Source organism: Mogibacterium sp. CM50 (assembly GCF_000293155.1).
Classification (GTDB): domain Bacteria; phylum Bacillota; class Clostridia; order Peptostreptococcales; family Anaerovoracaceae; genus Mogibacterium; species Mogibacterium timidum.
The window spans coordinates 1-46,036 of sequence record NZ_ALNL01000041.1 but is presented as its reverse complement, the minus strand read 5'-3'; the positions used below and the strand labels follow the sequence as shown (position 1 = coordinate 46,036).

General features: G+C 42.4%; 64 protein-coding genes and 1 pseudogene. 17 read left to right on the top strand and 48 right to left on the bottom strand.

Going from position 1 to position 46,036, the window contains the following annotated elements:
• On the bottom strand, nt 1-176 hold a 176-nt coding region (locus HMPREF1152_RS06765; protein ID WP_009644397.1), incomplete at its 3' end, for a plasmid mobilization protein.
• 438 nt (nt 177-614) lie between these two features.
• Between HMPREF1152_RS06765 and HMPREF1152_RS06760 the strand changes: the two genes are divergently transcribed.
• The 11 genes from HMPREF1152_RS06760 (at nt 615) to HMPREF1152_RS06715 (ending at nt 9,390) form a co-directional block, all read left to right on the top strand.
• On the top strand, nt 615-1,220 hold the full coding sequence (locus HMPREF1152_RS06760; RefSeq protein WP_009644426.1) for a TetR/AcrR family transcriptional regulator: 606 nt from the start codon (nt 615-617) through the stop codon (nt 1,218-1,220).
• A gap of 52 nt (nt 1,221-1,272) precedes the next feature.
• Complete coding sequence (locus HMPREF1152_RS06755; RefSeq protein WP_009644439.1) at nt 1,273-1,869, top strand: MptD family putative ECF transporter S component; 597 nt, start codon at nt 1,273-1,275, stop codon at nt 1,867-1,869.
• Nucleotides 1,869-2,582: an energy-coupling factor transporter transmembrane component T gene (locus tag HMPREF1152_RS06750; protein ID WP_009644398.1), complete on the top strand. Its 714-nt coding sequence runs from the start codon at nt 1,869-1,871 to the stop codon at nt 2,580-2,582. The genes HMPREF1152_RS06755 and HMPREF1152_RS06750 overlap by 1 nt, the downstream gene beginning before the upstream one ends.
• Entirely contained in the window at nt 2,575-3,957 is a 1,383-nt protein-coding gene (locus HMPREF1152_RS06745) for an ABC transporter ATP-binding protein (protein ID WP_009644402.1), read from the top strand. Before HMPREF1152_RS06750 ends, HMPREF1152_RS06745 begins: the two co-directional genes overlap by 8 nt.
• 80 nt (nt 3,958-4,037) lie before the next feature.
• A complete protein-coding gene (locus tag HMPREF1152_RS09760; protein WP_039883775.1) occupies nt 4,038-4,268 on the top strand; it encodes a hypothetical protein in 231 nt (76 codons plus the stop codon).
• Between the two features lie 34 nt (nt 4,269-4,302).
• The gene (locus HMPREF1152_RS06735) at nt 4,303-5,664 is read left to right on the top strand and encodes an MATE family efflux transporter (RefSeq protein WP_009644429.1); all 1,362 of its coding nucleotides are present in this window, start codon (nt 4,303-4,305) and stop codon (nt 5,662-5,664) included.
• A gap of 9 nt (nt 5,665-5,673) precedes the next feature.
• Nucleotides 5,674-5,874, top strand: a complete 201-nt coding sequence (locus HMPREF1152_RS09375) for a cysteine-rich KTR domain-containing protein (protein ID WP_083844349.1) — start codon at nt 5,674-5,676, stop codon at nt 5,872-5,874.
• 456 nt (nt 5,875-6,330) lie between these two features.
• A complete protein-coding gene (locus tag HMPREF1152_RS06730; protein WP_009644432.1) occupies nt 6,331-6,774 on the top strand; it encodes an RNA polymerase sigma factor in 444 nt (147 codons plus the stop codon).
• Nucleotides 6,755-7,006 (top strand): helix-turn-helix domain-containing protein, encoded by a 252-nt coding sequence (locus tag HMPREF1152_RS06725; protein WP_009644408.1) that lies wholly within the window; start codon nt 6,755-6,757, stop codon nt 7,004-7,006. Before HMPREF1152_RS06730 ends, HMPREF1152_RS06725 begins: the two co-directional genes overlap by 20 nt.
• Before the next feature lie 449 nt (nt 7,007-7,455).
• The gene (locus HMPREF1152_RS06720) at nt 7,456-7,626 is read left to right on the top strand and encodes a transposon-encoded TnpW family protein (protein ID WP_009530384.1); all 171 of its coding nucleotides are present in this window, start codon (nt 7,456-7,458) and stop codon (nt 7,624-7,626) included.
• A 90-nt stretch (nt 7,627-7,716) separates the two neighbouring features.
• A complete protein-coding gene (locus tag HMPREF1152_RS06715) occupies nt 7,717-9,390 on the top strand; it encodes a recombinase family protein (RefSeq protein ID WP_009644420.1) in 1,674 nt (557 codons plus the stop codon).
• Here the strand turns inward: HMPREF1152_RS06715 and HMPREF1152_RS10080 are convergent.
• The 36 genes from HMPREF1152_RS10080 to rpsJ form a co-directional block, all read right to left on the bottom strand.
• Nucleotides 9,371-9,592, bottom strand: a complete 222-nt coding sequence (locus HMPREF1152_RS10080) for a pentapeptide repeat-containing protein (protein ID WP_442852108.1) — start codon at nt 9,590-9,592, stop codon at nt 9,371-9,373. The two genes, HMPREF1152_RS06715 and HMPREF1152_RS10080, sit on opposite strands and share 20 nt — an antisense overlap.
• Nucleotides 9,593-9,755: 163 nt before the next feature.
• A complete protein-coding gene (locus HMPREF1152_RS06710; protein WP_009644416.1) occupies nt 9,756-10,232 on the bottom strand; it encodes a pyridoxamine 5'-phosphate oxidase family protein in 477 nt (158 codons plus the stop codon).
• Between the two features lie 447 nt (nt 10,233-10,679).
• Nucleotides 10,680-10,925 (bottom strand): CPBP family glutamic-type intramembrane protease, encoded by a 246-nt coding sequence (locus HMPREF1152_RS10075; protein ID WP_178978042.1) that lies wholly within the window; start codon nt 10,923-10,925, stop codon nt 10,680-10,682.
• A gap of 21 nt (nt 10,926-10,946) precedes the next feature.
• A complete protein-coding gene (locus HMPREF1152_RS06705) occupies nt 10,947-11,255 on the bottom strand; it encodes a hypothetical protein (protein ID WP_009644442.1) in 309 nt (102 codons plus the stop codon).
• On the bottom strand, nt 11,239-11,913 hold the full coding sequence (locus HMPREF1152_RS06700) for a hypothetical protein (protein WP_156791979.1): 675 nt from the start codon (nt 11,911-11,913) through the stop codon (nt 11,239-11,241). Before HMPREF1152_RS06700 ends, HMPREF1152_RS06705 begins: the two co-directional genes overlap by 17 nt.
• 265 nt (nt 11,914-12,178) lie before the next feature.
• Complete coding sequence (gene rplQ, locus HMPREF1152_RS06695) at nt 12,179-12,520, bottom strand: 50S ribosomal protein L17 (protein WP_009644403.1); 342 nt, start codon at nt 12,518-12,520, stop codon at nt 12,179-12,181.
• 21 nt (nt 12,521-12,541) lie between these two features.
• The gene (locus HMPREF1152_RS06690; protein WP_009644400.1) at nt 12,542-13,489 is read right to left on the bottom strand and encodes a DNA-directed RNA polymerase subunit alpha; all 948 of its coding nucleotides are present in this window, start codon (nt 13,487-13,489) and stop codon (nt 12,542-12,544) included.
• Between the two features lie 77 nt (nt 13,490-13,566).
• Complete coding sequence (gene rpsD, locus HMPREF1152_RS06685; protein ID WP_009644406.1) at nt 13,567-14,154, bottom strand: 30S ribosomal protein S4; 588 nt, start codon at nt 14,152-14,154, stop codon at nt 13,567-13,569.
• A gap of 22 nt (nt 14,155-14,176) precedes the next feature.
• Nucleotides 14,177-14,572: a 30S ribosomal protein S11 gene (gene rpsK, locus HMPREF1152_RS06680; protein ID WP_009644391.1), complete on the bottom strand. Its 396-nt coding sequence runs from the start codon at nt 14,570-14,572 to the stop codon at nt 14,177-14,179.
• A 20-nt stretch (nt 14,573-14,592) separates the two neighbouring features.
• Nucleotides 14,593-14,958, bottom strand: coding sequence for a 30S ribosomal protein S13 (gene rpsM, locus HMPREF1152_RS06675; protein ID WP_009644385.1), 366 nt, complete (start codon nt 14,956-14,958; stop codon nt 14,593-14,595).
• A 121-nt stretch (nt 14,959-15,079) separates the two neighbouring features.
• The gene (rpmJ, locus tag HMPREF1152_RS06670; protein WP_009644389.1) at nt 15,080-15,193 is read right to left on the bottom strand and encodes a 50S ribosomal protein L36; all 114 of its coding nucleotides are present in this window, start codon (nt 15,191-15,193) and stop codon (nt 15,080-15,082) included.
• Nucleotides 15,194-15,210: 17 nt separating this feature from the next.
• Nucleotides 15,211-15,432 (bottom strand): translation initiation factor IF-1, encoded by a 222-nt coding sequence (infA, locus tag HMPREF1152_RS06665; protein ID WP_009644424.1) that lies wholly within the window; start codon nt 15,430-15,432, stop codon nt 15,211-15,213.
• Nucleotides 15,433-15,445: 13 nt separating this feature from the next.
• On the bottom strand, nt 15,446-16,195 hold the full coding sequence (gene map, locus HMPREF1152_RS06660) for a type I methionyl aminopeptidase (RefSeq protein WP_009644417.1): 750 nt from the start codon (nt 16,193-16,195) through the stop codon (nt 15,446-15,448).
• Between the two features lie 2 nt (nt 16,196-16,197).
• Nucleotides 16,198-16,860, bottom strand: coding sequence for an adenylate kinase (locus HMPREF1152_RS06655; RefSeq protein WP_009644405.1), 663 nt, complete (start codon nt 16,858-16,860; stop codon nt 16,198-16,200).
• 14 nt (nt 16,861-16,874) lie between these two features.
• Nucleotides 16,875-18,155: a preprotein translocase subunit SecY gene (gene secY / locus HMPREF1152_RS06650; RefSeq protein ID WP_009644399.1), complete on the bottom strand. Its 1,281-nt coding sequence runs from the start codon at nt 18,153-18,155 to the stop codon at nt 16,875-16,877.
• A 2-nt stretch (nt 18,156-18,157) separates the two neighbouring features.
• Nucleotides 18,158-18,598, bottom strand: a complete 441-nt coding sequence (rplO, locus tag HMPREF1152_RS06645; protein ID WP_009644390.1) for a 50S ribosomal protein L15 — start codon at nt 18,596-18,598, stop codon at nt 18,158-18,160.
• Nucleotides 18,599-18,611: 13 nt separating this feature from the next.
• On the bottom strand, nt 18,612-18,794 hold the full coding sequence (gene rpmD / locus HMPREF1152_RS06640; protein WP_009644444.1) for a 50S ribosomal protein L30: 183 nt from the start codon (nt 18,792-18,794) through the stop codon (nt 18,612-18,614).
• A 13-nt stretch (nt 18,795-18,807) separates the two neighbouring features.
• Nucleotides 18,808-19,311 carry a 30S ribosomal protein S5 gene (gene rpsE / locus HMPREF1152_RS06635; protein ID WP_009644448.1) on the bottom strand — a complete coding sequence of 168 codons (504 nt, stop codon included), beginning with the start codon at nt 19,309-19,311 and terminating at the stop codon, nt 18,808-18,810.
• Between the two features lie 13 nt (nt 19,312-19,324).
• A complete protein-coding gene (gene rplR / locus HMPREF1152_RS06630) occupies nt 19,325-19,690 on the bottom strand; it encodes a 50S ribosomal protein L18 (RefSeq protein WP_009644419.1) in 366 nt (121 codons plus the stop codon).
• Nucleotides 19,691-19,709: 19 nt separating this feature from the next.
• The gene (gene rplF, locus HMPREF1152_RS06625; protein ID WP_009644414.1) at nt 19,710-20,255 is read right to left on the bottom strand and encodes a 50S ribosomal protein L6; all 546 of its coding nucleotides are present in this window, start codon (nt 20,253-20,255) and stop codon (nt 19,710-19,712) included.
• A 12-nt stretch (nt 20,256-20,267) separates the two neighbouring features.
• A complete protein-coding gene (gene rpsH / locus HMPREF1152_RS06620) occupies nt 20,268-20,666 on the bottom strand; it encodes a 30S ribosomal protein S8 (RefSeq protein WP_009644433.1) in 399 nt (132 codons plus the stop codon).
• A 68-nt stretch (nt 20,667-20,734) separates the two neighbouring features.
• The gene (locus HMPREF1152_RS06615; RefSeq protein ID WP_009644441.1) at nt 20,735-20,920 is read right to left on the bottom strand and encodes a type Z 30S ribosomal protein S14; all 186 of its coding nucleotides are present in this window, start codon (nt 20,918-20,920) and stop codon (nt 20,735-20,737) included.
• Between the two features lie 14 nt (nt 20,921-20,934).
• On the bottom strand, nt 20,935-21,477 hold the full coding sequence (gene rplE, locus HMPREF1152_RS06610) for a 50S ribosomal protein L5 (protein WP_009644411.1): 543 nt from the start codon (nt 21,475-21,477) through the stop codon (nt 20,935-20,937).
• 16 nt (nt 21,478-21,493) lie between these two features.
• Nucleotides 21,494-21,799 carry a 50S ribosomal protein L24 gene (rplX, locus tag HMPREF1152_RS06605; protein WP_009644415.1) on the bottom strand — a complete coding sequence of 102 codons (306 nt, stop codon included), beginning with the start codon at nt 21,797-21,799 and terminating at the stop codon, nt 21,494-21,496.
• A gap of 11 nt (nt 21,800-21,810) precedes the next feature.
• Nucleotides 21,811-22,185, bottom strand: coding sequence for a 50S ribosomal protein L14 (gene rplN / locus HMPREF1152_RS06600; RefSeq protein ID WP_009644425.1), 375 nt, complete (start codon nt 22,183-22,185; stop codon nt 21,811-21,813).
• Between the two features lie 14 nt (nt 22,186-22,199).
• Complete coding sequence (rpsQ, locus tag HMPREF1152_RS06595; protein ID WP_009644423.1) at nt 22,200-22,454, bottom strand: 30S ribosomal protein S17; 255 nt, start codon at nt 22,452-22,454, stop codon at nt 22,200-22,202.
• Between the two features lie 17 nt (nt 22,455-22,471).
• Nucleotides 22,472-22,669 carry a 50S ribosomal protein L29 gene (gene rpmC, locus HMPREF1152_RS06590; protein ID WP_009644418.1) on the bottom strand — a complete coding sequence of 66 codons (198 nt, stop codon included), beginning with the start codon at nt 22,667-22,669 and terminating at the stop codon, nt 22,472-22,474.
• Nucleotides 22,669-23,100, bottom strand: coding sequence for a 50S ribosomal protein L16 (gene rplP, locus HMPREF1152_RS06585; protein ID WP_009644393.1), 432 nt, complete (start codon nt 23,098-23,100; stop codon nt 22,669-22,671). The genes rpmC and rplP overlap by 1 nt, the downstream gene beginning before the upstream one ends.
• Nucleotides 23,101-23,122: 22 nt before the next feature.
• The gene (rpsC, locus tag HMPREF1152_RS06580; RefSeq protein ID WP_009644410.1) at nt 23,123-23,986 is read right to left on the bottom strand and encodes a 30S ribosomal protein S3; all 864 of its coding nucleotides are present in this window, start codon (nt 23,984-23,986) and stop codon (nt 23,123-23,125) included.
• Nucleotides 23,970-24,356 (bottom strand): 50S ribosomal protein L22, encoded by a 387-nt coding sequence (gene rplV / locus HMPREF1152_RS06575; protein ID WP_009644447.1) that lies wholly within the window; start codon nt 24,354-24,356, stop codon nt 23,970-23,972. Before rplV ends, rpsC begins: the two co-directional genes overlap by 17 nt.
• A 17-nt stretch (nt 24,357-24,373) precedes the next feature.
• A complete protein-coding gene (gene rpsS / locus HMPREF1152_RS06570; protein WP_009644437.1) occupies nt 24,374-24,643 on the bottom strand; it encodes a 30S ribosomal protein S19 in 270 nt (89 codons plus the stop codon).
• Nucleotides 24,644-24,657: 14 nt separating this feature from the next.
• Nucleotides 24,658-25,491: a 50S ribosomal protein L2 gene (gene rplB, locus HMPREF1152_RS06565; RefSeq protein ID WP_009644440.1), complete on the bottom strand. Its 834-nt coding sequence runs from the start codon at nt 25,489-25,491 to the stop codon at nt 24,658-24,660.
• 17 nt (nt 25,492-25,508) lie between these two features.
• On the bottom strand, nt 25,509-25,799 hold the full coding sequence (gene rplW, locus HMPREF1152_RS06560) for a 50S ribosomal protein L23 (protein ID WP_009644401.1): 291 nt from the start codon (nt 25,797-25,799) through the stop codon (nt 25,509-25,511).
• Nucleotides 25,799-26,422: a 50S ribosomal protein L4 gene (gene rplD, locus HMPREF1152_RS06555; RefSeq protein WP_009644409.1), complete on the bottom strand. Its 624-nt coding sequence runs from the start codon at nt 26,420-26,422 to the stop codon at nt 25,799-25,801. The genes rplW and rplD overlap by 1 nt, the downstream gene beginning before the upstream one ends.
• 23 nt (nt 26,423-26,445) lie before the next feature.
• Nucleotides 26,446-27,081: a 50S ribosomal protein L3 gene (gene rplC, locus HMPREF1152_RS06550; protein ID WP_009644428.1), complete on the bottom strand. Its 636-nt coding sequence runs from the start codon at nt 27,079-27,081 to the stop codon at nt 26,446-26,448.
• An 80-nt stretch (nt 27,082-27,161) separates the two neighbouring features.
• Nucleotides 27,162-27,473 (bottom strand): 30S ribosomal protein S10, encoded by a 312-nt coding sequence (gene rpsJ, locus HMPREF1152_RS06545; protein ID WP_009644436.1) that lies wholly within the window; start codon nt 27,471-27,473, stop codon nt 27,162-27,164.
• Between the two features lie 793 nt (nt 27,474-28,266).
• Between rpsJ and HMPREF1152_RS06540 the strand changes: the two genes are divergently transcribed.
• Nucleotides 28,267-28,647, top strand: coding sequence for a desulfoferrodoxin family protein (locus HMPREF1152_RS06540; RefSeq protein ID WP_009644438.1), 381 nt, complete (start codon nt 28,267-28,269; stop codon nt 28,645-28,647).
• Between the two features lie 246 nt (nt 28,648-28,893).
• Here the strand turns inward: HMPREF1152_RS06540 and HMPREF1152_RS06535 are convergent, their stop codons facing one another.
• From HMPREF1152_RS06535 to HMPREF1152_RS09355, 7 genes and pseudogenes are all read right to left on the bottom strand, one after another.
• A complete protein-coding gene (locus HMPREF1152_RS06535; RefSeq protein ID WP_009644430.1) occupies nt 28,894-29,235 on the bottom strand; it encodes a histidine triad nucleotide-binding protein in 342 nt (113 codons plus the stop codon).
• A 14-nt stretch (nt 29,236-29,249) separates the two neighbouring features.
• Nucleotides 29,250-30,602 (bottom strand): tRNA (N(6)-L-threonylcarbamoyladenosine(37)-C(2))-methylthiotransferase MtaB, encoded by a 1,353-nt coding sequence (mtaB, locus tag HMPREF1152_RS06530; protein ID WP_009644407.1) that lies wholly within the window; start codon nt 30,600-30,602, stop codon nt 29,250-29,252.
• A gap of 30 nt (nt 30,603-30,632) precedes the next feature.
• A complete protein-coding gene (locus HMPREF1152_RS06525; RefSeq protein WP_009644421.1) occupies nt 30,633-33,731 on the bottom strand; it encodes a VaFE repeat-containing surface-anchored protein in 3,099 nt (1,032 codons plus the stop codon).
• Between the two features lie 22 nt (nt 33,732-33,753).
• A complete protein-coding gene (locus tag HMPREF1152_RS06520; protein WP_009644446.1) occupies nt 33,754-34,020 on the bottom strand; it encodes a YdbC family protein in 267 nt (88 codons plus the stop codon).
• Between the two features lie 695 nt (nt 34,021-34,715).
• Nucleotides 34,716-35,249, bottom strand: a complete 534-nt coding sequence (locus HMPREF1152_RS06515; RefSeq protein ID WP_009644435.1) for a gamma carbonic anhydrase family protein — start codon at nt 35,247-35,249, stop codon at nt 34,716-34,718.
• Between the two features lie 431 nt (nt 35,250-35,680).
• Complete coding sequence (locus HMPREF1152_RS06510; RefSeq protein WP_036381324.1) at nt 35,681-36,067, bottom strand: hypothetical protein; 387 nt, start codon at nt 36,065-36,067, stop codon at nt 35,681-35,683.
• A pseudogene (locus HMPREF1152_RS09355) lies at nt 36,045-36,744 on the bottom strand (DUF3114 domain-containing protein). Before HMPREF1152_RS09355 ends, HMPREF1152_RS06510 begins: the two are co-directional and overlap by 23 nt.
• Nucleotides 36,745-36,953: 209 nt before the next feature.
• On the opposite strand from HMPREF1152_RS09355, the gene HMPREF1152_RS06495 reads away from it, so the two are divergent.
• Nucleotides 36,954-37,595 carry a GntR family transcriptional regulator gene (locus HMPREF1152_RS06495; RefSeq protein WP_009644386.1) on the top strand — a complete coding sequence of 214 codons (642 nt, stop codon included), beginning with the start codon at nt 36,954-36,956 and terminating at the stop codon, nt 37,593-37,595.
• 64 nt (nt 37,596-37,659) lie between these two features.
• On the opposite strand, the gene HMPREF1152_RS06490 is transcribed toward HMPREF1152_RS06495, so the two are convergent.
• Genes HMPREF1152_RS06490 through HMPREF1152_RS06480 form a run of 3 tightly spaced genes read right to left on the bottom strand, consistent with a single transcriptional unit; the run spans nt 37,660 to nt 42,290 of the window.
• Nucleotides 37,660-38,931: an MFS transporter gene (locus HMPREF1152_RS06490; protein WP_009644431.1), complete on the bottom strand. Its 1,272-nt coding sequence runs from the start codon at nt 38,929-38,931 to the stop codon at nt 37,660-37,662.
• Between the two features lie 44 nt (nt 38,932-38,975).
• Nucleotides 38,976-41,099: an acetate--CoA ligase family protein gene (locus HMPREF1152_RS06485; RefSeq protein ID WP_009644445.1), complete on the bottom strand. Its 2,124-nt coding sequence runs from the start codon at nt 41,097-41,099 to the stop codon at nt 38,976-38,978.
• 39 nt (nt 41,100-41,138) lie between these two features.
• Nucleotides 41,139-42,290: a Glu/Leu/Phe/Val dehydrogenase dimerization domain-containing protein gene (locus HMPREF1152_RS06480; protein WP_009644392.1), complete on the bottom strand. Its 1,152-nt coding sequence runs from the start codon at nt 42,288-42,290 to the stop codon at nt 41,139-41,141.
• Nucleotides 42,291-42,521: 231 nt separating this feature from the next.
• Here HMPREF1152_RS06480 and HMPREF1152_RS10010 point away from each other — a divergent pair, with 231 nt between their 5' ends.
• From HMPREF1152_RS10010 to HMPREF1152_RS06465, 4 genes are read left to right on the top strand one after another with little or no spacing between them, the layout of a single operon-like run.
• A complete protein-coding gene (locus tag HMPREF1152_RS10010; RefSeq protein ID WP_083844344.1) occupies nt 42,522-42,737 on the top strand; it encodes a 4Fe-4S binding protein in 216 nt (71 codons plus the stop codon).
• Between the two features lie 48 nt (nt 42,738-42,785).
• Complete coding sequence (locus HMPREF1152_RS06475) at nt 42,786-43,859, top strand: 3-methyl-2-oxobutanoate dehydrogenase subunit beta (protein ID WP_156791980.1); 1,074 nt, start codon at nt 42,786-42,788, stop codon at nt 43,857-43,859.
• Nucleotides 43,849-44,586, top strand: coding sequence for a thiamine pyrophosphate-dependent enzyme (locus HMPREF1152_RS06470; protein WP_009644387.1), 738 nt, complete (start codon nt 43,849-43,851; stop codon nt 44,584-44,586). Before HMPREF1152_RS06475 ends, HMPREF1152_RS06470 begins: the two co-directional genes overlap by 11 nt.
• The gene (locus tag HMPREF1152_RS06465) at nt 44,583-45,122 is read left to right on the top strand and encodes a 2-oxoacid:acceptor oxidoreductase family protein (protein ID WP_009644396.1); all 540 of its coding nucleotides are present in this window, start codon (nt 44,583-44,585) and stop codon (nt 45,120-45,122) included. The genes HMPREF1152_RS06470 and HMPREF1152_RS06465 overlap by 4 nt, the downstream gene beginning before the upstream one ends.
• Nucleotides 45,123-45,283: 161 nt before the next feature.
• Here HMPREF1152_RS06465 and HMPREF1152_RS06460 read toward each other — a convergent pair.
• Nucleotides 45,284-46,036, bottom strand: a 753-nt coding sequence (locus HMPREF1152_RS06460; protein WP_039883761.1) for an EF-Tu/IF-2/RF-3 family GTPase, incomplete at its 5' end; no start/stop codon positions are given.

Below are 46,036 nucleotides of genomic sequence, written 5' to 3'. Positions count from 1 at the left end.
GTCATTTTCTTTATATCGCTGTGATCGACCTGAATGATATATCCGTCTATCGCCATTTTCCGAAGGTACGCTTCCATATTTCTTGTAGGCACCTGTTTCATTTTTTCTTCAATCAAGCTGCGTTCTTCTTCCGTAACACGAAATTTTATCTGCACATTTCTTTTTCTGTTATTCATAGGTGAATTTCCTTTCTGCTTTTATAGAGGGTTTGGGACACTTCCCAAGAGTCTACCCCAGCAGGCTTTAGTTTGCGAGGGTACAAGCAAAATCTCTATCGCCGGAACTGCGGAAAATAGAGATTTTTTACGGAAAGGGTACCCCTTTCCTATGCTTGCTATTCTTCTTATCCCTTAATCTCTATAACAACGGTAATTTGCCTTTTGCCAAAGCACAGAAAGAAAAAACGCTACAATTTTTTATAACTGCAACGTTTAGTTCATATAACCTTTTCAATTGGTTTTTGACACACTATGCGTTTGATTTTTCTGGTTTCTTTGCAATAAATAATATATATATTAGCAATAATATTTGTTAGTTGACTCTAACTGTACATGGTGTTATAATAAAAACCGACACGATGTCGGAATTGGTAGAAATGAAACGGGGTCTTTATTTTGAAAGAAGAGAAACAAAAAGTTGGACAAATCAGAAAGAAAGAAATTCGGGAAGTCGCAAAGAAAATTTTTTTAACGAAAGGCTTTCAAAGTACAACTATGGAAGATGTCATTACAGAGATAGGGATGAGTAGAGGAGGTGTATATTATCATTACAGAAGCAAGGTAGAGATATTACATGATTTAATGAGAGAAGGCATGGCTTATCGTATGGCTAAAATGAATAGTTTTATGGCAGATTATTCTAGTGAGCTTGGTAAAGAAGCTATCGCAGAAATGCTTGTCGACAGGATGCTTGATGAAAATGAGTTAATGAGTATATATGTAATGTATCTACAAGCTATAAAAGACAATGATGAATTAAAAGAATTGTATTCCATATTGAAAGAAGAAACACTCCATTCGGCTTATGGAGGAGATATAAATGGTGTAAAACTGGGTGATTTTAGATGGAATACTACAGATTTTATACTTTATTTTATGAATGCAATTATTTTAGGTTGCGAGATTCTTGAGGCAAGAAATAATTTCCGGAAAAATAGAGACTTTTTAATTAAAGTGATGATGCTTTATTTTGACTACTACGATGAAGGGAAAATAAAGTAAGAATCAGCACAGAGGCAATAATAAAGTAAAAGAATTAAATTAGGAGGGAAAAATGGATAAGAAAGAAAACAAATTACAGGTCAAGGATTTAATAATGATTGGTGTATTTTCTGCATTATATTTTGTGCTTAATATGGTTGGAGGAATGCCTTTTGCCATGAATCCTATATTAACATTCTATCAACCAATTGGAAGTGCATTTTTATCAGGAATTATATTTATGTTTTTAATTGCAAAGTCGCCTAAAAGAGGAACTATTACTATTTTGGCAGTTATCATGTGTATTTTAAGATTTGCTACTGGTATGCATTGGGCTATGGGAGTAGGAACTTTGATAGCCGGAATAATTGCTGAAATTATAGCAGGAAGCAAGAACTATAAAAACAAAACAATGAATATGCTATCTTTTGGAATATTTGCACTTGGTGACATTGGTACATTTTTAGTATACTTCATCAATCCAGAATCTTGGTCAAACGCAATGATTAAAAAAGGTACAGATATTTCATATATTGAATCCATGAATGCTGCAGCTGCTAATTGGATGATTTATGTAATCGTAATCGGGACTTTCTTGGTTGCTTTGCTTAGTGCTTGGATTGGCATGAAACTTTTGAAAAAGCAATTTGAGAAGGCCGGGATAGTGTAATGAAGAAAAAATCAAATTTACACTTTAACCCATGCACAAAAATAGTTTTACTATTTTTGTGCATAGTTATCTCTAGCCTATTGCCTTCGATAGAATATGAATTGATTTTTGTGTCTATAATTGCACTTTTTAGCGTTATTAACAAAAAAATCAAATTTGCTTGTGGAGGCATACTCATATATTTAGTAGTGTTTATTGTTAGCGTTTTAACTGTTAAGTATGGGAGTAACACTGTCAGGAGTTTGCTAATGCCATTTTTAGGTTTGGTTCACAAGGTTTATCCAGTGTGTATGCTTTCTACGCTTATACTAAGTACTACAAAAGTAGGAGAGTTTTTATCTGCCATGAGTTATGCGAGAATTTCTAAAAAAATAACTATCCCTCTGGCAGTAATGCTTCGATATATACCTACTGTACGAGAAGATTGGATGTATATAAAAGATTCAATGTGTTTAAGAGGTATTACACCATCTTTTTTTGGATTTATAAAAAATCCGGCTTTGACGATAGAATGTATTTATTCACCCATGATAATCATGGCTTCAAAGGCAGCGGATGAATTAACTATTGCATCTATAACAAGAGGGATAGAATCTCCTAAAAAGAGAACATCCATTATTGAAATTCGTTTTGATATTCAGGATGTTATTGCTTTAATAATCGGTGTTGTAATTACTACCTTTATAATTTATAGGAGTATTTTTTATGATTGAATTAACAGGAATTAGCTTTAACTATAAGAGTACCCCAAGCAACAGCTTGAGTAATATAGATTTAAAAATAAAAAAAGGAGAATTTATCCTCGTTTGTGGAGCTTCAGGTTCAGGGAAAACATCTATTACAAGAGTAATAAATAAGCTAATTCCAGACTATTATGAAGGGCAGATAGAAGGTAATGCAAAAATAAATAATGATTTATTATCGAACTATCAAATGTTTGAAATTTCAGAAATAGTTGGTAGTGTTTTTCAAAATCCAAGAACTCAGTTTTTTAATGTGGACACAAATAGCGAAATAGTGTTTGGTTTAGAAAATCAAGGTATAGAAAGAGATATTTTAGAAAAAAGATTAACTGAAACTTGCCAGACATTAGATATAAGAAAATTGCAGAATAGAAATATTTTTCATTTATCCGGAGGAGAAAAACAAAAAATTGCTTTTGCATCAGTTTATGCGATGAATCCGGACATTTATTTGTTGGATGAACCATCTTCCAATTTGGATATACCGACGATAGAGGTGTTAAAAAGGCACTTATCTGTTTTGAAAAATAGCGGTAAAACAGTTATTATTTCCGAACATCGAATTTACTATTTGATGGATTTGGTTGACAAAATCATATATATGGAAAATGGACAAATTCAAAAGAGTTATTCAAGAAAAGATTTTTTGAATTTACCCGAACAAGAAATTAAAGCGATGGGGTTAAGATCCAGAAGTGAAACAGGACTTGATATAAAAGAAGATATGAGTACTGCAGAACAAGCATATTTACAAGTTGAAAATCTTTCTATACATAGAAAAGATAAGTGTATTATAAGCAATCTTAACTTTTTTGCAAAAAAAGGAGATATTGTTGCGGTGTTAGGTTCTAATGGTATTGGCAAAACCACTTTTTTAAGAACTCTTTGTGGTTTGCATAACGATTACGAGGGAGACATTCTATTTGATTCTAAAAAGATAAATGTTAAAAAGAGAAAGCAAAAAACCTATATGGTTATGCAGGATGTGAATTATCAATTATTTGCTGAAAGTGTATTTTCTGAATGCAAATTAGGAATAAAAAATTCAAACGATGATCTTATTGATGAAATCCTAACTGATTTTGACTTATATAAATACAAAAGCAACCATCCGAATACCTTATCTGGAGGTCAAAAACAGAGATTGGCTATAGCTGTAGGGTTAATATGTAATAAAGAAATTTTAATTTTAGATGAACCGACAAGTGGACTTGATTATAGAAATATGCTTAAGACTGCAGAATTATTAAAGCGTTATTCCAAAGAAAAAGTTATTTTTATTGCTACGCATGATAATGAATTTGCTAATCTAATTTGCAATCGTGTATTGAATTTAGAGAAATAAATGGAGATGTATAAATTTGGGATATTTTAAGAAGGCTATATAAGTATGCACCTGAAAAAAGAGGGTATTCCTATGCTTCGATGATTTTATTGGCGATAACAACTATTCTTTCAGTGATTCCATATCTTTATTTATGGAAGTTTTTGAATGAGCTTTTAGTGGTTAAATCCATTGAAAATACAAATAAAATTGTGGTTGTTGAAAATGACAAAATAGAAAGTGCCGGAGAGTATAAGTATTTATTAAAAAATTCCACAAGATATAGAACTTTAGTACAGTATCCCCAATTAACAAGTGAGGATGAATACTAATGTGGTTCAAAAAACAAGATAAGGATAATAATTTATGGAACAGGATATAAAAACGCAATTACTAACAAAAAGACCAATAGATTTACTCTTTCAGTTATCTATTCCTGCGGTCATTGGAATGATAGTGATTGGTCTATATCCTTTAATGGATGGAATATTTGCAGGGAAAATTATAGGACAGACAGCAATGACTGCCTGTGGTGTTGCCATGACATTGACAATATTTAATAATGGTGTTGCTACTTTAGTAGGAATAGGATCGGCATCTGTTCTTTCTCGTGCTTTAGGGAAAGGCGATCTGAAAACCGTAGATAAAATCATGGGCAACCTGATATTTTGGGTGATCTTGTTTTCGGGAATAATAACGGTTGGAGGAATACTACTTGCACCGTATTTTTTAGATATGGTAGGTGCGACAGGCGAAATCAAAGCTTATGGCATCAGATACCTAAGAGTGATTTTTATCGGCTCTCTCTTTGTGAACTTTACACAGTCTGCAAACATGGTTATGCGTGGCGAAGGACTGATGAAAAAAGCCATGATGATTATGGGGCTTGGTGCATTACTCAATATTATTCTTGATCCTATTTTAATGATCGTTATGGGTGAATATGCTATTGAAGGGGCTGCACTTGCAACTATTACAGCGCAGTTTGTTCAAGCTGCTGTAACACTTAATTATTTCTTGAGAAAGAGCAAGGTTGTAAAAATTCATAAGATACAGTCTGATGCAGAAATTAAAAAGGAAATGTTCGGAATAGGTTCATCAGCTATGATGATGCAGCTTCTGTTTATGATTCAGCATACTATACTTTACAAAATGGCTTTCAAGTATGGTGGAGATCCGAACGGAATTTTAATGTCTGTTGCACTTCGTGTATATGCCTTTTCGTTCATTCCGCTTTGGGGAATGAGCCAAGGATTACAGCCTGTTGTAGGAACAAACTTCGGAGCAAGGCAATTTGACAGAGTAAGGCAAGCTATGAAAGTATTTTCTATCGGAGGAGTTTTGCTTGCAGCAATTTTTTGGATTCCATCATTGCTATTCTCAAGTCAGATACTTTCCCTGTTTGGCATAGAAGCAAATATTATTGTAAAAGGAGTTGGAAATTTCAGACTGTTCTATTCTGTATTTATTTTGTACGGAGTAATGGTCATGAGCATTACCTTTTTTCAATCTATCGGAAACGGGAAGAAAGCGGGAGTTATTGTTATGTTCAGGCAGCTATTCCTGTTTGCTCCTGCAATGATTTTATTACCAATGATATTTGGAATTAAAGCAGTTTGGTTTACGCAGCCCCTTGTAGATTTCATCATGATTGCAATAGGCGTTGTAATGACAATAACTGAACTAAAAAACATGGAAAAATCAGGTCCGACACAAAATAACAGGTAGTTTTATGAGATGAATTATATAAACAACGAACGACAATGGTTACTATGCCCCATTTGCAAAAACAAAACACGAGTGAAAATCAGAAAAGATACGGAGCTAAAGAACTTCCCACTGTTCTGTCCGAAATGTAAACAGGAAACTTTAATCAACGTCAAACAATTTAATGTATCAGTCATCAAAGAGCCAGATGCAAAGACACAGAGCCGGTGATTCACAGTTATAAAACTGTAATTACCAGCTCATTTTATTTTAAGGAGAAACCTACTTATGCAAAAGTCTCAATACACAAGTTATATATGACCGTCGTTTTTATCCTGCTTGAATAAAGAAGCGGAAGCTTAAAATCAATCATAGGTTATGAAACACGGCGGCACTAAAGGAGGTATCGCCGTGTTCATTTTTCATTATCTTAAAATCTTGTTAAAAGGGATATATTCTATTTCCGGGTTTCCGTGCTTTTACGGATGACCTGTTAAATCATATCCATAACCTTATCTTTTCATGTCCGATCCCGGCTGCCCTGCGCAGTCGGGATTTTTTGTGCCTGCAAAAATTTTTTTCAAAAAATATTCGCTTTTCTTTGGCAGTTTTTAGCTCTTCGTTGTTGAGGGTTTACGAAAGGGAAAATTCTACCCGCTTTCGCGGCTGCGAAAGGAGGTGAATACCATGAATGAACCTGAAAGAACCGAATGGCAGATACGCTGCGCATTTAACGGCTTCTGCAAGCGGACATTGAAGAACGAAAGTATCAATGCCCATAAGGAGATTAGGAAGCGGCAGGCACACGAAATTAACTTTTCCAACCTGACACCGAAAGAGGAGAACCAGCTTTATGCCTGTGAAGATTTCTTTGCAGAAGATAAAGAAGAACAAACCTTTTTCGCAGGTGGGAAAGAATGGGATGCAAAGATGATTGCCGATGCGATCCACAGCTTGCCGGAAGAAAAAAGAAGAGCTGTCCTACTCTACTACTTCTTTGATATGAGCGATGCGGAAATTGCAGCACTCTATCAGATTCCAAGAAGCACAGTGCAGTATCGGCGAACTAGCTCATTTGAGCTGTTAAAACGCTATTTGGAGGAACACGCTTATGACTACCCAGACTGGTAAAACAACCGATGATGAACGCGGCTTGTTGCCTTATCCGGTAATCATAGCCGCAACTAAAGGAGAGCCGCAGGCAATGAATATTGTCTGCCAGCATTACGCAGGCTATATCGCACACCTTTCTATGAGAAAGCTCCGTGATGAACGCGGAAACACCTATTACGGCATAGATGAGGATATACGAGATCGCCTTCGTTCAAAGCTCATGCAGGCTGTCCTGATTTTCAAGATTTAAGAATGTAACGATCTGCGTTTCCCTTTCCGCAGATAAGGCAGAAAGAAGCTGCCGCCTGTACTTTGACAAACATACCCGCAAGATAACGGCGGCGTATCATAGGGCAAACCGGACACTTTCCTTTTGTGCTTTAGCTGTGCGGAGAATACGCCATGACACTTCCCTACACGGAAGCCGAGCGAGAAATATTCTACCGCAAAGCAAGCGTAGCACCTTGCAAGCCATGACAGCACAAAATATATAATGATACTCCCTTACAGCCACAGTCCGAGCGTTAGAAACGTCGCAGGCAATGGGTAGGGCTGGATGAGAACCATGCAGGGGTGAAATTCCCGTGAGGCTAATGCTTATAGCCATCCGATTAAAGCCCATTTTATCAATTAACTCTGAATAATGGACAAACCATTATTCAGAGACTGATTTAACATCAGATGAAAGGGGTTGATCTTTTGAATGAAAAGAAACTTGCCGTCACAAAGACGGAGCATAAGATAGGCAAGACGACCTACATTATATGTTCGTCGTTCAGCGATAAAGCAACGGACAACCTTGATAAAAAAATTGAAAAGCTGATCCGAAAAGACATTGAAGAGAACGCCCGAAATCAGGGTGTTCTTTAATATTTAAGCCATGATATAAGCAGCGGTTTATGGTATAATATTATTAGTACACATACCATGCTTGTCTGCTGATAGAAAGGAGGCTACTTTATGATAGCAGACAAGATAACTGCCTTATATTGTCGATTAAGTCAAGAGGATGTACAAACCGGTGAGAGTGAATCCATACAAAATCAAAAATTGATTTTACAGAAGTATGCGGATGAACACCATTTTTTCAATACTCGATTTTTCATTGACGATGGTTTTTCCGGAGTGAGCTTTGAACGCAAGGGACTTCAAGCTATGTTACAAGAGGTAGAAGCCGGAAATGTGTCAACCGTCATCACCAAAGATCTTTCCCGTCTGGGGCGTAACTATTTGAAAACCGGCGAACTGATTGAGATTGTGTTCCCGGAATATGAAGTACGCTATATTGCCATAAATGATGGTGTGGATACTGCAAGAGAGGACAACGAGTTCACTCCTTTACGGAATTGGTTTAACGAATTTTATGCCCGCGATACCTCAAAGAAAATCCGTGCCGTGAAACAGGCAAAAGCTCAAAAGGGAGAGCGCGTCAACGGAGAAGTACCTTACGGATACGTTGCTGATCCAAATAACCGAAATCATCTCCTGCCCGATCCTGAAACGACACATGTAGTAAAACAAATTTTTGCTATGTATATAAGAGGCGACCGTATCTGCGAAATACAGAATTGGCTGAAAGAAAACAAAATTCTGACCGTCGCCGAACTACGCTATCGGCGTACAGGGAAATGCCGTCACCCGCGCCCGCATCCGACTTGCATCTATAACTGGCCGGATAAGACGCTGTATGATATTCTCTCCCGAAAGGAATATCTGGGACATACTATCACGGGAAAGAGCTATAAGGTGTCATACAAGTCAAAAAAGACAAAGAAAAACCCTGAAGAAAAGCAATATTTTTTCCCAAATACCCATGAAGCATTGATTGACGAAGAAACCTTCGATCTCGCACAAAAGCGGATTGCTACAAAACACCGACCAAACAAAATAAATGAGATTGATTTGTTTTCTGGGCTTCTCTTTTGCGGAGATTGTGGCTACAAGATGTATCTACAACAGGGAGCCGGAACGCCGGAGCGAAAACACGCCTACACCTGCGGTAAATACCGTAACCGTATCAGGACAGGCGAAATTTGCACCACCCACTATATTCGCAAGAGTGTCCTAAAAGAGCTTGTCCTTGCCGACCTGCAAAGGGTATTATCTTATGTCAAAACTCACGAAAAGGAATTTATCCGGCATGCCAATGAATATAACGCAAAGTCCATGCAAAAGGCATTGTCTCGGCAGAAAAAGGAGCTGGAAAAAGCAACCGTAAGAATGAACGAGTTGAACATCCTGTTCCGCAAGCTATATGAGGATAACGCTTTGGGGAAACTTTCGGACGAGCAGTTTGTGTTTCTGACTTCCGGTTATGATGAGGAAAAAGAAACATTAACCCGCCGGATTGCGGAGCTGTCACAGGAGATCGACAAGGTTACCGAGCGCAGCGTAGACGTAAGAAAATTTGTTGCCATTGTGCGCAAGTACACGGCAATTCAAGAACTGACTTACGAGAATGTCCATGAATTTATTGACCGCATCCTAATCCACGAGCTGGACAAGGAAACAAATACGCGGAAAATTGAAATCATGTATAGCTTTGTGGGTCGAGTAGAAACGGGCGATCAGCCCACGGAAAGCATCTCCTATTTCAGACAGATAGGAGCAAACGTCAAGAGCTATGCAATTTGATGCAAAAAAATAAGCGGGACAACGCACCCCTTGAAAAAGTTACGTTATCCCACTTCAACAAATCACTATCCTGCATGTCCAATTCTCGAAAAGAAGCATCTGATGCGTCAGCGTTTGTGAGTCTGACACCTCTCATACTGCACTCTACAAAAAAACATCTGCTTACATTACGATGATCCATGTTGGCATCCGTGAAATCCACTTTTCAAAACGAGTCAGGAAAAATCAATATTTGACAGATTCATGCCGCTGAGGTCGACGCTACATATTCGCTTGCGCGAAAGATCTAAAGTCTTCTCCGGTTGTCGTTCATTGAGAACGTCCGTGAGCCACTTTACGTCAACAATCACCGCCTTCCCCCGATTCTATTTCTCCTGCACCTGCTTGCCACTTATGTGCTCCACTAATATCTCGAACATCTGTACTGCTCTGCCGGCATGCCTTATTTCATCTACAACCATCTGCTCTGTCGGATAATACTTCATCGCAAAGTTCTTAAGTGCAGCCATCGCCACATCGTTATCCTTTATTGGACAGCATCTGCCGAATACTACTACGCTCTGAACGTAAGGCGCCCAGTCTTCATCCTTAATCATCTCGTCACCGTATACCGTAAAGCACACTTTATCGGACTTAATGAGCGACTCCACCTTGTAACCTGCACCGGCGCTATGAAAGAATATTTTCTGCTGCTCATCGTCATACAGATAATTGATTGGAATCGCGTATGGATATCCGTCATCGCCGTTAACCGCCAACATGCCTCTTCTGGAACTTGCCAATAGTTCCTTAGCTGCTTCCAAGCTTATTGCTTTTTTCTTTCTGCGTAACTCTCTGAACATCTTTACCTCCTGCATTTTCTCTTGAATATACCTTCTAAATGCAACAATTAAGAAACGACTTATAATCTATTATAATGGCATTTGCAAAAACATCCAAGTAACCGTGCAGAGGCTATGAGTCATATCTTTTATCAAAATCCGAATTTATTTGATGATATAAATTTCTTCGTTTTTTGTTTCGGGACTCTTCTGAATTACTGTGAAAAACAATGTTTGATGCACAAGCCGGTCGGGATCTCTGGAATCGCAGCTCGTTTCATGTCGGAATCTTGATTCGCTTTCCTTTTCGGTATCGAATATAAAATATTGCCGTTAAGATCACATTCAAGAGCGTAACAACGATACTTGATTCTATGTTGTATACACATCCTGACAACAGAATGTTTCCGGATGACGTTATAGCAAACATGCTCGGATAATCATCAGTCAAGCTTACCCCGCCGAGAACTAAAGCCCCGATGATATTACATATTGAATGCGCCATGATAGGTGCGAGGATCGTTTACTCCGACTCATATAGCGCCGCAGTAAAAGACACATTGTAATAATATTTATTACAGGAATGGCCCCCGCTTCAACTGCTCCGCTATGCATAAGCATAAAAATCGCGGTTGTGACAATAACGGCTGCAGACAGGTTGTACCTCTCTTTCAAAAGCTGATATATGTATCCTCTTACAAGGCGTTCCTGCATTATGGCACTTGAATTGTCAAGTCAAGTGCAACGAGGTTGAATTCTGAATTTATAATTATCAACCTGCTCTTTCGCTTCAGCAACAGCTTTCTTATTTTCTTCTGCATTATCCGCTATATATGCATCTACCGCCTTCTCGTATCCTTCAACTTTAGCTTTAAACTCATTCGCGGCATGGATATGGGCGACAACGTTATTAATGGACGATGCCATATTGTTAAGTTTATCATTTATATTGTCAGGCTTTTCTGTTGATTCGATATCGCTCTTCACAGAGCCGTAAGCAGACTTGTATGCTCCAAAATATAAATCCTTAAATATCTTTAACATAATCCTCGCCACTTTTAGCAAGTGCCCTTGTGTCCTGATTGCCGTATTTCACATTCTGCTCAGGCATATTCGGCATCTTGAAATCAGCACTATAATTACCCGCCACAAGCCTCCTTGCAGCTGCTATGTTGCTGCCGTCATTGTTAAAAATAGCAGTTACGTTGTACTGTCCAAGCTCTACTTCATCTAGCAGTGCATTAATATATGCATATGAAAGCTTATTATTGAATTTGTTATATGTCTCAACTATGCCATCAAATGTGCCATCATGTGACGCTTTGCTCAGTTTATTGCTAATCTTATACTCGAGTTTAATCGGCTGTGGATTCCTGTAGTTAATATTCAGAATATTTGCTGACAGGTCTGCCGGGAAGAATACAGCTCCTGCATATGTCCCCTTCTTGACGCCTTCTTCAGCAGACGCACCCGAAACTACCTTGAACTTCTTCTTATCAAGTGTCTTGATGAACTCCTCCGAGTAATTAACTGTCTTGCCTGAATACTCAACACCTATATCTTGATTAACAACGGCAATATAATTGTTATGCGATGAGCCTTTATCTGTACTCCCGCTACTGCCTTTAGAACATCCTGTTAACGACATAGAAATCACCATTACGAAAACTAATACTATCGATGTAATTGACTTCTTTTTCAAAACTCCCTGCCTTATCCGGAAAACTATTACAAGATTTCGATACTTCCAATCGGCATGTAAATCAATCTGTGTAAATTTTCCAACACATAAACACCACAAAATATTCGCCGTTATTATCACATGATATCAATTTGTATGCCAAGGTCAATTAAGAAAAAGCTATTTTATGGGATGTTTTTATAGCCTTAACAGCCATTTTGGGGCCACAAAAAAAGAGCTCCTCCTCTCGGAGAAACCCTCATTTATATCTATCAGACAACTGCCCTTACACGAGCTCGAGATATACGACCTCCGCATTATCTCCCTGTCTAGGTCCCAGCTTAAGAACTCTTGTGTACCCACCGTTACGCTCTGCATACTCCGGTGCGATCTCGTCAAATAGCTTCGTTACGACATCTTCATCGAAGATGTATGCGAGAACCTGTCTCCTTGCATGAAGATCTCCTCGCTTAGCCAGAGTAATCATCTTCTCTGCTTCGCGACCTGCTTCCTTAGCTCTGTCAAGAGTGGTAGTGATTCTACCCTCTCTCAAGAGATCGGTTACGAGGTTCCTTAGCATGGATCTTCTGTGCGCAGAATTTCTGCCCAGCTTCTTGTAACCATTCATCAGTCTGTCTACTCCTTTCAGTTAGTTTTCGTCATTAGGCTTGAGGCTCAAACCGAGCTCGGCCAATTTATTCTTCACTTCTACAAGCGACTTCATTCCGAGGTTCCTAACCTTCATCATATCTTCCTCTGTACGCTGAGTCAGCTCCTGTACAGTGTTGATCGAAGCTCTCTTCAGGCAGTTAAACGAACGTACGGAGAGCTCCAGCTCTTCGATTGTCATTTCAAGGGCCTTCTCCTTACGAGCCTCACTCTTCTCGACCATGAAGTCCATCTCGTTCACCTCTGAACCCAGTCCGATGAACAGGTTCAGGTGCTCCAGCATAATCTTGGCACCGATGGAAACACCCTCCTCAGGTGTAATTGATCCGTCAGTCCAAAGCTCAAGTGTCAGCTTATCATAATCAGTCACCTGTCCAACTCTCGTATTCTCAACTGTGAAATTAACCTTCTTAACAGGTGTGAATATAGAGTCAACCGGAATAACTGCTATAGGAGTTGAATCTGTCTTGTTCTGCTCTGCAGGCACATATCCTCTTCCCGAAGCGATATTCATTTCCATTACCAGAGTTGCATTCTCTGCAAGAGTTGCAATATGTAAATCCGGATTAAAAATCTCCGTATCGGAATCAACGATGATATCTGCTGCTGTCACCTCTCTGGCTCCAACAGCGTTGATGATTGCTCTCTTCTCCTCGTCGCCATTGATTCTTACAGCGAGTCTCTTTAAATTCAAGATAATCTCTGTAACATCCTCCTTGACGCCCGGGATTGTCGAGAACTCATGGAGTACACCGTCAATCTTGACCGAGGTGATAGCTGCTCCCGGCAAAGAGCTGAGAAGAATTCTTCTCATGCAGTTTCCGAGCGTCGTTCCATATCCTCTCTCGAGAGGCTCTACAACGAACTTTCCGTACCGGCCATTTTCGTCGATTTCTTTAGTAATTGTTGGCTTTACTATCTCGATCATTCTGTTCCTCCCATAAATTTACTGATCTAACGTTTATTAATTAATACTAAAAGCGATATGATTAATTAATCGAACGACTATCTCGAGTAGAACTCAACTATGTTGTGCTCTGCGATCGGTAAATCAATGTCTTCACGGCTTGGTGTAGTAACGATCTTACCCTCAAGCTTGTCAAGATCAATGCTAATCCACTGTGGAGTTGTAATAACCATTTCCTTGAGCTCCTTGAACTTAGGAGATGACTGAGACTTTTCCTTTACAGTGACTACATCTCCGGCCTTGAGCTCCATTGAAGGAATGTTTGCCTTCTTGCCATTAACCAGGAAATGCCCATGGTTAACCAGCTGTCTGGCTTCTCTTCTTGTAGCTGCAAAACCCATTCTGAATACAACGTTGTCAAATCTGCTCTCGAGCATTACGAGAAGGTTAGTACCAACCTGTCCGGTTCTCTTCTCCGCCTTAGCATAGAGATTTCTGAACTGCTTCTCCTGAAGTCCGTATACGAACTTAACCTTCTGCTTCTCGTTGAGCTGAAGACCATACTCGCTCTTCTTTCTTCTGCTCTGCTGAGCCTGTCTCTTAGATTTCTTATTTATACCCATGTACTGAGGCTCGATGCCTAGTGCCTTAGCTCTCTTCAGTACCGGTTCTCTATTTCTAGCCATGTATTGTTACTCCTCCTTCCGTTTAGACTCTTCTCTTCTTAGGCGGCCTGCATCCGTTGTGAGGAATTGGCGTAATGTCCTTAATCATTGTTACATTGAGCCCGGCAGTTTGCAGCGCTCTGATAGCAGCTTCTCTGCCGGAACCGGGACCCTTTACGTATACCTCCACCGTCTTGAGACCATGCTCCATAGCTGCCTTTGCTGCAACCTCCGCAGCGCTCTGTGCAGCGAAAGGTGTCGACTTTCTCGAACCTCTGAAGCCGTTTGAGCCAGCGCTTGACCATGATAGTGCATTTCCGTCCATGTCTGTTAGAGTAACTAGTGTGTTGTTAAATGTGGACTGGATGTGAGCCTGGCCTCTTTCAACGTTTTTACGTTCTCTTTTCTTCTTTCTAACTGTTTTCTTAACAGCTGCCATATTTCTCTACCTCCTTGCCCTTATTTCTTCTTGCCAGCAAGACGCTTAGGACCCTTGCGAGTTCTTGCATTTGTCTTGGTCTTCTGACCTCTAACCGGGAGGCCTCTTCTGTGTCTGATTCCTCTGTAGCTTCCAATCTCCATCAGTCTCTTGATATTGAGGGAAACTTCTCTTCTGAGATCACCTTCTACGATATACTCAGTCTCGATGACTTTTCTAATCTTTCCGGCATCTTCTTCTGTAAGATCTCTTACTCTGATGTCACCATCTACTCCTGCTTTTGCGAGGATGTTCTTAGATGATACTAGACCGATTCCATAGATATAAGTGAGACCGATTTCGATTCTCTTATCTCTAGGCAGGTCAACTCCGGCAATTCTTGCCATTTCTTCCTCCTTTCCTATCTTCCGTCACCAGCCCGGGGGTGATATAGACAGGGGTTACATTTAATAAAGCTGTACTGAGTTCCCGGCAAAACAGCACGTCATAGCATTATAACCTATTTTACTAGCCTTGTCTCTGCTTATGCTTAGGATTCTCACAGATTACCATGACTTTTCCATGTCTCTTGATTACCTTGCACTTTTCGCAAATTGGCTTTACTGAAGCTCTAACTTTCATCTTAGCTCCTCCTTTAATTAGTTCTTATCACGCCACGTGATCCTCCCACGTGTCAAATCGTAAGGTGATAGCTCTACCTTTACTTTGTCTCCCGGGAGGATTCTGATGTAATTCATCCTGATCTTACCGGAAATGTGGGCGAGGACTTCGAAGCCGTTCTCTAGCTTAACCTTGAACATTGCGTTTGGCTGTGCGTCGATGACCGTGCCCATTACTTCGATCGAATTCTTTTTCGACATAAATTCAGTCTCCTTATATTAACGTGAGCAGTTCAGGCTCTCCGTCATTGATTGCTACGGTATTCTCATAGTGAGCAGCCAGGAGTCCGTCATCCGTAACAACTGTCCAGTCGTTAGCCAAGACTCTGGTTCCGTAGGAACCCTGTGTAATCATCGGCTCAATTGCCAGGACCATTCCCTCCTTGAGGTGTGGTCCTGTATGAGCATCTCCGTAATTAGGAACCTGTGGGTCTTCGTGAAGGTTACGTCCGACACCGTGCCCCAAATAGTCTCTTATAACGCCGAAGCCATTCGACTCAGCGTATTCTTGAATAGCATGCCCTATGTCGTGTAGTCTATATCCTACCATGGCATACTTGACACCTTCAAAAAAGCTTTGCTTCGTCACATCGATCAGTTTACGAGCATCGTCACTGATTTCGCCTACAGCATATGTTCTAGCTGCATCGCTGCAATAACCCTTGTATGTCGATCCTGTATCAACACTAACTATGTCGCCTTCCTGAAGTATTCTCTTCTTGGAAGGGATCCCATGTACTACTTCTTCATTGACAGATACGCAAGCCGCTGCAGGAAATCCACCGTACCCCTTGAAGGTCGGCTTCATCTTGTAGTGGTGTATTCTATCCTCTACAAAACTATCTATTGCGTGTGTCGTTACACCGGGTTTGATGAATCCCTCGAGATCTCGAAGGATTTCACCTGTAACCTTAGCAGCCTCACGCATGATATCAATTTCTCTTTTCGACTTAATTATTACCATACCTATTTAGCCTCTATTGCCTTTACAACGTCTGCGAAGACCTCTTCGTGGCTCTTCTCTCCGTCAAAGTCAACGAGCACGCCCTGCTTCTCATAGTATCCGATGAGCACAGCAGTTTCGCTCTCGTACACGTTAATTCTGTTTTCTACAGTTTCGCGATTGTCATCCTTGCGCTGGATCAGCTCTCCGCCACAACGATCGCAAATTCCTTCCTTCTTAGGTGGAACATTCACTACATGGAAGCTTGCACCGCAGGCTTTGCACACGCGCCTACCCGAAATGCGCTCAACGAGAACGTCCTTTCTAACTTTGAAGTTAAGAACTATGTCCAGCTTTTGTCCGTTCTTAGATAGGAATTCATCCAGCTGCTCAGCCTGGAGGATCGTCCTTGGGAAGCCGTCGAGGAGGAAACCATCCTTGCAGTCATCCTGCTGAAGTCTGTCTGTAACTAGGTCAACTACCAGCTCATCCGGCACTAACTTACCCTCATTAATGTAGCCCTGTGCCTTTTTACCAAGCTCCGTTCCTTCCTTGATATTAGCTCGGAAGATATCCCCTGTAGAGATATGTGGAACATTGTATTTTTCAATTACCTTGGCTGCCTGTGTGCCTTTGCCGGCTCCAGGAGGGCCAAGTAAAACAGCTCTTAGCATCTTCTTTGCCATCCTTTCCTAAACGGTTACTTAAGAAATCCTTGATAGTTCCTATTGAGCATCTGATTTTCAATCTGCTGCACTGTATCTAATGCTACACCTACAGCGATAAGCAGTGATGTTCCACCAAACGATAGCTGTAACGGAGTGAACTCGCTCATTACCGTTGGTATAGTAGCTACTGCTGCCAAGAACACGCCTCCTACGAAGCAAAGTCTCGACATAATTCTGGATAAATACTCCTCAGTTGCTGCACCAGGTCTAATTCCCGGAACGAAACCGCCGCTCTGTCTCATATTATCCGCAACTTCTTCCGGCTTGAATGTAATTGCCGTATAGAAATATGTGAAGAACAGTGTCAGCGTGATATTTAATATTGCATAAACCCAGATTCCCGGATCTCCTGATGGGGATAGATACTTCGACATCCACTTTGCAAACGCAGACTGTGGAACGAAATAAGTTATAGTGAGCGGGAACTGAAGCAACGACAGCGAGAAGATAATTGGAATAACTCCCGCTTGGTTAACCTTCATAGGGATGTGTGTCGACTGACCGCCATACATCTTTCTTCCTACCATACGCTTAGCGTACTGTACCGGAATCTTTCTTGTTCCCTGCTGCATCAGTATGATTACAACCGTTATTAACACTGCCACAATGACTAATGCAATTACAGCTACTACACTTAGTGCCCCTTCTTTGACCTGCGTGTGAATTCCTCGAATAGCTGTTGGAATCCTTGCAATAATGCCGCCGAAGATGATTAGCGAGATGCCGTTTCCGACTCCGTATTCGTTAATCTGCTCTCCTAGCCACATTAGGAACGCGGTTCCTGCTGTCAGGACCATAATAATTACGATCATCGAGAAGGCGCTGCGGTTGACAATCGCTCTCCTGAAAAGACCAATCGTCAAACCCGTTGCCTGAATCAATCCTAGTACTATGGTTAAATATCTCGTTATAGTCGCCATCTTCTTACGACCTTCATTGCCCTCCTTCGAGAGTCTCTCAAAGTACGGGAAAGCTATTGTAAGGAGCTGGACGATAATTGAAGCGGTTACATACGGAGTGATACTCAAAGCAAATATTGTGAAATTGCTAAACGCTCCTCCGGAAAACAAATCAAACAAGTCGAGAAGCCCTGTCTGACCCTTGAACATCTGAGCAAGATAATCTCTATTAATCCCTGGAACCGGAATGTTGGATCCAATCCTGAAAATCAGCATTATCATGAGAGTAAAAAGAATCTTCGCGCGAATCTCCTTTACGTGCCATGCCTTAGAGAGTGTCTTGAGAAGTTCCATGACTAGATAACCTCTGCCTTTCCGCCTGCCTTTTCAATCTTTTCGGCAGCGCTCTTGCTGAATTTCTCAGCCTTTACAGTTAGCTTCTTCTTCAACTCGCCGTTACCAAGAACCTTAACGCCATCCTTAACCTGCTTAACAAGTCCGGACTGAAGCATAAGGTCGAAATCTACGACTGTACCTTCTTCAAATCTGTTTAGGTCTACAACATTAACCTCAGCAAATTCCTTAGCGAAACGATTTGTAAATCCTCTCTTAGGAATTCTTCTGTATAGTGGCATCTGTCCACCCTCAAAGCCCAGACGTACTCCGCCTCCGCTTCTCGAGTTCTGACCGTTCATACCCCTGCCGCCGGTGGTTCCCTGGCCGGTACCCTGACCGCGACCTCTTCTCTTGCGAACCTTGGTTGCTCCCTCAGCTGCCTTTAATTCGTGAAGTCTCATTGTCCTGCACCTCCTATAGTTCTTCCACATCTAGAAGATGAGAAACCTTAGCAATTGCACCGCGCGTCGCGGATGAATCAGCTAATTCAACCGAATGATGCAGCTTCTTGAGGCCAAGAGCTTCTACTGTCTTCTTCTGCTTAGGAGTTGCGCCAATAACACTCTTTACTAAAGTAATCTTTAATGTCTTTGCCATTTGCGTCTTCCTCCTATCCTAAAATTTCCTCAGGTGTCTTACCGCGACGCTTAGCAACCTCATCTACTGTTGTAAGACTTTTCAGTCCCTCTAGTGTTGCCAGCGCCATATTTCCTGTGTTGCTCGAACCAAGCGACTTAGCTCTCACGTCCTTGAGTCCGCAAGCTTCCAATACTGTACGTACGGAAGATCCTGCGATAACTCCGGTACCTTCTGCTGAAGGCATGATCAAAACCTTGCCTGCTCCGAAAATTCCTACAGTCTGGTGAGGAACTGTTGTTCCTACCATAGGTACGAATATTAATTTCTTCTTAGCATCTTCAGTTGCTTTTCTTACAGCTTCAGGGATCTCCTGAGCCTTTCCGAGGCCAATGCCTACATGGCCTGCGCCATCTCCAACTACTAGAGTTACGGAGAACTTCATGTTCTTACCGCCCTTAACAGTCTTCGAAACACGTCTGATGTTTACGATGGTTTCAGTAAGTTCAAGCTTAGATGCATCTATTCTCGTGCGCATTCTGTATCCTCCCTTAGAATTCTAATCCTGCTTCACGTGCACCATCAGCGAGTTCTTTAACTCTGCCGTGATAAAGGTATCCGCCTCTATCGAAGCAAACCTCTTTGATGCCCTTAGCTACAGCCTTTTCGCCTACCGCTTTGCCTACCTGCTTAGCTGCGTCTTTATTTCCACCGTTTACAATGCTCGCCTTAAGCTCCTTATCGAGAGACGAAGCGGCAACAAGAGTTGTTCCGTTAACATCATCGATGACCTGAGCTGAGATATTGCTGTTTGATCTAAATACGCACAGTCTTGGCTTCTCGGGAGTTCCAAAAACGTCTTTTCTGACTCTGGCATGTCTCTTGAGTCTTCTGTCATTTCTGCTTGCTTTTGCCATTTTTCAAATCCTCCCTTCTCTATGCGGAAGCTCCGCTCTTTCCTTCCTTCTTGTGTATAACTTCTCCATCGTAGATGATTCCCTTGCCCTTATATGGCTCAGGCTTTCTCCAAGCTCTGATATTAGCAGCGTAGTTTCCTACCTCCGCCTTATCGCAACCCTTTACAATAATGGTGGTTGCATCAGGAGTCTCTGTTGTGATTCCTGCCGGATCCTTCATCTCAACCGGATGTGAGAATCCGAGCTTCATAACGAGTGTGTCACCCTGCTTTGCAACGGTATAACCTACACCGTTAACAGTCATCTTTACCTCAAAGCCCTTGGAAACACCCTCAATCATGTTGTTGATGAGTGTCCTTCCAAGTCCGTGCTGAGCCTTGTCGAACTTAGAATCGGATGGTCGCTTAACGGTGAGGACGTTTTCCTCAATCTCCACAGTCAGTGTCTCACCTATCTTGTGGCAAAGCTCACCCTTAGGGCCTTTTACCTTAATTACATTATTTTCCTCTACGGCTATCTCCACGCCGGCAGGAATTGTAATTGGTCTAACGCCTATTCTTGACATATCCTATACCTCCTACCAAACGTAACAAATAACTTCGCCGCCGACTCCGAACTTACGCGCTTCCTTATCGCTGATAACACCCTTAGATGTAGATACGATAGCAATTCCGAGGCCGCCGAGCACCTTAGGTACCTGGTCTGCCTTTGCATAAACTCTCAGACCCGGCTTCGAGATCTTCTTGATCCCGTAGATTGTCTTTTCCTTATTTGGGCCGTACTTAAGCTCTACAGTGATGGTCCCCTGTGCATTGTCCTGAGCGACTGAGTAATCCTTGATGAAGCCCTCGTTCTTGAGGATCTCCGCGATAGACTTCTTCATCTTGGATGCAGGGATTTCTACCGTAGCATGTCCGGCTGTGTTGGCATTTCTAATTCTTGTTAGCATATCTGCTATTGGATCTGTCATTGCCATTACAGTGTTTCTCCTTTCTCTACGTGGTTCCTGCACGTGTTAAGCGTGACAGGCCTGCGCAAAATAACCTACCAGCTTGCTTTCTTAACACCCGGGATTTCACCCTTGTAAGCAAGCTCTCTGAAGCAGATACGGCAGACGCCATACTTCTTCAGAACCGAATGTGGTCTTCCACAAATCTTGCATCTTGTATAAGCCCTTGTTGAATACTTAGGCTTTCTGGTCTGCTTAACTTTCAGTGAAGTTTTAGCCATGTTCCCCTCCTAAATTACTTCTCAAAAGGCATTCCGAGGAGCTCAAGTAACGCCTGTGCTTCCTCATCTGTCTTAGCTGTTGTGGTAAATACAATGTTCATTCCCTTGATAGTCTCTACATCATCGTAAACGATTTCCGGGAAAATAAGCTGCTCTCTAATTCCCATTGAATAATTGCCTCTACCATCGAAAGAATTCTTGCTAACGCCCTTAAAGTCTCTAACTCTAGGAAGAGAAAGATTGAAGAACTTATCTGCGAATGCGTACATTCTGTCACCTCTAATAGTGACCTTAGCTCCTACAGGCATTCCCTGTCTAACCTTAAAGTTAGCGATGGACTTTCTTGCCTTAGTAACTACAGGTCTCTGTCCGGAGATGAGAGCGAGTTCCTTTACAGCGCTTTCGAGGATCTTGGAATTGTCCTTAGCTTCGCCAAGACCCATGTTAATTGTGATCTTCTCCAGCTTCGGAACTTCCATACTGTTGGAGTAGTTGAACTTCTCCTTGAGTGCTGCAAAAACACTTTCGTCATACTTAACTCTTAGTCTGTTTGACACTGTCTCTCCTCCTTTCCTAGTCTACTACGGCATTGGTTTTCTTAGAATATCTAACCTTCTTGCCGTTTTCTATCTTAGTTCCCAGTCTTACACCCTGCTTGCTGTCCTTCTCGTAGAACATAACATTGGATGCGTCGATAGGCCCTTCTATATGCTTAATCTCGGATGCGGATGTTCTTGTAGCCTTTGCGTGCTTAGTCTGTACGTTAACGCCCTCAACAACAACCTTGTTAGCCTTTGGAATAGCTCTTAGAACTGTTCCAACCTTGCCCTTGTCCTTTCCCGAGATAACTACGACTGTATCGCCTTTTCTAATCTGCATTTGTACACCCCCTATAATACTTCCGGTGCCAAAGACACAATCTTCATAAAGCCGTTATCTCTAAGCTCCCTTGCAACAGGTCCAAAAATACGTGTTCCTACAGGGTTCTTATCGCTTCTGTCTTTGATAATTACAGCAGCGTTCTGATCGAACTTAACGTAGCTTCCGTCATCTCTTCTGGCTCCGCTCTTCGATCTAACTACAACTGCCTTTACAACGTCACCTTTCTTAACAACTCCACCTGGAGCAGCATCCTTAACGGAGCAAACAATGATGTCTCCAATATTAGCATACTTGCGGCCTGTGCCTCCAAGGATACGAATGCAAAGGAGCTCCTTAGCTCCGGAATTGTCGGCAACTCTCAATCTTGTTTCTGTCTGTATCATGATTTGTCGCCTCCCTATTTAGCCTTCTCAACTATCTCGACAAGTCTCCACCTCTTATCCTTAGAAAGAGGCTTTGTCTCCATAATTCTTACTCTATCGCCGATGCCACACTCATTGTTCTCGTCGTGAACCTTGAACTTCTTAGTTCTCTTAACAGCCTTTCCGTAAAGAGAATGTCTTACTGAATCCTTTGTAGCAACAACAACTGTCTTATCCATCTTGTCGCTTACAACTACTCCAGTTCTGGTCTTTCTGCTATTTCTTTCCATTGTACATCCTCCTTCCTTTAAGCTTCAGGCTTATCCATTTCCCTGATTATAGTCTTTACTCTGGCAATATCTCTTCTGATCTCTCTCATCTTCACAGGATTGTCAAGCTGTCCGGTAACGTGCTGGAATCTCAGATTGAAGAGCTCCTGCTTCATTCTGGCGAGCTCGGCTGTTCTCTCCTGATCAGTCATCTTTCTTATTGTATTCAGATCCATTATTCGTCACCACCCTTTGCTTCCTGGCCCTTGACAACGAACTTGCACTTGATAGGCAGCTTGTGAGAAGCAAGTCTCAAAGCCTCCTTGGCCTGTGCTTCAGTTACGCCCTCAAGTTCGAACATTACTCTGCCCGGCTTAACGACTGCTACCCAATATTCAGGAGCACCCTTTCCGGATCCCATTCTAACTTCTGCTGGCTTCTTAGTGATTGGCTTATGTGGGAAGATTTTGATATAAACCTTTCCGCCTCTCTTGATAGATCTGGTCATCGCAATTCTGGCAGCCTCAATCTGCTTGGAGTCAATCCATGCAGGCTCTTCGGCAACTAGACCAAACTTTCCGTATGTAACGGTGTTGCCCTTTGTCGCAACACCCTTCATTCTGCCTCTGTGGACTCTTCTGCGTTTAACGCGCTTTGGCATTAACATGGCAAGTCTCTCCTTTCTATGATTATTCTTCTGTTCCCTGTGCTGTCTCAGCTACTTCAGGAGCAGGAGCCGCCTCAGTAACCTTAGGTGCCTTTCTAACCCTTGTGGTTGCCGGCTTTACCTCAGGTCTTGCTTCGCGGTGATCATTTCTTCTGTTTCCGAAGCCTCTCTTTCTGTCTCTCTTGTCGTTTCTTCTCTGCTTGCGATCTCTTCTATCGTTCTTTGACTGCTCAGGAATAGTCTCCTTGAGACCCTTATCCAGAATCTCGCCGTGGTTAATCCACACCTTAACACCGATCTTACCGTAAGTAGTATCAGCCTCTGCAAATCCATAATCGATATCAGCTCTGAGCGTGTGTAGCGGAACATTCCCTTCGCTGTACTTCTCACTTCTGGCGATTTCAGCACCGCCAAGTCTTCCTGAAACAAGAACCTTGATGCCCTTAGCTCCGGCCTTAACTGTTCTCTGGATTGCGGACTTCATAGCTCTTCTGAAAGAAACTCTTCTCTCGAGTGCCTGTGCAATGCTTTCAGCTGTCAGCTGCGCATCGAGCTCTGATCTTCTTACCTCTTCGATGGAAATCTCTACGGTCTTGCCCGTGAGCTTAATGAGACTCTTTTTGAGCTCGTCAATTCCATCTCCGGCTCTTCCAATTACCATTCCCGGTCTGGCTGTTGCTATAATTATCTTCACCTTATCGGCTGCAGGTCTCTCAATTACGACACTTGCAACGCCGGCAGCGTAAAGCTTCTTCTTAACGTAATTTCTTACTTTATTATCCTCAACAAGGAAATCAGCAAAGTTAGTCTTGTCAGCGTACCACTTTGAGCTCCAATTCTTGTTGACTCCAACTCTTAATCCATGTGGATTAACCTTCTGACCCATCTGGCTGACCTCCTTCTACTGTTTCTACTGTTTTAGCAGCCTTTTCCTTAAGAGTTACACCAATGTGGCTTGTCCTCTTGAGGATCATCGATGCTCTACCCTGAGCTCCCGCTCTGAACCTCTTCATCGTAGGACCCTGATTTGCATATACCTCTGCAACGTAGAGCTCATCTGGATTCATGTCAAAGTTATTCTCAGCATTTGCTGCTGCGGACTGAACAACCTTCTCTACAAGCTCTGCGCCCCTTCCGGGTGTGAACTTGAGGATTGTCAATGCCTCGTTCAAATCTTTTCCTCTTACCAGGTCAGTAACAGGCTTTAGTTTGCTGGGAGACATTCTTACATACTTAGCAATTGCTTTTGCTTCCATATCAGCTTCTCCTTTCTTTATTTAGCCTTGTCACCGGCGTGACCCTTGTAAGTTCTGGTTGGAGCGAATTCTCCAAGTCTGTGACCTACCATATCTTCTGTGATGTATACAGGAACATGCTTGCGGCCGTCGTGAACGGCGATCGTATGTCCAACCATCTGAGGAAAAATCGTCGATGGTCTCGACCATGTCTTGATTACACTTTTTTCATTTGACTCGTTCATCGCTTCGATTCTCTTAAGGAGTTTCTTTTCGACGAAAGGGCCTTTTTTAAGCGATCTTCCCATTATATGCTCCTTTCTTATTTAGCATTTCTTCTTCTAACGATGTACTTGTTGGAATCCTTGTGCTTGTTACGCGTCTTGTAACCAAGTGTTGGCTTGCCCCAAGGTGTAACCGGGCTCTTACGTCCAACAGGTGCTCTACCTTCACCACCGCCGTGTGGGTGATCGTTAGGGTTCATTACAGAACCTCTTACTGTAGGTCTCCAACCCATGTGTCTCTTTCTGCCGGCCTTACCAATCTGGATATTAGCGTGCTCGATGTTGCCGACCTCTCCGATTGTAGCCCTGCAGTTGATTCTTACCATTCTGACCTCGCCGGACGGTAGCCTCACCTGAGCGTAGTTGCCTTCCTTAGCCATGAGCTGAGCTCCGTTCCCGGCTGATCTTACAAGCTGAGCACCCTTTCCGGGCTTCAGCTCGATATTATGGAGGATAGTACCTACCGGGATGTTCGCAATTGGCAGAGCATTTCCTACCTTGATATCCGAATCCGGGCCGGAAACTATTACATCTCCAACGCTTAGCTTGTTAGGAGCGATGATGTATCTCTTCTCGCCATCTGCATAAACCAGAAGTGCAATGTTTGCAGATCTGTTTGGGTCGTACTCGATAGTCTTAACTGTTGCCGGAATTCCGTCTTTATTTCTCTTAAAATCGATAATTCTGTACTTAGGTCTGTATCCGCCACCTCTATGTCTTACGGTGATCTTGCCTCTTACGTTTCTTCCTGAATGCTTCTTCAGAGTCTTTGTAAGGGATTTTTCCGGCTTGCTAACTGTAATCTCCTCAAAAGTCGAAACAGTCATGCCTCTCAGACCAGGAGTGGTTGGATTGTATTTCTTAATTCCCATTATTTACTCCTCCTATCTTACAGTCCCCGGAAGATCTCGATCTCTTTGCTGTCCTTAGCCAGAGTAACGATTGCCTTCTTATAAGAAGCCGTTCTTCCTACTGTTCTTCCCATTCTCTTAACCTTACCATTAACGTTCATGATATTTACCTTAGCCACCTCAACTCCGAAGATATCTTCGACAGCCTGCCTAACCTCGGTCTTATTAGCTGTATCAGCAACCCTGAAAACATATTTCTTGTCAGCCGACATGTCCATGCTCTGCTCGGTGATGATAGGCTTAAGTATTACGTCGTAACCGTTCTTCATTATGCGTATACCTCCTCAATTCTCTCAGCTGCTGCCTTAGTGAGCACGAGGCTGTAATGATTGATGATCTCATATACATTCATTGTGCCTACAAGTGCAGTTCTCACACCCTGAATGTTAGAAGCAGATCTGACAACGTTCTCGTCCTTCTCATCCATAACTATGAGGGTCTTCTTGTCAGCCTTGATGTTATCAAGAACCTTGACCATCTCCTTGGTCTTAGGCTCGTCAAACTTCAGCTCATCGAGCACGATGATCTCATTGTCAGCAACCTTTGCCGAGAGCACGGACTTAAGAGCAAGTCTCTTTACTTTCTTAGGGACTGAATATCTGTAATCCCTTGGCTTTGGTGCGAAGACAATTCCACCGCCTACCTGTGTAGGATCTGTTGTGCTTCCCTGTCTATGGCGACCTGTTCCCTTCTGTCTGAAAGGCTTGCGTCCGCCTCCTCTTACTTCACTTCTTGTCTTGGCAGATTGGGTTCCCTGTCTCTGGTTTGCCAAGTAATTCTTGATTACAGTCTGTACTGCGAATTCATTAGGCTCAATTCCAAAGATCTCATCGTTCAATGTAATTTCGCCCACCTCAGCACCGGCCATGTTAAGCATTGTTACTTTTGCCATTAGTGATTCCTCCTTTCTGCCTTTTATTTATTCTGTCCTTTAACCGCTCCCTTGACCTTAAGGAGTCCGCCCTTCTTGCCGGGAACAGCACCCTTAACGAGAAGTAGGTTGCGATCAGCGATAACCTTTACGAGAACGATGTTCTGTACTGTAACGGTATCTCTACCCATTCTTCCCGGAGCTTTGTTGCCCTTGAAGACTCTTGATGGATATGTACCGGCAGCAAGAGCACCTGCAAGTCTCTTATGCTTGGAGCCGTGAGTCATAGGTCCTCTGCGGTGTCCGTGTCTCTTGATGTTACCCTGTGTTCCCTTACCTTTGGAAACGCCTGTAACGTCGAGCTTCATTCCTTCTTCGAAATCAGCAACTGTGATTTCCTGTCCTACCTCGTAAGCTTCTCCGTCTTCAACTCTGAACTCAGCGAGGTGCTTTTTAGGAGTTGTGTCGCCCTTCTCAAAATGCCCAGTCATCGGTTTGTTGAGTCTCTGCGGCTTCTGCTCCTCGTAGCCGACCTGTACAGCGTTGTAGCCGTCAGTCTCGACTGTCTTGACCTGTGTTACTATTTCAGGTCCGGCTTCGATTACGGTAACTGGTACAACAGCGCCGTCCTCATTGAAGATCTGTGTCATGCCGACCTTCTTGCCCAAAAGTGTTTTCATAATTCTCCTCCTAGTGTCTTACAGCGGATCGCCCTGGTTTGGCCCTATTGCCCTCTCATGCGATCTTTCTAAAATCTAGCTTAGAGCTTGATTTCGATGTCAATGCCTGCCGGCATATCGAGCTTAGCAAGAGCGTCGGTCGTCTTTGTCGAAGCATTTGTAATGTCGATTAGACGCTTGTGAGTTCTCTGCTCAAACTGCTCTCTGCTGTCCTTGTACTTGTGGACAGCTCTGATGATTGTCACGACTTCCTTCTCAGTGGGAAGCGGAATAGGGCCTGATACTGTAGCGCCTGTTCTCTCCGCAGTCTCAACAATCTTTGCTGCCGACTTGTCCAATAGAGCATGGTCATAAGCCTTCAGTCTGATTCTGATTTTCTGTAATTCGCTCATTAATAGTTCCTCCTGTTTGTACTGTTTTCGCTATGCTTGTACAGGACTCCGCCCGTTTTTATTCGCTGCGCCTCGCTCCTTACACTCTTTCGTGCGTTTCCTCGAGGTTTACACAAATTAAAAATGGCGAACCCCCTCGCCCTCGTCCCGCGAGGACAATTCTCCGCAGAAATTACCTGATAGCTCAGCAACTTCCTGCTTCATCGCCTTAAACAAGCTTTTAGATTATACATTGGTGAGTTTTGCAATGCAAGGCTTTTTTATACTTTTTTGCGAAACTGAGTGTAGTGTTTTCAAGCGGTTCAAGGACTATCGCTCTAACACTCTTTCGTGCGTTTCTTCACTGTTGAGTTTTCATCAAATTCCGGTTATTTTTTATGTTTTTTGTATAAATCTAACGATTTTCCACCGGTTTCCGTTAATTGCTCGATTCGAGATACCTGAGGCTTTTCGCTGTGTTTAAAAAAAAATGCATAGTTTTGTTTGATATTTCCTCGGCCTTCTCCGGAATTTCAGCGTAATATTTATGGCTTTTTCGAGTTAAATCACTATTTTTAAATCATGTTGCTATTCACAGCAGTGACAACAAAACACCTGTCTTTACAATTATTCGCATATTCGCAGCTTTTACACTATTTCGCAGCTGCAGCTCACAAGGCAGGGCATACACGCTTGTGTATTTTTGTATATCTCCGTATTTATATTTTTGTCGATGACTACCGCAGCTTGGATATGATACAATCCACTTGAAAGATATTGGGTATTCAGTATTTTTGAGAGGAGTATTAACAAAATGAAGAAGCTATACAAATGCAACCGCTGTGGAAACATCGTAGGCAAGGTATACGATGGTGACGGCACACTGGTATGTTGCGGAGAAGAGATGGATGAGTTAGTGCCTAAGACCGCCGAGATGGCAAATGAGAAGCATGTTCCTGTAGTTGAATGCAATGGCAACCTAGTTACTGTTACCGTAGGAAGCACACTTCATCCAATGACGGAAGAGCATCACATTCAGTTTATAATCCTGGAGACAAATCTCGGTTTCCAAAGGAAGAGCCTCAAGTCCGACGGAGCACCTGTTGCTACATTTGCTGTTCAGGATGGTGAAAAGGTCGTTGCGGCATATGAGTACTGCAACCTGCATGGATTCTGGTTTAATGAACTAAATTAGCAACATTTGTCGCGAGTATCGCAAAGCCGCTGCTGTCCTGATGCCGGGTTAATGAATCAATCAGCAACACATCAACACATTAGGACAATATTGACGGTGGAATACTGCAAGACAGCCGGGCAGCGATATCCCCGCAGCCCCTAACTTATAGCGATTGTGTGTAAAATGAGCGGAAGGCCACGCCTTCCGCTCATTTATCCTCACTTCGCAGTGCATATGCACCCGCTTTACAGAGCATAGATTGGCTTAGCCCGGCGGCCAAGTCATCTTTCTGCGGCCCAGAATATGGATATGCAGATGCTGCACAGTCTGCTGACCATCCTCTCCTGTATTGATAACGGTTCTGTAGCCATTATCCAGCCCTTCCCGAACTGCTATCTCCTTGATTTTGAGCATCATGTGTCCCATCAGCCTCATGTCATCGGCCGTTAAATCATTTAGAGATGCTATATGCTTCTTAGGAACCATAAGTACGTGTACAGGTGCCTCCGGAGCAGCATCACGGAAAACCGCGATTAGGTCATCTTCGTAAACCACATCTGTAGGAATTTCTCCATTTGCAAGCTCACAGAAAATGCAATCTTCCATACGACTCCTCCTTTCTAGACCACTTCTGCCAAGCAGCCTTCTTTGTAGATGGCGACCAGTCTAACCTCTGCGAATTCGCCCGCGGCCAGCTTGCGCTCCCCGTCTCTAATATACACCTTTATGTAGTTTGATGTATATCCTGTCGCATAATCTTCTTCAAAAGTTTCAACAAGAACTCTCTGTACTGTTCCGAAATTACGTGACTGATATTCACAAGCTACGCTCTCGGCTTCTTCAATCAGCTTATTGATACGGGCAGTCTTCTCTGTCGGCGTCACCGTTTCCTTATACGCAGCAGCCTCTGTACCCTTTCTAGGTGAGAATTTGAATGCGTGCACCTTGCCGAACTTCGCACGTTTAATCAGATCCAGCGTATCATTAAAATCAGCCTCACTTTCTCCCGGGAATCCAACAATTATATCTGTTGTGATCCCAAACATAGGGTCGAATGAGCGCAGCTCGTCAACAATGTCGAGATATTCTGCTCTTGTGTATCTGCGTTTCATCGCCTTGAGAACTTTGTCACTTCCGCTCTGTATTGATAAATGAAGATGCCTGCAAAGCCTCTTGTATTTAACGATTCGCTCTATATGCTCTTTATCTACGACATTAGGCTCCAGTGAACTCAGTCTTACCCTAAAATCTCCGTCCAGCTCATCAAGCCTCTTCAGCACGGCTTCTATTCCTGTAAGACCTACTTCATCTGCACGTCTATCAAATTTGAAGCCTTCTTCGCATCCATACAGAGCTGTATTGATTCCAGTCAGCACCAGTTCCTTGTAGCCTCTTCCTACGAGTGCCTTTGCTTCTATGATGATCTCTTCAAGGCCTCTGCTTCTAACTGTTCCCCTTGCGTATGGAATCTTGCAGTAAGCACAGAAGCGGTTACAGCCTTCCTCAATCTTGATATAGGCTCTCTGCATCTGCGATTCACTTGATACGACTATGCCATATTCCTCATATCCGACAAGCTCGCCGAACGGTAAAACTTTGCTCTCCTTTACAAATCCCTTACCAGCATCACGCAGTGTTAGTTGATATATTACTTCGTCGCAGATAGTAGATTTAAGATTGTTGCCAATCACCATATCGACATCAGGCATCGCCTTAAGCTCTTCACCGGCAGTCTGTGCGTAACAGCCTGTTACGACCATGAGAGAATCCGGACTAAGCTTCTTCATTCTCCTTATATATTTTCTAGACTTGCTGTCAGCTACACTCGTTACAGTGCATGTGTTGATAATGTAGGCATCTGCAACCTCGTCCTCCCCAACAATCTCCGCTCCGTGAGAGGAGAATTCCTCCTTCATCGCCTCTGTTTCATACTGGTTGACCTTGCATCCAAGCGTATGAAAAGCAATTTTCATGTACTTTAACCGTCCTTTACAAATGATGGGTTAAAGTCTAACACACCTCCTTATAGCGGTCAACGAAGCCAGTGTCAGGAATGCGGTAAGCAGTATTACTATATATGCGAATATTGAGGCTTCATCACCGGTTCTAGGGATTGTAGGTGGAGCTACTATGATTGTCTGGTCGCGGTTATTGACATCCTCGTGAGCAGCTATCAGCTGCCCCTTGTCATCGTACACTCTTTCAAATGCCACAAGCTCTCTGCCCGCTAGCTTGGATGTGTTTAGCTTAAATTCCACCAGAACCGTCGAAGTTCCTTCACTCGTAAATGTCGTACTTCCTGTCACTGCCTTGCCATTCTCTTCATATGGCTTCCCGGTTGATTTGTCAATTAACACCCCTCGCGCTGTATAACTGCTCCCTCTTATCAAGTTCTCGTACTTAATCGAATCTATCAGCGACACAGATTTTGACTTACCTACCAGTTTGACTCCGTCTTTCCCCGTCAGTTGAGTACCCACGCGCGGATAACGCACAGATTGGCTTTCGTCGTTAATATCTGCATGAACAGCCACAGGGACATTCTCATGAAGCAAAGTTTCAAATACCACTGTCGTCTTATCTTGACGCAGCCTTGAATCATACCGGAACTCCAGCTCTATTTCGCCGCTCGGATGCTCTGCCAAAAACTCCTTTTCGGATGTTATTTCATTTCCATCCTTGTTCAGAATAGGCTTCTTGCGATCCTTATCCATAAGTACGCCGGACACTTTGTATCTCTTACCCACAACCAGATTAGAATATTTAACCTTATCAACTACCAGCTCCTCCTTGCTCGGGGAGCCCGTATTATCCCCGGAGTCCGCGGAATGCGCCTCTGTCTTGACTGCGGGATGATGCAGCGTCTGATTACTATCCTGTAAATCACGATGGTTTGCGATTTCCTTGCCTCTGTATTTTAGCGTTTCAAATATTACAATATTCTTGCCGCCCAGCTTGGTCGTATCGAGTTTGAATTCTACTTCAACATGACCTGAAGCGATGCCGTTCTCTATGTTAGAGTTCTGTGCAGTTGCTGTAAATTCTCTGCCGGCAGTGAGCTTCTTACCGTTTTGCTCCAACGGCTTTCCCGTACTCTTATCCATTACGATGCCTTCAACGGTATATGTCTCACCTTCATACAGCCCTGTAAAGCTTACTATGTCGCGAATAGTTGTCTCCGGACCGTACATAGCCACCGAATCCTTAGTTGCCACATCTATAGCCCTGGTGCCAATCTTAGGTATAGCAGGATTGTTAACATGAGACGATGGAACACCTGAGTTGAAATATACAACTGAACCTGTTCCGTCTCCATCAATTTTCTTGGTATAAACGGTCTTGTCAAGCAGATATCCTGCAGGAGCTTTTGTCTCACGAATTGTGACGGTGCCCCTAGGAATTACGGCATCTCCCTGCTCGGTCACGAACAGCTCGTCGCTGCCCTTTACCAGATTCTTAGCTCTAAGCTCAGCGACGTATTTGCCGGAAGCATCCTTGCCCGTTCTTAGCTTCCAAGTGCGAATTGCTTTTACATTGTCCAGCTTGCCAATGGTGTCGTAGTATTTCACCTCAAACTCTGCGCCTGTCATGTCTCCGGGGTTCATATAACTGTCACCACCGGATTTCTTCTCGAGGAAAATCTTGACCGGGGCGAATACCGGTGTGTCATACGACTTGACGATACTGGTCGTATCAGCCTTGCTTTCAACCGAATATACTGTGTGATCCAGTTCGTATCCAACCGGAGCCGTTGTCTCCTTGACGGTATACTTCCCCGGCTTTACATCTATCGACCCTGTCTTGCCATTTTGGTCCGTCGTCAAAGTTCCCACAACGTTGCCGGCTTCATCATATACTGTATAGACTGCTCCTGCGAGTGAATATGCTCCTGCGCATTCGCCGGTAATCCTGACGTTATTGCCAACTGCCTTGATGACCTCAATTTTTCCATAAGGTCTGAGCCCCCATGCGAGCATCATTTGAGCGCCATTAGTCGGGGATGCCAGATACGTTCTAAAGTTATCAGGAATTGTCCCCGAATAGTTCTGAGCGTCACGCATCATCCTGTCGGTCAAAGGCTTGGAGAAGGCTCTCTCGTGAGCGATCCTGCCGTTAGCTCTTCTAGCTGCGCAGACAAGAGCAAAATAATAGTCAAGTTCGTTGTAATTGCTCTTCTGCCAGGTATCGATGCTTGCCAGGTATGCAATCTTGGCAAACAGTGTACCGGCATCCTTCCTCGCCAATGATACCGCCTGTCCCGTCTCGGCTGTCTTCCAGTTCTTGCCATCGGCACAAGCTGCATCATGGATAACACCGCCTATGTTGAGCTTAAATATACTTGCATGATTGTGGTGGTTGTCCTTGTACTGTTTGTGCCATGTCACCGTGCCGCTGGTATATTCATGCTCTGCATTTGCCGGCGCAGCCATCCTTTTTACATTCATAGTAATGCGAGTGCTGATTCTATCATACGAGAATGCTTCGGGAATCGAATCGAGGCTTGCGGTGTTGTGAACTGAACCTCTTCTACCCTTAGTACCGTCAAACTCACCTGTTAGAACAATATTGGATTCAGCCTTTTGTCCTCCTGCGCTATCGCCAACTACGGATCTTCCAGCTGTACCTTGGTCAGCTTCGCTTCTATAAGTCTTAATCACGAAGCTCGCATCTCCGCCGGTAAGACGTATATTTATGCGTCCTTCCTGTTTGTTGCTCCTAAAGCTTGTCGCAGAGCTTCCTGCCATATCAAGATCACCATACACATTAGCGCCCGCGGACTCACCCTCTGCTGTCATATTAAATCCTGTACCAGCTTCATTGCTGTAACTGATCTGAAACTCCTCGCCCGGACGCGCGTTCTTGATGAAGGTTCCGCCGGCGTCCAAATCGGAGCTGATCTTGCTTCCAACCTTTGTTATCGACAACCTTGACCCGGCATTCGTCAATTTGACCTGCAGTCGAGCAGTAGCGTCAGGCGGAATGATATTTACACTTCCGTCCGGAGCCGCTCCGGAATTAAGTGCAAATACTCGCGATGTGCCGAGCAATAGAACCAGACACAGCATGAATGTAATACATCTATATAATCTTCTGATATTCATTGCGCACCTCAAGTCTGAAAACCTAGTTACCTTCACTGTTGACCGGTGCCATATCTTCAAAACGCGCCCCAAGGAGCTTGGATAACTCCCTCGCTTCATCTTCATGTAAAGTAATACCTCTGCTCATATGCTCGTGCTCGGCATCCCAGTCGCGAATATCAAACTTGGGACTTCGGTCATTCCATTGGATAAGGTTGAGTTCCTTGCTCCAATTGTTTTTGTAGGTTGCGAGCACTCCGATGTGATCCAAAATCTTGTACGTTACACTTCTTTCACTATTAGTTGCCATTCTAAAACTCCTTCCATTTATACACGGTGCAGCTGCACCTCACTTATTTGTAGGCAAATTATATGACTCTATCGGTTGCTCAACAATGCAAGAAATGCACCTTTTATGACGATGCGCGCACTATTAGTGAAGAAATTATGATGCAAAAAATTCGCGAAATTACGGTTGAATTTTATTGATTAAATGGTACGGTTTTAAACCGGACTCGCTTTATAAAGAGTGCAGGGTTATGTACAGATAAACCATTTTATTATATCTGTTTGTAGCTGCACTTCTTAAAATTTTCTTACCGAAATATCAGATTCAAATCAAAAAATTAAAAGGGCCTCTGCACAGAGCGAGGTCCTCAGCGCCTTATGGCGATATTTATATTTAACACACTTATTACGTTTTGATAGTAGCATAAGTGTGCTGGAAAAGGTTTGCTCATGTCATGAAACGCACATTTTTTGTTCCGAATGACACATAGGAGTCTTTTTTTTGCGTATTGAGGTGTAGATTTTCTCTACCTGCACACCGGTATATTGTGGCGAGATTTGCACGAAAATCGCGATGGTTTTCGGAAAGTCGGGACGGTGCGAGTGACACAACTTTATTTTCATGGTAAAATTGTGGATTCCTACAGGTAGCTTTCAACCGATTTTTAACAGTGGTAATGTCGCACCTTCCGCAGCCGCGATTGAAGACTTCCTGTCTTACCTGATCTCACGCTCGCGGGCATTGCTTTGCTCTGCGCGTGCTGCTTCGACGTATGAGGCTGCTTCACCCGGAAGGCTTGCACGCTCCTCTCCGGTAAGCTCTCTTATCACCTTTGCAGGACGTCCCACAGCGAGCATCCCATCAGGAATTACCATCCCCTGCGTCACAAGCGATCCAGCTCCGATGATACATTCGCTGCCAATGTGAGCGTCATTCATGATTATTGCTCCCATTCCTATAAGTGTTGAGTTGCCAATTGTGCATCCATGGATAAGCGCCATGTGTCCGACTGTAACGTCATGGCCGATACAGGTCCCGCCGGTATTCGAGACGTGCACAACAGAGCCGTCCTGAATGTTGGTTCTCGCACCGATCGCAATCTCCTTACCGCTAGAGCGAAGAACGGAATTATACCAGATATTTACATTCTCACCGAGTTTTATATCCTCCGGATCACTTAATTGAACGCCATCTGCGATAAACACACTGTCATCATAGAGTCCCAGTTTTTTTATTTCCTTATTATCCATATTACATAGCCCTCTTTCCAATCATCTAAGATTATCGCCCGTCACCGAAGCTGCTCTCGAGTTCCCAGCTCCTCTCAAGCATCTCGAGACTTTCCTTACGCTCGTCAGTCCTAAATTTGAACAGAAAGCTCATAGTATATGAAACTTTCTGCCAAACTTCCCATAATAAATATGTTAGCTACTTTGCCGCTTTAAGAGGTCCTGTTCTGCTTTCTTATCCATTTTGAACTGCTTTCGGAACTCTTCTACGGAGCTAGGGAGTTTCTTTATGTCGGATTTATTGTAGAGCATGGAATAAGGCGTATCTCTTCTATACGATGATCTGCTATCATTTGGCACCCCCAATATATAATGTCCTTTCTTGGTTTTAAATATGATTCTTCCTTTTATACTCTTATCATTTTTATAATTTCTGCAGCCATAACTGTTAATTATAATTTTTTTACATTAGCAGTATCTTTAAATCCTACCATCCCACTTTCTGTTGGTTTAATAAGATAATTATTGTTCTTTACCTCATATTTGCCAAAGTATATCCATATACGAGGATGGCTACCATCACCGTCTTCATTATAATTCTCTTCACGACGTCTGCTATCATCGTACATTAATACATATGTATTGTCATCTTTAAACTCAAGGTAATATCTTGGATCATCTTTGTCAGGATATTCTAGATACACACCACTCATATATACAGTGTTTTTCTTTATTTCAGTAGTTCTTTTTGGTAACATAACGTCCACCATAGTGGTAATTATAAAAATCAGGATTATACAAACGACAATTGCTTTTTTATGTTCTGTTAGTCTTACCATGACTACACCTCGCTTCAAAGTTAATTACACGTTTCTCCCAATCTATATTATAATATTGTTTACTAACCTCTTTTGAGACCTCAAACTTCGTTTCTTTACCATCACTATCTTTTATTCTATTTCCATTTTTATCATGCTGATAACGAGATTCCTCTCTAAACTGAGGTTCAAAGCTAGGGGTTGACGATTCAACATCAAGAATCTTATGAACATCATCATTATGACGTGCATAATTGAAACTTGAGCAGTTGACCTTGCCATCCTGTGTAGCATCTTCGTCCAAAAGAGTGAGAAATTTCCCATCGCCATTAATGATAAACTCAGAACGAAATCTATCATTTGTTACAACTTTGAGGTTTATTCCTCCATTTGTGGTGCTGTGACCCTCTGGATAAATAAATTTTCCTTTTTCAGAATCGTAGTACGCTTTTTGATGCAGTCTTGCAGATTCTTCTGCTGTCCAGTTCCAGATTTTTTCTTTTACTATTATAGTTGATCAGCTTTTCTTCATCTGTTCGGCCCTTGTAGTTATCCACTATATACTTTGCTTGCTGATAAGATATTATGTACCTGAACAGATGAATCTGCTTGCCTAAGTTGCCTTTCATCCCGCTCGGATAAAAGGCAGTTTCTACAGTCCCTGCCAGGCTGCGCCAGAATTTATCATCAGAACTCATGGCTTTGGATATCTTTCCTGCCACTGCCCTAAGCTGATTTATCTATGATTTTACCACATACTTCTATTTATTGATATTAACAAAGGATCTTACACATTCTTTAATAAAGAAACGAATTGTGAATTGTATAAATTGATTTAGACACAAAGATATGCTAGAATGCGTGCGTAGATGTATAGGAAATTTATTTTATTATGAGGAAAACTAGAGTGAATACTTCGATTTCCACAAAAGAGTATATAGAGAATGAAATTCTTACCAGAATAAGAAATTGCGTATATGATGAGAATACTATAATTTCAGAATCGAAAATATGTGAAGAACTCAATGTAAGCAGAACACCTGTAAGAGAAGCATTAATTCATCTTTCGGCAAGTCACCTGCTCGACAAGGTCCCTCAAAAAGGGTATAAAGTTAGGGAGTTTGATATAAAAACTAAACTGGACACATACTATGTAATTGCAATACTTGATGCAAATGCAGCTATGCTTTCTCTGGATAATTTAAAAGAAGAGGATTATCTTCTTATGAACGAATATATTGATCTGATGGATATTGACATAAAATATAGAAAATTCGAAAGCTACAACTCTCATCAAGAGGCTTTCCACAATGTCTATGTAAACAAATGCGATAATTATGCACTGATCAAAATATTAGAATATGTTAAATCAAGTATTCCAACTTATCTTTATCATTCAACCGAGGGTGATAAACTGTTTTCGGTATTGAGAGAATTAAACGCACAGCATAGAGAGATATTAAGTCTGATCAAACAAAAGAAAACGATGGAATTAAGAAATTTTCTGGTGAAAAATCATTGGGATGCAGCACATACCGACATGATTTAGCGGGTGCTACGCAAATCGCAAAAGGGTGTCTAAAAACCAATTTCAAGACACCCTTTGATATCAATTAGCATTCTTTCGCTTTTCTTTTGGTATTTCTGAATATCAATGCGGAAGCAACTAATCCTACAATACAACATATCGCTAAGAATATAAATATTTTATTATATCCCAGCGTCAAGCTCCCCGCTTTCTCAGCATTGTCAATCCATCTTCCGAATAAAGCCGGCGCAAAGAAGTCCGATGAGTAACCTACGATTGATACAATTCCCACTGCCGTTCCCATTAATGCAACCGGTATTTTTGCTTCGCTGGCAACTGAAAATATTATGCCATATAACGCCAATCCGAACAGTCCCGGAAGCAAAGAATATAAGCCTATGAAACCTGAACTTACAGAAGATGGAATCAAAATAATTCCTATATATAGCAAGGTTAATATCACGTACAACAACATAAACCATTTGCTTGTAGATTTGAAGACTTTATCCGCTATAATGCCGCTAATAGGTGAAAAAATATAGAAAATATATGAACGAACAATGGATAAATAACCGGACTGCGTAGGTGAAAGTCCAACTACATCAGTTAAATACGGGGTCAAATAACTTGCAGATGAAAACAGCGCATACCCGGTAAATACGATGGCTGAAAACAACCATAACGCCGGATTTCTCAATAAGGCTCCAACCTGATTGAATCTGAATTTTTCATCTTCCGCTTCTTCGCTCCCTCTCGTATCCTTTACGAAAAAGAATATCAAGATAAATGCAACCAATGTGGAAGCTCCATACACATATACTCCCACTTTAAAATTACTTACAGCACTTGCTCCTTCCGATGTGAACTTTAGAGCAATCGTGTTAATCAGTGCGCCCGAAAGTCCGTTACCCATATAATACAGTCCGAACAGAAAGCCCTGCTCACTTTCACTGCCTAACATGCGTATCGTTTTCATCAAAGCGCACCAAAAAAGAAAGGTAGTAGTAAATGCGAATAACAACCAAATGACCAAAGCCAACGAATAAGAATTAACCCTCATGGCAAACATAAATGTCAGTACTGTTGTCGACATAAGCGAGAACAACAAACATTTCTTTGTAGAAAACTTGTCCGATACAATTCCACCGGGTATGTAAAGAAGGGTATTACCTATAGCGTACATCGTGCTCAGAATCCCTAATTGTTGATTCGTAATCATCATGGCATCGGCTTGCCATGTATAAAAAACATACCTTATAAATGGAATTAAATAAATACTTCCTCCCGCAAATCCCAGTGCCATTATACTCAAATATTTTTGTGCTCTACTATTATTCGTGTTCATAGCATCATACATAGCTACCGCTATGTCCTCCTTCTGCGACTTATATCTTTTATCTTTCAGCGAATTCCTCTACACACAACCAATGCATCTGCAATAGTTATGCCATCTTCTCTTACAAACACAGGATTAATATCAAGCTCTAACAAACTCTCTCTCTCTCTGAAGGCAAGATCTGCAATCTTAATTAAAACGTCGATCATATCGTCGATGTTGCATTTAGGAGCCCCTCTATATCCATCAAGTAATTTAAAAGACTTAAGTTTATATAGCATGTTTTCTGCCTCTTTTCTTGAAAGAGGAGCGATAGACAGAGAAACATCCTTAAACAGCTCGACAAATATGCCGCCGAGCCCACACAGAATTGTCGGTCCAAAGCTCTTATCGTTATTGACTCCTATGATCATTTCAACCCCCGGTTCTGCCATCAGGACGACTTGAACACCGTTGATCACAGCTTCCGGGCATTCCCGCTCAGCTCTGTCAAGAACAGTTCTATACGCATGCCTGACGGCTTCTCCAGTATCAAGATTCAAAATTACACCACCTATATCCGATTTATGCAAAATATCCCTGCTGTCAATTTTAACTGCAACTTTAGCTGACGGATTATTGGTCATTCGCCTTATCCTGTCAAAGATTTCAACAGATTCATCTTCACTTTTTGCTAAATCGTATAGATCAAGCTTGATTCCCCTTGCTTCAAGATATTTTTTGCTCTCGTACTCGGACAATGCAATCCTTTCCTCCGATGCCGTCCATTCTTTTTTTAAACCGTCGTCAGGGATGAATTCATAATCCTGAGGATGCCTGAGCGATAGTCTCAAAATATTTGATATTATCTTAAATGCGTACTGGGCAGGCGGTAGAACCGGAACGTGGATCCCCTTCAGCTTATTTACATACTCGATATTCCTCGACATTTCAACAAAAGGAACCATGACCATCGGCTTCGTCCACGTATTCCCTGATACTATTTTCATCGACTCGTACATATAGTAAATAGCGTTATCTGCAATCTTATCAAGGAGCGTATAACCAATCGCCACCATCGCAACCTCTGGATCTTTCATCAAAATTTCCAGTGCTTTGGAAAACTTTCCAATGTCATATGACAGAGTTGCAGTTATATCGAGGGGATTGTTGGGATCTGCATAAGGCGGAATAATCTCCTTTATATCGTCCATTGTCTTCTGTGATAAATCCGCATATTCTACACCGTAAATTTCTCCTAAGTCGGCACATATCCCGGTCTCTCCGCCGGAAAGACTGATGGAAGCCAGCTTATGTCCCTTCGGCATATCCTTTAAACACGCAATGGCCTGAGATGTAGAGGTTAATTCTTCTAAATCATCAACTCTGATTACCCCGTACTTTTCAAAAAGCGCATCAAATACATTATCGCTTCCCGACAGACTTCCGGTATGCGATGCCGCGATTTCCTGAGCTTTTCTCGATTTCCCTGTTTTTAATATGACCACAGGTTTATTTTTTACTCTTGCCTTTTTTAAAGCCTTCACAAATGTATAAGGATTCTTAACACCCTCCAAATACATAGCTATAACTCTTGTTTCCTCATCATCCACCAGGAAGTCAAGATAATCGTCCATAGTAACGAGTTTACTGTTACCGGCCGAAATAACATAAGAAAAACCGGTTCCAGGCCTGTCCATCATGCTCAATACTAATTGTCCGCTTTGAGAAATAAAACCAACGTGCCCACGTCTATCTCTTTTGTTTGAAATAAAGGCAAAGGAACTCACCTCGTCAATATAGTTTATAAAGCCAGCACAATTTGGTCCCATAAGAGAAACGTCCAGTTCATCGCATAGCTTCTTGAGGCTGTCCTCCGCCCTTTTGCCTTCAGCCGTTCCTACTTCGCTGTAGCCGCTTGCGTATACTACAGCGCCTCCCGCACCTTTTTTTGCACAGCTTTTAATAATGTCTTCCACTGTTCTCATCGGTGTGCAAATGACAGCCAAATCTATATTATTTGGAATCTCTTCCACGGAATGGTAGCACTTTATACCGAGAACATGATCTCTGTTTGGATTAACAAAGTAATACCTGTCTTTATCCATAATGTCTATTATATTTCGACAGGTATCACCTCCGAAGCCCTCTTGTTCACTTGCACCTATCACGGCTACTCTCTTAGGCCTTAACAATTTGTCGATACTCATATCACACCCCTTGTCTACCGCATTTAACGCTTTTAAACCCTAAATATCAGGCGTGTCAAAAGTATCAGGTCTGAAAAGTTCACGAGCAACCTCTCTGGCAGTCTTCCCTTCGGCCTTCGCTTTTTCATATACAATTCTGATATCTTTTCTTACCAAATCTTCTGTGTCTTTCACGATCAGCTCCGGTTTGCATTCCACAAGCCCGAATACAGAAACCTCATAAATTCTTATTCCCCCCAGATTAACTATGAAATCAACCGCGATATTTACACCTCGCGACTCCAGAATTTTTTCCGCTTCTTCAGTCACCGGAATATTCGCAGCTTCAACAATAAGCTGTGCCTTTACTTGATCTACATTGTCTTCATTGATCACATCCTCTAATGCGGCAGGCACTAAAATATCGCATTCAACATCAAGCCACTCTGAGTTTTTTCTCCAAATATAGTTATCTTCAAAATCGTTCTTATTCAGTTCTCCCTTTGGCATCCTGCCAGCTATCAGTTTTTTGACATCAAGTCCGCTTTGGCATTCAACCAATCCATTGGCATCCGCAATTCCCACTATTTTGTACCCCATCTTATCGAGAGAATTGCACATTGATGCTCCAACGCAACCAAAGCCCTGAACAACAACGCTTCCCGGCTTGTCGTTACCCATAGCCTTCCAAGCTTCATCAAGTCCTGCTGCGCAGCCGTATCCGGTTATCATATCGTACATCAGAAAACCGTCATATTTCTGACCGCACAGATAGTCATGATCCTTAATTCCCTGTTGGATTTTGGGATTATTTCTCATCTCATGTGTAGCCGGAAGTCCGATGCCCATATCATCAAAGATCTCCAGAACATCCGCATAATCAACACCCAAATCGCCACCCAACGATACTCCTGCTTTAATATAAGGAGCCATCGCTTGGATATATCTTCTGAGTACATCCTTTGCATCAGGCTTTTTGTAATCATATACAATGCCTCCTTTGCAACCGCCTGTTGTCAAAGATTCGCATGCTTTATACTTATAGCCCATTGTAGTAGCAAGTCTCTCAACTTCTTCTTTTGTCACGGTAGGATGCATTCTCGTACCACCGCCACAATAATGGTTAACAAAATTAAAAGCACACAACCATCCTTTAGCATCAGATTCGGTATCATTCCATTCAACAGTCACATAAGGTTTTAATTCTTTCATGGTTGCTCCTCCTGTCCAAACAATTAACGCTTTAATGGTTGCTTTTATTGTATACTTGCATTAAACTATAGTCAACATAAATTAAAATCTTTGATTTTAATTTTATAGCCGCTATTATTCATGATATTTCGACTTGTATCCCTTTGTTTTTAACATGTTTGCTAAAAACACCTAATATATGTATACATATATTAATTATATTTGGTTGCAAGACAGAGAAAGGAGATTTAAATGATTGAACAAAAAGTATACTATGATTCATCTCGTTGTAAAGGTTGTTTGTATTGTCTCCATAATTGTCCTACAAAAGCGATTTCCTTATCGGGACAAACAAACGAAAACGGTTACGAGATGATATCAATCAATCAAGAGAAATGTGTAAGCTGCGGCACATGTTACGTCGTTTGCCCTGATTACGCACTAACCGTTATTAAAAAAGCAATATGATATGTGGAGGGTGAATTATTTATGAGCAATACAGGCAACTCTGTTATTATGAAAGGAAACGAAGCTCTCGCTGAAGCTGCGATACGCTCCGGTTGCAGGTTCTACAGCGGATATCCTATAACACCTCAAACGGAGATACTGGAATACATGTCCTGGCGTATGTTGGAGGTTGAAGGTGAGTTTATACAGACAGAAGATGAATTATCCGGAATCAATATGATATATGGAGCGAGTGCGACAGGGGCTCGTGTTTTGACAACCTCTGCAGGTCCCGGTTTTTCGTTGCTCCAGGAAGGAATATCTTATCTGGTTGCTGCAGATCTTCCGGCAGTTATCGTAGATGTTGCCAGACTGGGTAGCGGACTCGGAGATATTTTTCAAAGCCAAAGCGACTACGAATTAGCAACAAAAGGGAATGGTCACGGTGACACAATAGTGATCACTCTTACACCTGCATCTGTTCAGGAGACAGTAGATTTCGTCCTGCTTGCATATGATCTCGCAGAAAAATATCGACATCCTGTATTAATTCTATCAGATGCTGCAATAGGTCAAATGATGGAGGGTGTGGTTCTCCCTGAAATGAGAGAACATGATATTGACAAATTTGATTGGACTGTAAAAGGCTGCAGTAATAATACAGTCGGAAAAAAGATCACTAACGTATCATATTTCTGCGAAGGAGCTTATTATGGCTACGAAAAAATCTATGCAGATAAAATCAAATTGATTTCTGAAAATGAGCAACGTTGGGAATCAGTTCAGGTTGAAGATGCCGATATCGTAGCCGTTGCGTACGGAATCAGTTCAAGGATTTGTAAAGAGGCTGTACAATCCGCACGTAAAGACGGCGTTAAGCTTGGTTTAATTAGATTAAAAACAGCCACACCGTTTCCTGCCAAAGCCTTTGAGCATCTATCCGATCACTGCAAGGGAATATTACTTGTGGAAATGAGTATATCAGCACAGTTAAAATCCGATGTAGTAGTGGCAACAAAAGGGAGACTGCCGATATACGCATATTTAAGCTCCGTTGATGTACCTGAAAGCAGCGTCACAGAGGATATTGCAAAGAAGATTTTAAACGATGATGCAGAGGAGGTGTTAGTTTATGAACCTTAAGGCACCTGACTTAATTATGCAGGGAAATACGTCATTTTGCCCGGGTTGCGGTCATGGCATTATTGGACGTCTGCTATTTGAAAACATTGTAGAGATGGGCTATGAAGAAAATTCAGTTACCGTTGTAGACGTAGCTTGTTGCTCGCTTTTAATGTACTCCACAAATGCGGATTTCGTAGGAGCCGCTCATGGAAGAGTTCTTCCTACAGCTTCCGGGGTTAAGCGTGCCAGAAAATCAAACCTGGTTACAGCATATCACGGCGATGGTGCAGCATATTCAATAGGTATGTCTCACACAGTGTGGAGTGCGATAAGGAATGAAAACATAACGGTAATTGTGGTGAACAACCAGGTGTTCGGAATGACTGGAGGACAAATGGCACCTACTACTCTTGAAGGGCAAAAAACAACATCTTCTCCATCAGGCAGGGATATCAAAAGAAGCGGTCCTCCATTTGATATTACCGAGGCTCTTAAGCCCTATAAAATAGCATATCTTGCAAGAGGAAGTGTTGATACCCCTTCAGATATACGAAAAACCAAAGCCTATATTGCCAAGGGGATTAAAAATCAGATGGATAACAAAGGCTTTTCATTAATCGAAATCCTATCTCCATGTCCTACAAACTGGAATGTTACTCCTATAGATGCAATTCATCATATGAAGAATGTTGTTAAAGGGGTTTATCCGTTGGGAGAGTTTATAAAGGATGGTGAAAAAGTATGAATATTGAGATAATTTGCTCCGGCTTCGGTGGTCAGGGCGTGTTAACTACAGGTATGCTGATGGCATATGCTTTTCACCGTAGCGGTAAAAATATCACTTGGTACCCGTCTTACGGTTCGGAGATGCGAGGGGGAACAGCCAACTGCATGGTTAAAGCGAGCGACAGTGAAATTGCGAGCCCATATGTAAAAAACATAGACATACTTGTTACTTTGAATGAACCTGCAATTACAAAGTTTGAAGGTCAAATCAAATGCGGCGGTCATCTTTTTGTTAATGCCTCGCTTGTTCCTGATGACAGGGAATATAGAGAGGATATTAACGTAACAAAGGTTGATACCGAAGCTCTTGCTGCGGAAGTTAATAATCCGAAGGGCGCTAACATAGCAATGATCGGCGCTATGTTGAAAAAGACTCATATTTTATCTTTTGATGCATATAACGATGCTATGACTAAATATTTTAGCGATAAAGGGAAGTCCGCTTTTACCGCTAAAAATACTGCAGCATTAAAAGCGGGGTATGATTTTGTCTAAAGCTGACGCTCCCATATTAACCGATATATCCGATACCGAATGCAGGGGGCACCTCTCCACTGCAAGAATATTCTGACAAAAAGTACGGCTGTCACACATTTTGTGCGACAGCCGTACTTTTTACTCTTTACTCTTTTGGCGGTCTTTCCCCTATATCGGGATTACTCGATGATCTCCGTTACTACGCCGGAGCCTACTGTTCTTCCGCCTTCTCTGATAGCGAAACGCAGTCCCTCTTCGATAGCGATTGGTGTAATTAGAGAAATCTCCATTACTACGTTATCTCCCGGCATGCACATCTCTGTTCCTTCAGGCAGCTGCAGATCTCCTGTTACGTCTGTTGTTCTCAGGTAGAACTGTGGTCTGTATCCGTTGAAGAATGGTGTGTGTCTTCCACCCTCTTCCTTCTTGAGTACGTATACCTGTCCCTTGAACTTTGTGTGCGGGTGAATTGTTCCCGGCTTCGAGAGTACCTGTCCTCTTTCGATTTCGTCTCTCTGTACACCTCTCAGCAGTGCTCCGATGTTGTCTCCCGTCTCAGCCTGATCAAGAGTCTTCTTGAACATCTCTACTCCGGTTACTACTACCTTTCTCTTCTCTTCTGTCAGTCCTACGAGCTCTACCTCGTCCCCAACCTTGAGCATTCCTCTCTCTACTCTTCCTGTTGCTACCGTTCCACGTCCCGTGATCGAGAATACGTCCTCGATCGGCATCAGGAATGCCTGGTCGTTTGCTCTCTGTGGCTCAGGAATGTATGTATCTACTGCCTCCATAAGCTCGAGAATCTTATCTCCCCACTCGCCTTCCGGATCCTCCAGTGCCTTGAGTGCCGATCCTCTCACGATCGGTGTGTCATCTCCGGGGAACTCATACTCGTCAAGAAGCTCTCTTACCTCCATCTCTACGAGATCCAG

What these genes read in the sequence shown, in the direction of transcription:
- HMPREF1152_RS06520 (WP_009644446.1), bottom strand. Translation starts at nt 34,020, where the DNA reads ATGGCAACTAATAGTGAAAGAAGTGTAACGTACAAGATTTTGGATCAC.
- HMPREF1152_RS09760 (WP_039883775.1), top strand. Translation starts at nt 4,038, where the DNA reads ATGATTTTATTGGCGATAACAACTATTCTTTCAGTGATTCCATATCTT.
- rpsC (WP_009644410.1), bottom strand. Translation starts at nt 23,986, where the DNA reads ATGGGTCAGAAGGTTAATCCACATGGATTAAGAGTTGGAGTCAACAAG.
- infA (WP_009644424.1), bottom strand. Translation starts at nt 15,432, where the DNA reads ATGTCGAAAAAGAATTCGATCGAAGTAATGGGCACGGTCATCGACGCA.
- HMPREF1152_RS06735 (WP_009644429.1), top strand. Translation starts at nt 4,303, where the DNA reads ATGGAACAGGATATAAAAACGCAATTACTAACAAAAAGACCAATAGAT.
- rplO (WP_009644390.1), bottom strand. Translation starts at nt 18,598, where the DNA reads ATGAGACTTCACGAATTAAAGGCAGCTGAGGGAGCAACCAAGGTTCGC.
- rpmJ (WP_009644389.1), bottom strand. Translation starts at nt 15,193, where the DNA reads ATGAAAGTTAGAGCTTCAGTAAAGCCAATTTGCGAAAAGTGCAAGGTA.
- HMPREF1152_RS06515 (WP_009644435.1), bottom strand. Translation starts at nt 35,249, where the DNA reads ATGGATAATAAGGAAATAAAAAAACTGGGACTCTATGATGACAGTGTG.
- HMPREF1152_RS06490 (WP_009644431.1), bottom strand. Translation starts at nt 38,931, where the DNA reads ATGTATGATGCTATGAACACGAATAATAGTAGAGCACAAAAATATTTG.
- rplC (WP_009644428.1), bottom strand. Translation starts at nt 27,081, where the DNA reads ATGAAAACACTTTTGGGCAAGAAGGTCGGCATGACACAGATCTTCAAT.
- HMPREF1152_RS06725 (WP_009644408.1), top strand. Translation starts at nt 6,755, where the DNA reads ATGACTACCCAGACTGGTAAAACAACCGATGATGAACGCGGCTTGTTG.
- HMPREF1152_RS06510 (WP_036381324.1), bottom strand. Translation starts at nt 36,067, where the DNA reads ATGGTAAGACTAACAGAACATAAAAAAGCAATTGTCGTTTGTATAATC.
- HMPREF1152_RS06705 (WP_009644442.1), bottom strand. Translation starts at nt 11,255, where the DNA reads ATGTTAAAGATATTTAAGGATTTATATTTTGGAGCATACAAGTCTGCT.
- HMPREF1152_RS06755 (WP_009644439.1), top strand. Translation starts at nt 1,273, where the DNA reads ATGGATAAGAAAGAAAACAAATTACAGGTCAAGGATTTAATAATGATT.
- rpsH (WP_009644433.1), bottom strand. Translation starts at nt 20,666, where the DNA reads ATGGCAATGACAGATCCAATAGCAGATATGCTAACAAGAATTAGAAAT.
- rpsM (WP_009644385.1), bottom strand. Translation starts at nt 14,958, where the DNA reads ATGGCAAGAATTGCCGGAGTTGACCTGCCTAGAGATAAGAGAATCGAA.
- HMPREF1152_RS06475 (WP_156791980.1), top strand. Translation starts at nt 42,786, where the DNA reads ATGAAAGGAAACGAAGCTCTCGCTGAAGCTGCGATACGCTCCGGTTGC.
- HMPREF1152_RS06690 (WP_009644400.1), bottom strand. Translation starts at nt 13,489, where the DNA reads ATGATCGAGATAGTAAAGCCAACAATTACTAAAGAAATCGACGAAAAT.
- HMPREF1152_RS06465 (WP_009644396.1), top strand. Translation starts at nt 44,583, where the DNA reads ATGAATATTGAGATAATTTGCTCCGGCTTCGGTGGTCAGGGCGTGTTA.
- rpsD (WP_009644406.1), bottom strand. Translation starts at nt 14,154, where the DNA reads ATGGCTAGAAATAGAGAACCGGTACTGAAGAGAGCTAAGGCACTAGGC.
- HMPREF1152_RS06525 (WP_009644421.1), bottom strand. Translation starts at nt 33,731, where the DNA reads ATGAATATCAGAAGATTATATAGATGTATTACATTCATGCTGTGTCTG.
- HMPREF1152_RS09375 (WP_083844349.1), top strand. Translation starts at nt 5,674, where the DNA reads ATGAATTATATAAACAACGAACGACAATGGTTACTATGCCCCATTTGC.
- HMPREF1152_RS06715 (WP_009644420.1), top strand. Translation starts at nt 7,717, where the DNA reads ATGATAGCAGACAAGATAACTGCCTTATATTGTCGATTAAGTCAAGAG.
- rpsS (WP_009644437.1), bottom strand. Translation starts at nt 24,643, where the DNA reads ATGGGAAGATCGCTTAAAAAAGGCCCTTTCGTCGAAAAGAAACTCCTT.
- rpsQ (WP_009644423.1), bottom strand. Translation starts at nt 22,454, where the DNA reads ATGGAAAGAAATAGCAGAAAGACCAGAACTGGAGTAGTTGTAAGCGAC.
- HMPREF1152_RS06745 (WP_009644402.1), top strand. Translation starts at nt 2,575, where the DNA reads ATGATTGAATTAACAGGAATTAGCTTTAACTATAAGAGTACCCCAAGC.
- rpmC (WP_009644418.1), bottom strand. Translation starts at nt 22,669, where the DNA reads ATGGATCTGAATACAATAAGAAAGATGACTGATCAGGAGAGAACAGCC.
- HMPREF1152_RS10075 (WP_178978042.1), bottom strand. Translation starts at nt 10,925, where the DNA reads ATGCAGGAACGCCTTGTAAGAGGATACATATATCAGCTTTTGAAAGAG.
- rplX (WP_009644415.1), bottom strand. Translation starts at nt 21,799, where the DNA reads ATGCAGATTAGAAAAGGCGATACAGTCGTAGTTATCTCGGGAAAGGAC.
- rpmD (WP_009644444.1), bottom strand. Translation starts at nt 18,794, where the DNA reads ATGGCAAAGACATTAAAGATTACTTTAGTAAAGAGTGTTATTGGCGCA.
- rplV (WP_009644447.1), bottom strand. Translation starts at nt 24,356, where the DNA reads ATGGAAGCAAAAGCAATTGCTAAGTATGTAAGAATGTCTCCCAGCAAA.
- HMPREF1152_RS10010 (WP_083844344.1), top strand. Translation starts at nt 42,522, where the DNA reads ATGATTGAACAAAAAGTATACTATGATTCATCTCGTTGTAAAGGTTGT.
- HMPREF1152_RS06730 (WP_009644432.1), top strand. Translation starts at nt 6,331, where the DNA reads ATGAATGAACCTGAAAGAACCGAATGGCAGATACGCTGCGCATTTAAC.
- rplW (WP_009644401.1), bottom strand. Translation starts at nt 25,799, where the DNA reads ATGAAGAACGGTTACGACGTAATACTTAAGCCTATCATCACCGAGCAG.
- HMPREF1152_RS06615 (WP_009644441.1), bottom strand. Translation starts at nt 20,920, where the DNA reads ATGGCTAAAACTTCACTGAAAGTTAAGCAGACCAGAAAGCCTAAGTAT.
- rpsJ (WP_009644436.1), bottom strand. Translation starts at nt 27,473, where the DNA reads ATGAGCGAATTACAGAAAATCAGAATCAGACTGAAGGCTTATGACCAT.
- HMPREF1152_RS06470 (WP_009644387.1), top strand. Translation starts at nt 43,849, where the DNA reads ATGAACCTTAAGGCACCTGACTTAATTATGCAGGGAAATACGTCATTT.
- HMPREF1152_RS06655 (WP_009644405.1), bottom strand. Translation starts at nt 16,860, where the DNA reads ATGGCAAAGAAGATGCTAAGAGCTGTTTTACTTGGCCCTCCTGGAGCC.
- HMPREF1152_RS06710 (WP_009644416.1), bottom strand. Translation starts at nt 10,232, where the DNA reads ATGTTCAGAGAGTTACGCAGAAAGAAAAAAGCAATAAGCTTGGAAGCA.
- HMPREF1152_RS06535 (WP_009644430.1), bottom strand. Translation starts at nt 29,235, where the DNA reads ATGGAAGATTGCATTTTCTGTGAGCTTGCAAATGGAGAAATTCCTACA.
- rplQ (WP_009644403.1), bottom strand. Translation starts at nt 12,520, where the DNA reads ATGAATGGTTACAAGAAGCTGGGCAGAAATTCTGCGCACAGAAGATCC.
- rpsE (WP_009644448.1), bottom strand. Translation starts at nt 19,311, where the DNA reads ATGCGCACGAGAATAGATGCATCTAAGCTTGAACTTACTGAAACCATC.
- rplP (WP_009644393.1), bottom strand. Translation starts at nt 23,100, where the DNA reads ATGTTAATGCCAAAGCGCGTTAAACGCAGAAGAGTCCACAGAGGCAGA.
- rpsK (WP_009644391.1), bottom strand. Translation starts at nt 14,572, where the DNA reads ATGGCAGCTGTTAAGAAAACAGTTAGAAAGAAGAAAAGAGAACGTAAA.
- rplN (WP_009644425.1), bottom strand. Translation starts at nt 22,185, where the DNA reads ATGATACAGACAGAAACAAGATTGAGAGTTGCCGACAATTCCGGAGCT.
- rplB (WP_009644440.1), bottom strand. Translation starts at nt 25,491, where the DNA reads ATGGGAATTAAGAAATACAATCCAACCACTCCTGGTCTGAGAGGCATG.
- rplD (WP_009644409.1), bottom strand. Translation starts at nt 26,422, where the DNA reads ATGGCAAAAGTAACAATGCTTAACATGGCCGGTGCTGAGGTGGGCGAA.
- HMPREF1152_RS06485 (WP_009644445.1), bottom strand. Translation starts at nt 41,099, where the DNA reads ATGAGTATCGACAAATTGTTAAGGCCTAAGAGAGTAGCCGTGATAGGT.
- map (WP_009644417.1), bottom strand. Translation starts at nt 16,195, where the DNA reads ATGGTAATAATTAAGTCGAAAAGAGAAATTGATATCATGCGTGAGGCT.
- HMPREF1152_RS06480 (WP_009644392.1), bottom strand. Translation starts at nt 42,290, where the DNA reads ATGAAAGAATTAAAACCTTATGTGACTGTTGAATGGAATGATACCGAA.
- HMPREF1152_RS06750 (WP_009644398.1), top strand. Translation starts at nt 1,869, where the DNA reads ATGAAGAAAAAATCAAATTTACACTTTAACCCATGCACAAAAATAGTT.
- rplR (WP_009644419.1), bottom strand. Translation starts at nt 19,690, where the DNA reads ATGGCAAAAGCAAGCAGAAATGACAGAAGACTCAAGAGACATGCCAGA.
- secY (WP_009644399.1), bottom strand. Translation starts at nt 18,155, where the DNA reads ATGGAACTTCTCAAGACACTCTCTAAGGCATGGCACGTAAAGGAGATT.
- HMPREF1152_RS06540 (WP_009644438.1), top strand. Translation starts at nt 28,267, where the DNA reads ATGAAGAAGCTATACAAATGCAACCGCTGTGGAAACATCGTAGGCAAG.
- mtaB (WP_009644407.1), bottom strand. Translation starts at nt 30,602, where the DNA reads ATGAAAATTGCTTTTCATACGCTTGGATGCAAGGTCAACCAGTATGAA.
- rplF (WP_009644414.1), bottom strand. Translation starts at nt 20,255, where the DNA reads ATGTCAAGAATAGGCGTTAGACCAATTACAATTCCTGCCGGCGTGGAG.